We start from the raw sequence: 57,671 nt of genomic DNA on the forward strand, positions 1-57,671 counted from the left end.
GTTGCTGGGGCGGCTGCCGCAACCGGAGGGGACCTCCTCCCTGCTCATCCACGCGGCCGAGCGGGAGCCGGGCGTCTGGGTGGCGCGCGGCGCCCGGCTCCAGCCCGGCGCGGAGGTGTCCGCGCCGGTGCTCATCGGTCCTGGCGCGCTGGTGTCCAGCGGGGCGCGCGTCGGGCCGGGCGCTCTCATCGGACCGCGCTCCATCATCGAGCGCGGCGCGACCATCGTGAACGCGGTGGTGGAGGCGGAGACCGTGGTGGGCGAGGGCCTGGAGGTTCGCGGCGCCATCGCCGCCCCGGACGGGCTGGCTCCGCTGGATGGCGCCGGCCCCCTGCTCCCGCTGGGAGACCCCTTGTTGCTGGCGCAGCGGTGGTTGCTCGCCCAGAGAATGCTGCGCCTGCTGGGGCTCATCCCATGACGGAAGCCGCCTCAGGAGTGCGGCCGGCTGGAGACCTGGGGGAGCCGCTCCTCGGGCCTGGGCTCGGACGGGATGCGCAGCTCGGCGAGCCTGCGGTAGAGCGTGGCCCGGCCCAGCCCCAGCAGCTTGGCCGCCTGGGTGACGCTGCCGTTCGTCACCGTCAGGGCCTTGATGATCTCCCGGCGCTCCAGCTCGCGCAGCGGCACCACCGCGTCAGGCGGATGGGACGGGCCGGCGGAGACGGCGCTCATGGACGCGGGAGCGACGGGGATGGGCGGCAGCACCAGGACGCGCAGCTCCGGCGGCAGGTCCGCGAGCTCGATGTGCGTGCCGTCACAGGACAGGACCGCGCGCTGGACGACGTTCTGCAGCTCACGCACGTTGCCGGGCCAGCGGTGGCCCAGGAGCGCCTCGCGCACCTCGTCCGTCAACCGGAGCGCCGAGCCGCCGAACTTCTCCAGGAAGTGGTCGACGAGCAACAGGATGTCCGTGGCCCGCTCCCGCAGGGGAGGCACCTGCACCGGGTACACGGTGAGCCGGTAGTACAGGTCCTCGCGGAAGCGCCCCGCCTTCACATCCGCCATCAGGTCCCGGTGGGTGGCGGCGATGATGCGCACGTCCACGCGCACCTCCGTGGTGCTGCCCACCCGGCGCAGCACCCGCTCCTGCAGGATGCGCAGCAGGCGCACCTGGACGGCGGGGCTCATCTCCCCCACCTCGTCCAGGAACAAGGTCCCGCCCTGCGCCTGCTCGAAACAGCCGCGGTGCGTGGACAGCGCGCCCGTGAAGGCGCCGCGCTCGTGCCCGAAGAGCTCCGACTCCAGGAGTGACTCGGAGAAGGACGCGCAGTTGACGGCCACGAAGGGCCCCCGGGCCCGCAGGCCCTGCTCGTGGATGGCATGCGCCACCAGCTCCTTCCCCGTCCCCGTCTCGCCCAGGATGCACACCGGCACCTCGGACTGGAGGATGCGATCCAACTGCCGCGCCAGCGCCCGGATGGGGGCGCTGCGCCCCACGAGACCGCCAATGAAGGGCCCCTCACCGCCCTCCTTGGAGCGCCGCGGTACCAGCCCTCGCATGCGGCGGGCCTTCGCTGCGTTCTGCAGCGTCAACTCGAGCCGGGCCGCGGCCACGGACTTGTCGAGGAAGGCGAAGGCCCCCAGCCGGGTGGCCTCCACCGCGGTGTCGAGCAGCAGTTTGCGCGTGAGGACAATGACGGGGAGTGTGGCGTCGCGCGCACGCAAATGCCGGAGCACGTCCATGCCCGCCATGTCATCGAGATCCAGCTCCAGGCAGACCGCCATCCACTCCGCGCTGTCCGCCTCCAGTGCCTCACATCCCATGGAGTATTCGCGCGCCGCGTAGCCCGCGTCCTCGACCCAGGCTCTCAGGCTGCGCCTGGCGAGGTCATCCCTATCAATTATCACCACAGGGGACTTCCGGTTGAAATCCACGGCGTTCACGGTAGCGGGTCTCCTGATGCGTGGCGATGCGCGAGCGGCACATCCAACACGACTGTTTGCACACGCCATTCCTGCACGCTGAGACGCCTGTCTCTCCATTTCCGTCAACGTCTCCGTGACGCACGTCAATTCCTGACACTCTTCGGGCTTGAAATATCTCGGCATTCTCAGTCTGAGACATCCCAATCCGAGACATCTCAATCTGAGACAACGAAGCGCTTCCAAGCCCGCGCATGGCGATACCAGGCGTCCGTGAGCAGTGGTTTCCGCATTGCAAGCGGAAGCACCCCATGCTCTTGCTTACCCAATCAGCACATGCCTGCCTGGAGCCGCTGCGCTTCCTGCGCTCGGACGGGGCTCGCGTCGTGGACGCCGTGCGGGCCCGCGGCGCGCGCTTCCCCACGGCTTCGGCGCTGGCGGATCCGTCCTTGTGGGCCATGGGCCTGCTGCGGTTGAGCGCCTCGCTGCGCAGGGCCCTGGGCTCGTCGCTGGGCCTGTCCACGGTGCTGCGCCTGGGCTTCCACATCGATGTCTGGACGGATGACATCGGCCCCGGGCTCAGGCTGCCGCACCCCTTCAACATCGTCATCGGTGACGGGGTGGAGATTGGCCCCGGATGCACCATCCTCCACGGCGTCACCGTCCAGCGGGGAATGGGCACGCGCATTGGCCGGGGGACGGTGCTGGCCAACGGGACGACGGTGCTCGCCGGCTCGACGGTGGGCGACGGATGCCTGGTGGGCGCGGCCAGCGTGGTGCGCGGGAGCATCCCGGCGGCCTCCGTGGCGGTGGGAGCGCCCGCACGGGTGGTGCGGATGTCCCGGCCCGGGGAGGCGGCGCCATGAGGCTCGCCGTCGCGTTGGGGGGGACGGACTGGGGGCGCTCGGGCATCGGCACGTACGTGCGCGCCGTGGTGCCGCGCCTGGCGCGCGGTCTGGCGAAGACGGGAGGCCGTCTGGTGGCGCTCGGCACGGCCAGGGACTTCGCGGCCTATGCCAGCGAGTTGGGGGAGGCGGACCGCGCCGCCATCCTGGACGTGGTCGACCGGCCGGCGTTGGGCGCGTCGTGGTACCTCGCCCGCTCCGGTGCGCACGCGCGCGCGGCCGGCGCGGACGTGCTGCTGCTTCCCGCCGCCAACCGCCGCGTGGCGCTGCGCCCGTGCCTGCCCACCGTGGGAGTGGTGCATGACCTTGCCCAGTTCACCGTGCCGGACAAGTACGACCGGCTTCGCACCGCGTACGTGCGATGGCTGCTGCCCAAGGCGTTGAGGTCCTTCGCGGCGCTCACCGCCGTCAGTCACGCCACGCGCAGGGACATGGCGAGCTTCCTCTCGTGCGCGCCCGAGCGGATCCACGTCATCCCCAACGGCGTGGACGCGGACCGCTTCGCGCTCGGGGATGACGGCCGCTCCAGCGCGGCGCGCGAGCGCCTGGGGCTGACGGCGCCGTACCTGCTGTACCTGTCGCGGCTGGAGCACCCCGGGAAGAACCACCTGCGGCTCCTGCGGGCCTTCGCCGCGTCCTCGGCGCGGCACAGCCACGCCCTGGTGCTGGCCGGCGCGGACTGGGGCGCCGGGGCGCTCATCCGGGAGGAGGTCCAGCGCCTGGGCCTCCAGGAGCGCGTGAAGGTGCTGGGCTACGTGGAGGACGACGCCATCCCGGCGCTGGTGGCAGGGGCGCGGGCCGTCATCGCGGTGGGGCTGTGCGAGGGCTTCGGCCTGCCCGCGCTGGAGGCCATCGCCGCGGGCAAGCCTGTGCTGGCGGCCCGCGCGGGCGCACTGCCCGAGGTGGTGGGCGAGCTGGGAGTGCTGTGCGACCCGCTCGACGAGCAGGACATGGCGGCGGCGCTGACGAGGGTGGTGGGTGACGAGCCGCTGGCCGCGCGCGTGCGTCGCGAGGGCCCCGGGTACGCCCGGCAGCGCAGTTGGGACCGCGCGTGCGACGACTTGCTGGCCCTGTGCCGCTCGGTGGGAGGGGCACGATGAAGACGCCCCTGCCCCGTGCCCAGCTGCGCGACGTCCTGCGCGGGCGGGCCCCCCTGGTTGGCGCCCGCTTCAACGAGGCACTGCCACGCGGCTTCCTCTCGCCGGTGGAGGCGCGCTGGCTGCTGGGCGTGCCCTACGGAGACCTCCCCGGTGATGAGGCGCGCTACCTCGCGGTCCGCACGCCCGCGAGGGACCTGGGCGTGATGGTGCGCGCCTCGGTGGCGCGCGCCCTGGCGCCGCCAAGAGGCGCCGAGCCCAGGATGCGCCCGTGGATCGTCTCCGCGCAGGTGGACAACCTCACCATCGAGGAAGCGGTGGAGCGGATCTTCACGCCCGCGGAAGGGGGCCGGGCGAAGCTGGTGCCCTTCGTGCACCCGCATGCGCTGAACCTGGCGGCCCGAGACAAGGCGCTCTCGCGGATGCTGGAAGAGGCGGACCTCGTCCTGCCGGACGGCATCGGCATCCGGTTGGGCGCGGCGGTGCTCGGGGTGGCCATGCGCCACAACCTCAACGGCACGGACCTGCTCCCGGTGCTGTGCAGGGAAGCGAGGGCGCGCGGGTGGCCCATGGTGCTGGTGGGCTCCGCGCCCGGCGTGGCGGACGCCTGCGCGCAGAAGCTGCGGGAGGCCCATACTGGCCTCGCGCTGCCCATCGTCTCGCACGGCTTCCTTCCCGAAGCCGAGTCCCGCGCCCTGGCGGACTCCATCTCCCGGCTGGGGCGATGCCTGGTGCTGGTGGGGATGGGCAGCCCGATACAGGAGCTGTGGGCGCGCAAGTACCTCTCCGGGGCCGCGCACGCCGTCGTCCTCACGGTGGGCGGGCTGTTCGACTTCTACTCGGGCCGGATGCCGCGCGCGCCCATCGCCTGGCGCGAGATGGGCCTGGAGTGGCTCTACCGCCTCCTGCAGGAGCCCCGGCGGATGGCCCGCCGCTACCTCTTCGGCAACCTGCTCTTCATGCTCCGCATCCTCTTGCAGCGGCGGCGCTGAGCGCGGGGGCGGCCCTCCCCCGCCACCAGAGCAGGAGCGCCATGCCGGTTCCCAGCAGCGTGACCAGCGAACAACTGAGCGCGCTCTCCAGCGGGCCCCGCGCGGCGAGCGGCGCGAGGCCCCAGCCCGCGGCGAGGGCCACGAGCACCGCGGCTCCCGTTGGCGCCAGCGCCCGGAGCACGTCCTGGAAGCGCCACTGGAGCAGTGCGCCGAGCTTGCGCCACACCAGCACCGCGATGAGCGCGTTCCCGCAGACGGTGCCGCCAGCCACTGCCCAGACACCGGCGTACCCCACTCCGAGGACGGACACGGCGACGTTCAGCGCGTGGCCGAGCATCACGGGGTTGGCCACGTCCCACGGCGTCGCGCCGCCCACGGTCAGGGTCACGGACGCGGCCTCCTCGGAGGCCGCGATGATGGCGGCCACTCCCAGCAGGCCCACCGCGAGCGCGGTGACCCGCTCCTGCGCGAGTCCTCCCACCCAGGCCTCCAGCAGCGCGGTGCCGTCGAGGGCCAGCGCGATGACGCCGCTCGATACCAGCGCGCCCATCGCGGCCGTGCCCAGCCGTAGCGCATCCGCGCGGTGCTCGGGGTTGCCCAGCCGGTGGAGCAGCCATCCGCTCAGCAACTTCCCGGTGGAGAGGATCTGCTCCACGGCCCGGGATGCCACCTGGTACGCGCCCACCATGCTCAGGGAGGCAGCGGTGGTCAGGATGAAGACGTCCGCGCGCACGGCGGCGGCGACCCCGATGTTCATGGCCAGGGCCCCCGCCCCCTCCCGGAAGGCGTCGCGCACCCGGGCCCTGTCCGCGGGCCAGCCCGGCCGGAGATCCACCTTCGGGTCCACGCGCCTGGAGGCCACCACCAGGACGAAGAGCTCCGCGGCGGCCCCCGACAGTACCCCCATCGCCGGACCGAACAACGAGCGCGAGCTGCTCAGGAGCACCACGGTCAGCCCGACCTGGAGCGCGGCCGCGAGGGCTCGAGCCCAGGCGAGCGCCGTGAAGGCCCCGCGGATCAGCAGGAACGAGCGGAAGGGAGAAGAGAGCGAGCCCACCCACCCGGCGGCGAGCACCGGAAGCGCGGCGCGGGCGACGTCCGCGCGGAGCGCCTCGGTCGCGGACGGCAGATGGAGCAGGAACGCGTAGGCCCCCACGCCCAGGCAGGGACAGACGACGGTCACCACCAGGAGCGTGAGGCGGAGCATCTGCCGTGTGGCGTCGTCATCCGGCCGGGCCGCCGCGCGCTGCACGACGACGCCGAGGCCCAGGTCCGACAACCCGAGCAGGAAGCCCGTGGTGCCCAGGACGGTCCAGGCTCCGAGGCTCTCCGGGCCCAGCATGCGCACCACGAGCGCGACCGTCACCAGCCCTGCCGCGATCTGCGTGACATGCCGGGCGCACGTCGAGAGCAGATCCACCATCATCCTCAGGGGCGACCGCGCGGACGTCATCGCGCCCCCTGGTGCAGCATGCATGCCGCATCAGCGTGACTTCACGGCGCGCACGCCGGTGATGACCTCGTAGTGCGGATCATGCAGGTCCAGGTCCGCGGCCCGCAGGTCCTCCCGGGCCAGGCCATGCAGGGCCGCGACGGCGGCGCGGACGTTCCCGAAGGACTCCACCCGCACGTTGCCGGTGCCGAAGGACTCTTCGAAGAGCCGGTGGACGGACTGGGAGGTGAACCGCCAGCAGTCCGGCCAGCGCTCCATGGCGCCCCGGTCGACCTTGATGATGCCCGGCACCGTCACGAGCGCCACGCCGCCCGGTTCGAGGATGCGGTGCATCTGGCGCACGGCGGCGCGGACGTCGAAGACGTACTGCAGCACCTGGGTGAAGACGAGGCAGGTGAACGCGTCCTCCGGGATGCCGGGGGCCTGGGCGATGTCGCCCACGAAGGTGGCCTCCGGGTTTCCAGGCAGCGCGTGGAGGATGTCGGACCGGGTGACGCGGCTGGCGCCGAACCGCCGCGTGTACCGGGCGTCACCGACCTCCAGGACCCGGCCCTGGATGTCCGCCGCGTGCTTCGTGAGGAATCGCTCGATGTAGTAGCGATCGACGGGCTGGCCGCGATCATGTCCCCAGTGCTCGCTGATGGGCGTCGTGCGGCCCAGGCTGCCCCAACGCACCCATCCCCGGGAGACCCGCCGCGGCTGCTGGGACAGCCACCGGTACAGGCCCTCGGGCACCACGCCGCGGAGGAGTCTCTTCGCTTCCGTGGGATTCATTGGCGCCTCCTTCCCTTCAAGCCCGAGCCGGACGAGCGCAAGCGGAGAGCCAGTCCTTGCGCTGCCCCATCCTCGCGGTGGGGCTCAGGTGGACCTTCACGATCCTCCCCAGCAGCGCCAGGGTCCGAGGGAGCGGCTCCCGGGCCTTGTCCCGGTGCATCAGCAGACGCCGGGTGTCTCCGACCAGCTCCCGGAGGTTGACGGTCCAGTCCACGTTGACGGGGGTGATGGACTCGACGTCGAAGCCTGTCTTCTGGAGCAGCCGCCGCATCGTGGCCTCCGAGAAGAAATACAGGTGGCGGGGGACGTCGGTGACGCGACTCACCGGCATGAGCTCGCGGAACTTCGCCCCGTCCGCGTTGGGGACGAGCAGCTCCATCCGGCCGCCGGGCGCGAGCTTGCGGCACACCTCCCGCATCATCTGGGTGGGAGACGCCGCGTGTTCCAGCACGTGGGAGAGCCGGACCCGGTCGAAGTACCCGTCGGGTAGCTCGTGGAACTCCCGCACCGCGCGCAGGCCGTGGGCCCTGGCCGCCTCCACCGCTCGCGCGTCCGCGTCCAGGCCCCACGCCTCGTGTCCCTGGAGCTGCTGGTGGAAGAGCCACTCGCCGGAGCCACACCCGACATCGAGGACCTTCTCGGGCCGCTCGGCGCGCGCCTGCCCGTGCCGCGGTGGCCGGGTGTCATAGGGACGGAAGCTGTAATAGTCGTCCGTGTAGTAGTCCGTGGCGGCGATCACCCGGCGCGTGTCGGTGAAGATGCAATCGCACCCCTGGCACTGCCGCAGCTCATACGGATGGCCATCCGCGCGCTGTACGACGTTGTAACTGATACCCAGCAACTGGGAGTCGGTGCCACCACAGAGGTCACAAGGCGTCATGGGCTTGCGGGTGGCCCAGGCAAGCACCATGCCGCCCTGGAAGCCGCCGCCCGGCTCCTGCTCTTCTGTTTACGAGACGCTTTTTCATCTCAACTTGAGACAGCCGAGACACGTTCGCGGCCCGGCTTCGTGCTCGTGGCGGCGGCGCGGTTCCTGCTCTCCCGGCCCGTCATGAATCATTTCCAGGACGGCACGGAGAGTACGGCGAAGGTGCGGGTCCTCTTCGTTGCCTGGTTTCTGCGCGAGGACCGGCGGTGGCTGGGCGAGTTCCTCCCGCCCGAGCGCTTCGAGTGCTCCTACGTGGGCCTGGAGGAGCGTGTCGACTCGACCCGGAAGCGCACGCCCGGCAAGAAGTGGTGGCAGCTCTTCCGCCTGGCGCTGAAGGCCCGGCGCCAGCTGGCCCGGCATCCACCGCATCTCATCGTCACGGCGTTCCCCCAGGTGGCCTTCACCGTGGGGCTCGTGAACCTGCTGACCTTCGTGCGCACCCCGCACGTCGTCTGGTACTTCAACTGCGGCCATGAGTACCGGGGGCCGCGCAGGTGGTTGTCGCGGCTCGCGTACCGGGGCATTGACCGGTGCCTCGTCTACACGCGGCACGAGCGCTCGGTGTATGCGCGCGTCTTCGCCCTGCCGAAGTCCCGCTTCCAGTTCACGCACCTGACCGGCGCGGAGCTGAAGGCGGAGGACTTCCGTGGGGCGCGCGCGGACTTCGGGCTGGCGCCGCGCTACATCGCCGCGCTGGGCTCGTCGGGCCGCGATTACGCCACCCTCCTGCGGGCCGTGGAGGGGCTGTCCATGCAGCTCGTCATCGTCGCGCACCCCCATGCGCTCCCGCCCGGGCCCGTGCCTGCGAACGTCAAGGTCCTCACCAGCATCCCCCAGCAGGACTACCTGCGGATCATCGCGGAGGCGGAGTTGGTGGCCATCCCCGTCAACAACCGGGAGACGGCGAGCGGCCAGATGACCCTGATCCAGGCCATGGCGCTGGGAGTCCCCGTGGTGGCCACGCGGTGCATCGGGACCGAGGACTACATCCGCCACGGAGAGAATGGCTGGTTCGTCGAGATGGGGGACGTGGACGAATGGCGGCGCACCCTGCGCTCCATCCTGGACGCCCCCGAGGAGCGGCAACGGCTGTCCACCGAGGCCCTGCGCTTCGCCCGGGAGCGATTCACGGATCGGACCGGCGCCCGCGTGCTGACGGCGCTCGCCGGGGAGCTGTGCCCTCGCGGACCGCGATGAGCGACTTGGTCAACGGCCCGAGGCGCTCGCGCAGGATGGAGGCTTCGGGAAACAGGGCGGACAGCGTCCTGGCGTCGAGGAGCCGGAACTCCTCGACCTTGGACATCGCGTCATCGATGTCCGGTGAGCGCACGAGGTGCCCCAGGCCGGTGCGCACCAGCAGCGCCGCCTGCATGGGGACAGGCAGCCAGTGAAACCCTGGCGCCATGAGGTGCGGCTCGATGGGGAACCAGAAGTTCGGCGTCTGGATGAAGAGCGCGGGCGCCAACCGCCGGGCCTCACGCGCGAACTGCTTCATCCGGGCCCATGAGCCCAGGTGTTCGATCATCGAGTTGGAATGAACGATGTCGAATTGATGGTCGGCGAAGCGTGACAGGTCGCAAGCATCGGCTCCGACCCACGAGAACCCCGGTCCCAGTTCCGGGGCCGGGCCGCCCGGCAGGTTGATGAGGGTGATGGCGGCGCGATGCTCACGCAGGAACCCGGGCGGGAGGATGTTCCAGTAGACATGGGTGCCGCCGACATCGACGATGTCGACGCGGCCGCGCCGACGGTGGACCGCTTCGATCATCGCGAGCAGAGGCGCCAACCGGCGCCGCCGCAACAGGCTGCTGACGCCGTGTGAAATCCGTTGCTGGGTGGATCCGCTGGACATGCCCATGGTGGGTTGCTGCTCCTTTGGAGGTGGACGCCAGGAACAAGAACCGTGCCGCAGCGGAAGCGCAGTGCCCGGGTCCCAATTGAATCATCATTGTTCACGTATTCAATGAAACGCAGGCCTGTCTCGTTTCCAATCGCGACCATCCAGAGCGAGGACGGCCTGAGCCACATGCCTGTCGTTGGGTCTACGAGGCGGGGTCGCAATTACTCCCTCTGGTTCACGCCTCCACCGGTGCTTGCCTTCTGCATCAAAAGCAGAGGCCCTGTTGCCTGTCCGACACATTCCAGGCTCTAAAGCGCCTCATGCACAAAGCCAGACTCTCCCTTCTCCTGCTCAGCGCGTTCGCGCTGGGCAGCTTGAGTTGCAACTCAAAGCCCGCGAGTCCCGCGCCGGCCGCCAGCGCGAAGTCCCGGGCGGCCCTCACCACGGGATGGCAGGAGACAGGCTCGATGAGCCTGGCTCGCAGGTTCCCGACGGCCACGGCGCTCGACTCCGGCAAGGTGCTCGTCGTGGGCGGCTGGGACCGCGATTTCCACGCCTCGGCGGAGCTCTATGACCCGAGTACGGGCACGTGGCTCTCCACGGGCGCCATGCCCCTGGGACGCGAGGGACACACCGCCACCCTGCTCTCCTCTGGCGACGTGCTTGTCGTCGGCGGGGAGATTCAAGCCACGCCGGGCTACACCGCCTCCGCGCTGTTGTATTCGCCGCAGACGGGCCTCTGGACGCAGGCGGGCGCTGCCTCCATGGCTCGCGCCTACAGCACGGCGACGCGGCTGCTTTCCGGCAAGGTGCTCGTCGTCGGTGGCGGCGACAACACTGGCTCTTTTGCCCGGGTGGATGTGTATGACCCCGTAGGGGGCTGGTCCGTTCTGCCCTCCGCGACGAACGACGAGCGCAGGCGGCATACGGCGACGCTGCTTCCCTCTGGGAAGGTCCTCGTCGTCGGCGGGCGGGGCTGGCGCATCTTCGAGACGGTGGAGGTTTACGACCCGAGCCATCCCCAAGAGGGCTGGACCTTTGTCGCCCCCATGGCCACGCCCCGCTACGACCACACGGCGACGCTGCTGCCCTCCGGCAAGGTGCTCGTCGCGGGCGGCAGGGATGCAACAGGCCCGCTCAACACGTCCGAAGTCTATGACCCGCTGACGAACAGCTGGACCGTCGCGCAGATGGCCACGCCCCGGACGCTTCACACGGCAACGCTGATGCCCTCCGGCAAGGTGCTCGTCGCGGGCGGCGAGACGTCCTCCCCGTTGGACACGACGGAGCTCTACGACCCGGAGACGAACACCTGGTCCGCCAGCATCACCCTGCGGACTCCGCGCAGGCTCCACGCGGCGGTCCTGCTGAGCGCCACCTCCAAGGTCCTCGTGCTGGGGGGTGAGCATGTGGTCGCGGGCCAGACCGCGCGGCTCAACACCGCGGAGCTGCTCGGCACCTGCGAGACGGTCACCTGCAACAGCGCGCCGAGCCAGTGTCACTCTTCGGCGGGCGTCTGCTCCAACGGCGGCACCTGTACCTACCCGCTTCAACCGGCGGGATTCAGCTGTAACGACGGCAATGCCTGCACGGGGAATGATGTCTGTAGCAGCACCGGCACCTGCTCCGGCACCGCCGTCGCCTGCGAGGCGCCTCCCGGTCAGTGCTACCAGAGCGCGGGCTCCTGCTCCGACGGTTCCTGCTCCTATGCCTACAAGGCGGCCGGGGCCCAGTGCGATGACGGGGATGCGTGCACGCTGGGCGAGACGTGCAACGGGGCCGGAGGCTGCGCGGGCACGCCGGTGAGCTGCACCACTCCTCCCGGACAGTGCTACCAGGCGGCGGGCACCTGCAACGGTGGGGCATGCACCTATGCGCCGAAGGCCGCGGGTGCCTCCTGCGATGATGGCAACGCGGGCACCATCAACGACGTGTGCAACGGAGCGGGGGCATGCGCGGGAGTCCCGGCATGCACGACGCCGCCGAGCGCGTGCCATGACGCCCCAGGCACGTACGCCAATGGGGCCTGCACCTACCCGGTGAAGGCGGCTGGGACGGCATGCGGCGCCGGACAGGTCTGCAACCCGGCGGGCCAGTGTCTGAACGGGTGCTGGATTGGAGGGGCGTACTACGCGGCGGGAGCCACCCATCCGACCGTGGCATGCCAGGAGTGCAACCCGGGCGTCACGACGAGCGGTTGGAGCAACAAGGCCGTGGGCAGCACGTGCGCTGCCCCCACGAATGGAAATTGGGGGAGCTGCAATGGATTCAGTGACACGTGCGATGAGACGGGGAGCCAGTCGCGCACGGTGACGGCGTATGCCTGCACCAGCAGTGGGACGTGCGGCTCCTCCACCAGCACGGAGTCTCAGGCGTGCACACGCAGCACGGGCGGCACGGCTTGCGGCACGAGCTATGGGGGTTGGGGAAACTGCGGAGGCTTTGATGACTTCTGCGACACGACGGGGACGCAGTCGAGGACGGTGACGGCGTCGACGTGTGGCACCGGGACATGCAACGCGTCGAGCACCAGCACGGAGACGCAGGCATGTACGCGAGCGGCGCCCAACACGAGCTGCGCGGCGCCCAGCTACGGGGCGTGGGGCGCGTGCAGCTTCAGCGATGCCTGCGCGCAGACGGGGACGCAGTCGCGGACGGTAACGACCTCCAGCTACAGCTGCGCGACCGGGCAGTGCGTGGCGTCCACGAGCACCGAGACCCAGTCCTGCACGCGCAACACGGACGGCAACACCTGCGGCACCCCCAGCTACGGAGGCTGGGGCACTTGCAGTGGCTACAGCGGCACCTGCGACGAGACGGGGACGCAGTCACGTTCGGTGACCTCGTATAGCTGCTCCAGCGGGACGTGCCGTTCCTCCACCGGCACGGAGTCGCAGACGTGTACCCGTAACAGGGACGGAGTGTCTTGCGGTACGAGCACCGGGACATGGGGAAGCTGCGGAGGCTTCAGCGACTTCTGCGACGCGTCGGGGTCCCAGTCGAGGACCGTGACGGATTACGAGTGCGGCGGTGGTTCGTGCGACGTCGCGAGCAGCGACACGCAGACGCAGACGTGTACGCGGACGCCTCCCGGTCCTCGGCCCTGCCCCCCGAGCTATGGGGGTTGGAGTTCCTGTAGCGGGTTCAGCGATGCATGTGACGCGACAGGCACGCAGTCTCGCCAGGTGACGCAATACACCTACGACTGCGCGACAGGACAGTGCACGCCCATCTCCAACAGCGCGGAGACGCAGACGTGTACGCGGACGCCTCCCGGTCCTCAAACGTGCCAGCCGCCAAGCTACGGCGCGTGGGGCGCGTGCACCCGCGCCACCCCCTGCGGGCAGGGGTTCCAGGAAAGGACGGTGACGACCTACAGCTACAGCTGCGCAAGCGGGACGTGCGGGGTTGCGACCACGACCACGGAGACGCAGGACTGCTCGCTCCCCTCGTATCCTGGCTGGACGCTGTGCGGCACCACGTGCACGGTTCTCGATTACGACTCCGACAACTGTGGCTCCTGTGGAAATGCGTGCACTGGCCCCAAGTACAATATCTGTATGGAGGGGCGCTGCTGCTACTCGTCGACCAATTGCTTGTAGAGCCTCGCCCTGAATCATGACTTGAGGACAGGCGCAACTCTTGTCGCGGTCACTCGCCTTGCTTCCCCAATCCGTGGAAGCAGGGCGTTTTTTTGTCCGGCAGCGTCCGAGGAGGAGCGCGGCTGCGCCTACCGGCCGCCCTGAATGGCGAAAGTCTCGCCAGGGCGCGGGAGCGTCAAAATGCGTTGGCACTGTTGCCCGCTGGACACTTTTCAGGCTCTAAGACGCGCCCCATGCACAAAGCCAGACTCTCCCTTTTCCTGCTCAGCGCGCTCGCGCTGGGTAGTTTGAGTTGCAACTCAAAACCAGCGAGTCCCGCGCCAGCCGCTACCGCGAAGTCTCGGGCGACCCTCACCACGGGATGGCAGGAGACAGGCTCGATGAGCTTGTCCCGCAGGTTCCCGACGGCCACCGTGCTCGACTCCGGCAAGGTGCTCGTCGTGGGCGGCTGGGCCAACGAATTCCAAGCCTCCGCGGAGCTCTATGACCCGAGCCCGGGCACATGGCTCGCCACGGGTGGCATGCCCTTCGGGCGCGAGGGGCATACCGCGACCCTGCTGTCCTCAGGTGAGGTGCTCGTCGTCGGAGGCGAGATTCAAGCGGGTTCGGGTTACACCGCCTCCGCGCTGCTGTATTCGCCGCAGTCAGGCCTCTGGACGCAGGCGGGCGCTACCTCCATGGCCCGCGCCTACAGCACGGCGACGCGGCTGCCCTCCGGCAAGGTGCTCGTCGTCGGTGGCGGCGATAACAGTGGCTCTTTTGCCCGGGTGGATGTGTATGACCCGGCGGGAGGCTGGTCTCCCCTGCCCTCCGCGTTGAATGATGAGCGCAGGCGCCATACCGCGACGCTGCTGCCCTCCGGGAAGCTCCTCGTCGTCGGCGGCCGGGGCTGGCGCATCTTCGAGACGGCGGAGGTGTATGACCCGAGCCATCCCCAAGCGGGCTGGACTCCGGTCGCCCCCATGGCCACGCCTCGCTATGACCACACGGCGACGCTGCTGCCCTCCGGCAAGGTGCTCATCGCAGGCGGCAGGAATGCAACGGGCCCTCTCAACACGTCCGAAGTCTACGACCCGGCCACGAACAACTGGACCGTCGCGCAGATGGCCACGCCTCGGACGCTCCACACCGCGACGCTGATGCCTTCCGGCAAGGTGCTCGTCGCGGGCGGCGAGACGGCCTCCCCTCTGGATACGACAGAACTCTACGACCCGGAGACGAACTCCTGGTCCGCCAGCGTCCCACTGCGGGCTCCCCGCCGGCTCCATGCGGCGGTCCTGCTGAGCGCCACCTCCAAGGTCCTCGTCCTGGGCGGGGAGAGCGTCGTCGCGGGCCAGACCGTGAAGCTCAACACCGCGGAGCTGCTCGGCACCTGTGAGACCGTCACCTGCAACACCGCGCCGAGCCAGTGTCACTCTTCGGCGGGCGTCTGCTTCAACGGTGGAACCTGTACCTACCCGCTGCTACCGGCGGGCGTCAGCTGTAACGACGGCAACGCCTGCACGGGCAATGATGTCTGTAGCAGCACGGGCACCTGCTCTGGCACCGCCATCGCCTGCGAGGCTCCTCCCGGTCAGTGCTACCAGAGCGCGGGTTCCTGCTCCGACGGTTCCTGCTCCTATGCCTACAAGGCGGCCGGGGCCCAGTGCGATGACGGAGACGCGTGCACGCTGGGTGAGACCTGCAACGGGGCTGGAGGATGCGCGGGCACGCCGGTGAGTTGCACCACCCCGCCTGGCCAGTGCTACCAGTCGGCGGGCACCTGCAACGGCGGCACGTGCAGCTACGCGCCCAAGGCTGCGGGAACCCCCTGCAACGACGGTAACGCAGGGACCATCAACGACGTGTGCAACAGCGCGGGGACGTGCGCCGGGACGGCCTGCACCACCCCGCCCAACACCCAGTGCTACAACCCGACGGGGACGGAGTCCAACGGCACCTGCGTCTACACGCCCAAAGCGGCCGGGACTGCTTGCAACGACGGCGACGCGACCACCCGTGGCGACGTCTGCAACAGTGCAGGGACGTGCGCCGGGGCGGTGTGCAACACGCCGCCCGACACCCAGTGCTACAACCCGATCGGCACGGACTCCAACGGCACCTGCGTCTACACGCCCAAAGCCAACGGCACTGCCTGCAACGACGGCAATGCCTGCACCCAGAGCGACACTTGCCAGAGTGGAACCTGCTCCGGCTCCAGTCCGGTCGTCTGCACCGCCTCGGACCAGTGCCACACCGCCGGCACCTGCAATCCGAGCAATGGCACCTGCTCCAACCCCTTGAAGCCCTCCGGCAGCACCTGCAACGACGGCAACGCCAGCACCGTCGGCGACGTGTGCAGCAGCACCGGGACGTGCGCTGGGACGGCTTGCAACACTCCGCCCAACTCGCAGTGCTACAACCCGACGGGCACCGACTCCAACGGCACCTGCGTCTACTCTCCCAAGGCCGCTGGCACCGCCTGCAACGACGGCAACTCCACTACGCGGGGCGACGTCTGTAACAGCAGCGGGACGTGCGCAGGGACGGTGTGCAGCACCCCGCCCGACACCCAGTGCTACAACCCGATCGGCACGGACTCCAACGGCACCTGCGTCTACACGCCCAAGTCCAATGGCACTGCCTGCAACGACGGCAACGCCTGCACCCAGAGCGACACCTGCCAGAGCGGCGCCTGCACCGGCTCCAGCCCGGTCGTCTGCACCGCCTCGGACCAGTGCCACACCGCCGGCACCTGCAATCCGAGCAATGGCAGCTGCTCCAACCCGCTCAAGCCCGCCGGGAGCGCCTGCAGCGACGGCAACGCATGCACGACGGGAGATGTGTGCAACAGCGCCGGCACGTGCGGCGGCACAGCCATGAGCTGCTCCACCGCGAGCACGACCTACTGCAGCGGGAACACCGTCCGCAGGTCCACTGGCACCGGAACCTGCAGCGGCGGCTCCTGCAACTCCACCGACACCGTCGTCCAAACTTGTCAGACCGGCACCAGTGGCGCCTACTGCAGTGGCAACGGCGCCTACCAGACCGTCTACGGTGGATGCAGCAATGGCGCCTGCACCTCCAGCGAGCAGCTCATCCAGACGTGCTCCCCGTCGGACAGCTACTCCTGCAGCGGCAACACCGTCCGGCGGACCACCAGCGGCTTCTGCAGCGGCGGTGGCTGCTCTGGCAGCACCACCACCACCGTCACGACCTGCTCCCCCACGGACAGCTACTCCTGCAGCGGCAACACCGTCCGGAAGACCACCAGCGGCCTGTGCAGCGGCAGCGGCTGCTCCGGCTCCAGCACCGTCAACGTCACGACCTGCACCCCCACGGACAGCTACTCCTGCAACGGCAACACCGTGCAGAAGACCACCAGCGGTCTGTGCAGCGGCAGCGGCTGCTCTGGCTCCAGCACCGTCAACGTCACGACGTGCTCGCCCGTGGACAGCTACTCCTGCAGCGGCAACACCGTCCGGAGGACCACCAGCGGCCTGTGCAGCGGCAGCGGCTGCTCTGGCTCCAGCACCGTCAACGTCACGACGTGCTCGCCCGTGGACACCTACTCCTGCAACGGCAACACCGTGCAGAAGACCACCAGCGGCCTGTGCAGCGGCAGTGGCTGCTCCGGCTCCATCACCACCAACGTCCAGACCTGTGGCAGCGGACAGATGTGCAGCAACGGAGCGTGCGTCCAGGTCGCCTGCACCTCGGGGCTCACCATGTGCGACGGGGTTTGCACGGACCTGCAAACGGACTTCCACAACTGCGGCGGCTGCGGGAACGATTGCGCCGGCACTGGCTATCACTGGTGCGAATGGGGTAGCTGCGCGGGCATCTTGTAGAGGGAGTCCCACCGACCCGTCTTGATGCCAAGGCCCTCGCTGAACCCCTGCCGCTGAGCCGTATGGCAGGCGACCTCCTGGCGGACATGCATCGCCAGGAGGTCCATGCGACTGCCAGGGCCGCTCCCCCTTTCAGGGGACTGAGCCCCGGCAGACGGCGACTCAGCCCTTGCCGCCGTCCTTGAGGTTCAGCAACTGGACGGCTGCGTCGAGGGCGTCGCGGTCCTTGAGGTACTCCGCCTCCTGCTGGAGCTGCTTGTACTGGCTCGTGGTGACCTTGGGCAGGTCCCCATCGATGCGCTTCTGGTAGATGGGCTCCGTGGGGCGATCCTTGTGGAAGAAGGTCTGGTCCACGGACTCGGCGCGTTGGGTGCCGGGACGGACGTTGAAGCGCGTGTCCACGAGGATGTTCGGGTTGCCGGAGATGGCCTTGTCCGCGGGAATCATGGCCGTGTTGGCGCCGTGGGAGGCCGAGGCCAGGTTCTGCGGCGTTTGCGTCTGCTTGCCGCCCTCGCCATGGCCCATGCCGTGGAGGATTTCGTAGGGGGTGTCCCCGTCCGCGGTGCCGATCTTCTTCTGGTACTTCGTGGAGCTGGGCTCGCCCCCCGTCATGCCCCTGAAGACATTCGTGTGCTCGCCCTTGTCGCGGTCCGGCACCGAGGTGAGGACCTGCTGGGGCCCGAGCCCGCGGCGCTCGACGGGCCCTTCGAAGAAGAGGCCCTTCTTGTCCTTCGCCTGACTGCCGACGTGGGCCAGCAGGTTGAGCCCGTCCTCCGGCGTGTCCTGGGTGGTGCGCAGGGACGACATGTCGCCGGTGCGGGCGGAGTGGGTGTCCTGCAGGCCCACCGCGTTCTGCTGCTGGTACAGCTCGGCGGCCGAGGGGGGCTTCTCGCCCGTGGCCGCGGCCCGCCTCGGCCGCTTCGACGCGCCCGCGTCGAACGTATCCGCATCATCCCGGGGGCGCTTCGTCGAGGAGGAAGCAGAGGCCTGTGTCTGGGGCGGAAGCGACGGGCTGCGCGTCGGCGTCACGCCGCCCCCGGAGCCACTGGGACTGGGACTCCGGCTGGGGCTGGGGCTGGAGAAAGAAGGCGATCGCAGTCTGGGCATGAGGGACTCCATCAACAGGCGGGGAAGCGTTATGCGGACTGTGGCTGTCGTTGCCAACGCGATGCAAGCCTATCGCGGCCCAAGCGTCTTCAAATGACAAACATCCCTTCGCAATGGTTTCCATGCGCCACGGACCTACAGCAGGTGGCAGAGCCACACGCTGGGAATGGCGGCATGGAAGCCGGTCTTCTCGAAGGCGCGCCGCACCGCCGCGTGGCTCGCATCGCTACCGGACGGAGAGCTGGCCCTGTTCGAGGATCTCCACCAGCGCGTCGAACACCTCGGGTCCACGCTTGTGGAGCGCCAACAAGTCGACGGGGACCCGCCACTTGTCCAACTCGTTGATGAGCCAGCGAAATGCCTTCGCGTCCATGACGGCCACATTCCCTGTTCAAGCGGTGAAAACAAGCCTGCTCGCATCCCTGGGACGAACCGTAGAGTGACTGCATGACCTCTCCCTGCTCGTCCTTCCCGTGGTCCCCTGCCCTGCGTACCACCGCCGCGCTGGGCTTCCTGTCCCTGGCGGCTGGCTGTGGCCCCGAAGCCGAAAGCGCTCCGCCCGCCGTGGAGCAGGCCGCTCAGCCTCTCCTGGGGGCCACGCCCGCCGCCGCCGGTGAGTTCCCCTGGATGGTGTCCCTCCAGGACCTGGCCGGGAACCACCTGTGTGGCGGCACCATCATCAACACCCACTGGGTCCTCACTTCACGCCAGTGCGTGCTGGGGACCGGCACCGTGACGCCCCCGCATCCCAGCACCCTTCGTGTCGCGGCGGGCAGCAACAGTCTGGCATCGATGAGCAGCGTGGGTCAGGTGAGCACGCTGCTGGATATCATTCCGCTCATTGGCTCGTGGGATGTGACGCAGGGCAAGGACGCGGCGCTCCTGCGGTTGATGACCCCGCTGACGCTCGATGGCACCACGGTGGCGGCCCTGCCGGTGGCGACGGCGGCGGATGTCTCCGCGGGCTACACCGCCCCGGGGGTCATCGCCACGCTCGCGGGCTGGGGGCAGACGACCCCGGGCAGCGCAATCCCAGACGCTTTGCAGAAGATGAGCGTGCCGCTGATGTCCAACGCGGATGCCTCCCTGGCGCTGGGGCAAACCCTCACCTCCGACCAACTGGGGGCGGATGGTTCGGCGCAGGGTAACGCCTTCTGTACGGGGGACGTGGGGGGCCCGCTGGTGGTGGACGGCCCCTCCGGGAAGGAGCTGGTGGGTGTCGCCAGCTACAACTTGGGCTGCTCGGCGCCGAACATCTTCGAGCGGGCGGATTACCTCAAGGGGTTCATCGACTACATGACCCCGCGGCTGAACACCGCGCCGAGGGCGACGCTGCAACACGTGAACGCCCCTCAGGGCGGCTGGAAGCACTACTCCCTGACCCTGCCATCGGGCATCCCCGCGTTCACCGTGACGCTCGCGAAGGGCACCGGCAATGGCACGCTCTACGTGCGCTACAACGCAGCGCCCACGCTGACGAGTTACACCTGCCGCTCCGGCGCCACGGACAGCAACCTGGAATACTGCTCCCTCTTCTACCCAAGCCAGGGGACCTGGTACATCTCCGTGTATGGCGAGACGGCCGTCACCGAGGCCTCCATGCTCGGGCGCACGTTCTATTGATGGCGGCCGCCTGCTCCGGGTGCCGTGAGGACAGGGTAGGCTTGGGCGCTCATGAGCACGAGCGGAACGGCGGCGCCCGGATACTGGCTGGAGGTCGACCTCGCGCTGGCTGGCGATGAGGTCAGCGCCACGGCGCGGGGCAGCGGCGGACAGCAGCCCGCGCCGCACAGGTTGGGGCTCGCGCACTCGCGCGACGCCCTCCGCCGCTTCGGTGAGTGGGTGCGGGACGCGGCCGTGCGCGGGGTGCCCCTGGAGTCTCCCGAGCAGGCGCGGGCGCTGCACTCCGCCCTCTTCCGCGAGGGGCTCCAGGAGGTGCTGCTCGAGCTGCGCGGCGTGTCGCGCAACACCGGGAGCCAGAAGCCGCTGCTGCTGCGGCTGCTGCCTCGGGACCGCGAGCTCCAGGCGCTTCCCTGGGAGGCGCTCTGTGGACCGTCCGGGCCGCTCGACTTCCTCGGCATCTCGCCGGAGATGTGCATCGTGCGCGGGGTGCAGTCCACGAAGCCCTGGCTGCCTCGCGAGGTCACCGGGGCCGTGCGGCTGCTCGTCGTCTCTCCGCTGGATGAAGAGGCACCGGCCCGCCTGCGCGCCATGCTCCAGCCGGCCATCGACGCTGGAGCGCTGGAGTGGATGGAGCCGCTCGTGGGGCCGCGCTCGCGGCGCGACTACGTCATCGACCGGCTCCGCTCGGAGCCCGCGCCGCACATCCTGCACTTCATCGGTCATGGCGGCGTGGACTCGCGAGGCGCCCCGGTCCTGCAACTCATGGATGCGGACGGCGCGTCCGCGGGGCTCTCCGTGGAGCTGCTGGCGAAGGAGCTGGCGGGAGCCTTCCGGGGTGACTTGCGATTGGTGGTGCTCGAAGCCTGTCAGGGCGCTCAACCGGGGGCGCTGACGAGCGCGGCGGAGCTGCTCGCGCAGGGGGGCGCGGACGCGGTGGTGGCGCACCTGTGGCCGGTGAAGACAGACGTGGCGCGCGCGTGCTCGCGGGCCTTCTACCGCGCGTTGGTGGGAGACACGCGGCACCGGGGCGACGTGGCCCGCTGCCTCCATGACGCGCGCAGCACGGTGCTGACGGAGTTCGGAGAGAGCGCCGAGGCCTTCTCGCCGGTCCTGTACCTGCGGGGCAGCGACACCACCCTCTTCTCCTTCCGGCCCGCCCGGACAAACACCGCGCCCCGAGCCCCCGTGCGGACCGAACCGGTGCGCGGCGAGGACCCGTCCGTGCGCGGGCTCCTGGACCTGGTCTCCCGTCCCTTCTCGTTGGTGCTGGGCGACCATGGGGGCACCACGGACGAGGACCTGCGGGAGCTCTTGCATGGCCGGATGCGGGGCACGCCCTGGGCCGTACCGGAGGCCCTGCCGATGAGCGCGCTGGCGCAGCGGTTCACGCTGCGCTTCGGACCCAAGACGCTGGACTCGCACTTCCAGGAGGTGTTCCGGGACGCGGCGCCCACGCTGCCGCTGGTGGAGGCGCTCGCGCGGCGGCTGAGGCCCGGCGTGCACATCACGCTCTTGCGCATGCCCGTGCTGGAGCAGGCGCTCGCGCTGCACCGGCCGGAGCTGCCGCTGTATGTCATCCAGCCGTCGTCGCCCGACGAGGGCTCCGCGCTGATCCGACGGCGCCTGCCGGGACAGGACTGGGAACCGCTCGACGCGCTGCCCCTGGACTTCGACCCATCGCGCGATGTGGCCTTGGTGCGGTTGTACCGGGGTTATCTGCCCGACCGCGTCTTCGAAACACCCCTGCTCACGGAGGACGACTACCTGCACGGCGTGCGGGACCTGGAGTCCGTCCTGCCTCCGGACCTGGCGGACGCCATCCTGGGGACGCTGGACAGCCGGCCCGCGCTGCTCGTCGGACTGTCCTTGCTGGCGTGGCACCACCGCATGCTGCTGTCGCGGCTGTTCGGACGACGGCCACTGCCGCGCAAGAGCCTGGTGCTGCTGGAGCCCGGCGTGCATGAGGCGGAGTCGTGGAAGTCTGGCCGGGGGCTGCCCGCGGGCGCGGGCATCCAGGTGGTGCAGGCGGAAGCGGACGCTGTGGCCGAGACGCTGGGAGGTTCGCGATGAGCGGCCCGGTGAATCCCTTCCTCGGGCCGCAGCCCTACCGCGCGGCGGACCGCGAGCGCTTCTTCGGCCGCGAGACGGCGACCCAGCGGCTGGTGAACCGCATCCTCGCGCACCCGTGCCTCACGCTCTTTGGTCCTTCGGGCGCGGGGAAGTCGTCGGTGATGCAGGCCGGTGTGATTCCGCTGCTGGAGGAGGCGCACGAGTTCCGCACGGTCCGCATCGACGGGTGGCTCGCGGGCGAGGCTCCGCTGGCGCGGCTCGTGCGCACGATGCACACGGAGCTGGAGCTGGGGCCTCCGCCGGAGCCAGCGGGGACGGTGGAGGCGCTGGACGAGGCGCTGGAGCTTGCTTCACAGCGCTCGGACCGGCCGGTGCTGATCTACCTGGATCAGTTGGAGCAGCTCTTCCTGCCCGGGCGCGACGTGGAGGCGACGGGCGCGCTGCTGAAGGGACTGGACGCGCTGGCGCGCAAGCCGGTGCGCGGACTGCAGCTCGTGCTCGCGATGCGCGAGGACTACCTGGGGCGCTTCCGCGACCGCGTGCGGGGCCGGCGCGAGCTGCTGGAGCAGGGATTCCGGCTGGGGCCGCTCACCGTGGGCGAGATGGTGAAGGTGTCGTGCCGGCTGGCCACCGAGAAGGGCCTGCCTTCGCAGCCGTGGTCCGAGCAGGAAGTGCGCACGCTCATGCGGCAGGTGCGCATGGCGGGCCAGGGCGAACAGGACGATGACGCCGAGGTGCAGGCCGCGTTCGCGCAGATCGTCTGCCGGGCCCTGTGGGACGAGCGGGCACGGGGCCAGGCCGTGGAGCCTGTCGCCGCGGAGCCGATGGTGCACCGCTACCTGGAGGCGACGCTGGACGCGCTCGGCTCCGACAAGAAGCGGGCGGCGCGCCGGTTGCTGGAGCAACACCTCATCGCGAGCGACGGCAGCCGGACCCTGCTGACGGAACAGGAGGCCCGCGCCGAGCTGCCACCCGAGCACGCGGACGAGGTGCTGACGCACCTGGAAGCGGCGGCGGTGCTGCACGCGGAGCAGCACCAGGGCAGCCGATACTTCGAACTGGGACACGACTGGCTCGCGCGCAAGGTCTTCGAGCTCAAGCAGCAGCGCATCGAGCGTGAGTCCGCGCAACGACAGCGCCGGCGTGAAGCGGCAGAGCGGCGCAGGCTCATCATCGTGGCATCGGTGGCGGTAGGCGTGGCGGTGATGATGGCCCTGCTGCTCATCTGGGCCTGGGCGGAGCGCACCCAGGCGGAGCAGGCGAAGAAGGTTGCGGAGAGCGCGAAGCAGGAAGCCGACCGGCAGGCGCGAGACGCGCGGGGCCTGGCGTTGATGACGGGGGCCCGCGACCTGCAAGGCCGCGGCTACACCGCGATGGCCACGAAGCTGCTGCTCGAAGTGCCCGAACCCGAGCAGGCGCGGTGGTGGACCCAGCTGGCGCATGACTTCCTGAAGGAGCCCCTCCCGGAGGTGACCTTCCAGGGAACGAGTCCACTGCACCTCGCGGCCTTCAGCCCGGACGGCCAGCGGGTGGCGGCGGCCTCGCGGGAGGGAACCGCGTGGGTCTGGCGCGTGGACGGCAGAGGCACCCCCGTGGTGTTGACGGGCCATGTGGGCCGGGTCCGCTCCATGGAGTTCAGCCCGGATGGGCAATGGATCGTCACTGCCTCCCAGGACGCCACCGTGCGGGTGTGGCGCGCGGATGGGACGGGCACGCCCGTGGTGCTCCAGGGGTACGAGGACACCGTCCACTCCGCGAGCTTCAGTCCGGATGGCCAGTGGCTGGTGACGGCTTCGGCGGACATGAGCGTGCAGGTGCGGCGGGCGGACGGAACCGGCAAGCCCGTGCTGCTGGCCGGGCACGAGGCCTCGGTCCTGTCCGCGCGCTTCAGCCCTGAAGGACGGCGCGTGGTGACGGCGTCGTACGACGAGACGGCGCGGGTATCGCGGGTGGATGGGAAGGGCTCGCCCGTGGTGCTCAAGGGGCACACCCAGCCCGTCTCCTCCGCTGAGTTCAGCCCGAATGGTCTGTGGGTGGTGACGGCGTCCGAGGACAAGACGGCGCGGGTGTGGCGGGCGGATGGGAAGGGCTCGCCCGTGGTGCTCAAGGGACATGAAGAGGGTGTGTACTCCGCCAGGTTCAGCCCGGATGGCCTGTGGGTGGTGACGGCTTCGGCGGACAAGACGGCGCGGGTGTGGAAGGCGGATGGGACGGGCAGCCCGCTCGTGCTCGGAGGACATGAGGCCCCTGTTTTCTCCGCCGGATTCAGCCCGGATGGCCGGTGGGTGGTGACCGCGTCCTCTGACGGGACCGCGAGGGTGTGGAAGGCAGATGGGATGGTCCCGCCCCGGGTGCTCAAGGGGCACCAGGGCTGGGTCGATGACGCGCGATTCAGTCCGGACGGGCAACGGATCCTCACCGTGTCCCGGGATGGAACCCTCAGGGTCTGGAAAGCGGGCGAGCCGGATCTTCCCGTGGTGTTCCAGCGGCCAGAAGAGGGGGTCTGGTCCGCGCGGTTCAGTCCGGATGGGCAGCGGGTCGTCACGGCGGGCACCGACGGAGCGGCACGCATCTGGCCCGCTGACGGGACGGGAGTTCCCGTGCTGCTCGATGGGGGCGCGAGCTCCGTTTCATCGGCCGCGTTCAGCCCGGATGGACGCCAGGTGGTGATGGCCACCAAGGACGGAAGTGCGCGGGTGTGGCGGGCGGATGGGAAGGGCTCGCCCGTGGTGCTCAAGGGGGATCCGGTCACGCCCATTGGATCAGCGGAGTTCAGTCCGGATGGCCAGTCGGTATTGATCACGCGCTGGTTCGGCGGCGCGCCCCAGGTGTGGAGGGCGGACGGGAGCGGGCCACCGAGGATGCTGGGGGACGATGAAGCGCACTTCGCCCGGTTCAGCCGCGACGGCCGGTGGGTGGTGATGGCGTCGGGCCGAACCGCCAGGGTCTGGAGGGCGGATGGGACGGGCACGCCCGTGGTGCTCCTGGGGCATGAGGATGACCTCTCCTCCGCCGAGTTCAGCCCCGACGGCCAGTGGGTGGTGACGGCGTCCCAGGACAAGACCGCGCGGGTGTGGAAGGCGGACGGGACGGGCACCCCCGTCGTGCTCAAGGGGCATGGGGGTGCCGTCTACTCCGCGAGCTTCAGTCCCGACGGCCAGTGGGTGGTGACGGCGTCCCAGGACAAGACCGCGCGGGTGTGGAAGGCGGACGGGACGGGCACCCCCGTCGTGCTCAAGGGACACCTGGACCGCGTCACCTCCGCCGGCTTCAGCCCGGATGGCCGCCGGGTGGTGACGGCGTCCGAGGACAGAACGGCGCGGGTGTGGAGGGCGGACGGAACGGGCACCCCCCTGGTGCTCCAGAGCTGTGAGTCGGAGGTCGCCTCCGCCGAGTTCAGTCCGTCCGGGCAGCAGGTCCTGACGGTGTGCACCGATGCCCAGGCACAGCTCTGGCCCCTGGATGTTTCGGAGCTCCAGCGGCGGCTCCGCGCCATCAACAAGGACTGCCTTCCTCCGGACGTCCGGCGCAGCTACCTGGATGAAAGCGAGGAACAGGCGGCCCGCGGCTATGCGGAGTGCGAGCGGGTCCAGGGACGGGATCCGCTCGTGACGCCGCCACCGACGTTAAGGCTGCTGCCCTGAAAGCCTCGCGGCGGGATCTCCGAGCAACACATAGCCGCGCAAGTCATTGCGCTGCATCCACTGATAACCCTGTCGCTTCGGGTCGACCGGATCCGGAACGCCATACACCTGCGCGTCCTGCCGCGCCCGGTAGCCCGCCAGCAGCGCGTCGTTGACGCTCCGGTACGCGCTCATCAGCGCATCCAGGGCGACGCCCGCGCGGCTGCCATTGGACAGGATTTGCAGCGCGGAGAGGACGCGCGAGGCTCGGCTGCGCGTCATGTCCTCCGAGTCCAGGAACCCGAGCGTCCACGCCAGGTCGCTGTGTCCGATGATGCCCAGCGGGCCGCGTGGATTCGCCAGCAAGGCTTGAGGCAGCGCCGCCACGAAGGGACGCTCCCCTTCCCTGGGCAGGCTGTGCAGCACGGAGGCGGGACGGCCCGCGAACCCGCCTGCCGCGGCGATCTGCGCGAGCCATGCATGGAACGCGCTGTCCGGCGGCGTCGCCGCGCCGAAGCACGCCACGCTGAACCACATGCCTCCGGGCAGGAACGGCGTGTCCCGCAGCAGTGCTCCCGTGAGCGGGGGACCTCCGCCCAGCGTCAGCGCGCCTTGCAGCGCCCGCTGCTCCTCGGCGGAAGCCCAGCCCTTCGAGGGCCGCCCCAGCCCATGCGCCACCGTGAGCATCACCGCCGAGCGCGCACCCGCCGCGGCCTCCAGGAGCCCATCCGCGTCCGCATAGTCATAGGGAACCTCCTGGACCTTCAACGCGGGCCGCTTCTGCTTCCACCGCGTCTCCATCACCTGCCGGCAGGGCTCCACCAGCAGTTGGTGTCCCGAGGCCGTCGCCGTCGTCCCATCCCGCGCCGTGTACAGGAGCATGTCGGGGGCCTCTGGAGGCGCGCCCCGCTTCTCCGCCGCGATCACCTTCTCGGCGTAGGCCGTGTAGCCCGCGAGGTCCGGCACACCCTCGGGAAGTCCCACGTGAAGCCGTCCCACGAACGCGCCATGCGCGAGCACGTGCTGCAACTCGATGGACACGTCGGGCAGGTCCCCGAGCAGCAGCAGGTACCTGGGACGGTCCTCCTCGGGGACGTCCTCGGCCCGGTGCACCGACTCCCTCCAGCGCACCGCCGCGCTCGCGTCCATGCCCGGAGGCACGCGGTAGCGCATCACGGGGGCGCCCTGCTCCTCTTCGCGGTGCTGGATGAGCGGCTCGATGGCGCGAAGCATGGCGTCGCCCGTCGTGCCTTCCGGCGCGATGACACCCCAGCGCTGCGCGGGCAGGTCATTCGGGTTCGCGTCGGGGCGCTCCAGCGTCATGCCCTCGGCACGGCGAGCGAGCGGCGCGGGCCTGGGAGCATCCCGGGTGGCGTCCGCGGGAAGCCCTTCCTCCAGCACCGGCCGGCGGTCGTCGGCGCGCGCGAGCAGGAGCTGCAGCGATTCATCCTTCACGGGCTCGGGCATCCTTCGGCTCCCAGTGGACGTTCGTCCTATTGATTCCAGAATCCGGAGACCGGTCCAGGAACTGGAAAACGGCTCCGTCCGCGCACGCTCCCTCTCTTCCAATCCCTTGCAATGATTGGAATGAGCGGATGACACCCCGCGTGGCACAACCGCTGCACTGTTGTTGTGCATGCACGGTAAAATCCTCCTCCTCGATTCGAAGCCCCCGGTTCGTGGGGCAACGGCGCGTCACCTGACGGCCGCGGGCTTCACCGTCCTCACCGCTCGCACGGATGCCCAGGCGCGAGGCCTGCTGGACACGAACCTGTTCGACGCGGTCCTCATCGACCATCCCTTCGGCCGGCCCGGCATGGAGGAAGGTCTGCGGTTCGCTCGCGACCTGCGCCTGCAGGACTCGCACCTCCCCATCCTGCTGATGACGGCGCTGCCCCTGGACGAGGTCCGGCACTCGGCGTGGGCCAGCGGCATCACCAAGCTGCTGCCCAAGCCGCAGCTGATGCCGGTGCTCATCCTCCACCTGTCCGCGCTCATCCCCGCGGCGGCCAACGAGGACCAGCCCCAGCCCCTCTCCATGCGCTGAAAAGCCGGGCTGCCGTCCTTGTCTGGTTCAGTCCGGATTCCGGAAAATGGATCCGCAACCTGGACAAATGCGCGCGGCGGACGCGTTTCCGCCGGGCCAAGTGGTTGTAAAGACTTCACTGATTTATTCCCGGGGACCCTGGCCCCTCCCTTGCTCATGCTTCCCTGTGTGCCCCGGAACCTGCTGATCGTCGATGATGAAACGGTCCTGTGCTGGGTCCTGGGCCGTTTCTTCTCCCGCGCCGGGTACGAGGTCGACTCGGCCACGGACCTGGACGAGGCCCTGGAGCGCGTGAAGCGCGGCCGGTACGACCTGGTCATCAGCGACCTGCGCCTGAGCGGAACGCAGTCCGAGGAAGGGCTCATCATCGCGGAGCGGCTGCGTGAGTCCTCCCCCGCCACGCGCATGGTGCTGCTGACGGCGTTCGCGACACCGGATTTGGGAACGCGCGCGCAGGCGCTGGGCGTGGACCTGGTGCTGAGCAAGCCCCAGCCGCTGCCGGACCTGGCGGAGCACGTGTCGCAATTGCTGGAAGCTCCGCGCTAAGAAAGCGCGCTCGCCAGCGCAGAACTCCTGCATGGATCCACTCCGCGTCCAGGTGCCTTCGCGGCGACGCCGCGGTGCGAGCCCATCGCATCCGCTCGCGCCGTCCGGATTGACGCACTGGGACTCGCGTGGGAGCGGATCCGGATTCTGGAAAATGGATCCGCAACCTGGACAACGCGCTCCGTGTGGGCGCGTCCCTTATTCCAACTGCGCGAAAGAATTCATTGGAGCCCCTTCCAAGGGGGCTGGCCCTGGCCTTGCTTTTCCGCTGCCTCGTGCCCACGCCCCCGCGCAGCGCCCATGACGCGACACCGCTCACTAGCTCGGTGCTCCCCCGGCACCTGAACCTGCCCGCGCAAGCGCCTGGACACACGGCGGGAGCGGGTTCCCCCACACCCCCGCTCCCCTCCCGCCGACCCTCTCCGCCACGACACGGACGGACCTCCATGGACCCGACTCCCAACGACCTCCCCCTCGCTTCCGGCCGGGTCACCGTCCCCCTCGCGCGTGCCTGGATGGCGTCGTGCCTGGTGCTCCTGGCACTGCTTCCCCAGATTGCCTCCGCCGCTCCGGCGCTGCGCTACCAGGTGGATCAACGGGGCGACTTCGTCCTGTTCGGCAACACGCTGTCCCAGGAGTGCCGCTCCGGCACCCCGGCGCCGTTGACCGGGACGGTGGGGGCCTGCGGCACCAACATCACCGACCAGGCGTCCGACGTGCACTGGACCACCGACGGCCTCACGGCGTTCGCGGACACGTCGGTGGCGCCCGCGGACTCGAGGAGTCAGGCGGTGCTGACGCTGCCCGCGGGCGCGGTCGTGACGTACGCGCGGCTGTACTGGGGTGCGGTGCGCTCGGTGGCGAGCCGCACGGGCACCACGCAGCCGGGCACATCCGTGACGCTGTCGCGGGTGGGCACGGGGGCCTTCTCCACGGCCATCACCGCGGACTCCAGCAAGAGCTACACGAACGGCAGCAACTACTCCTACCAGTCCACGGCGGACGTGACGGCGCTGGTGCAGCAGCGCGGCACGGGCACGTACCTGCTCGCCGGCGCGGACGCGCTGGACTTCCGCAACGTCAACGACACCTTCCCCTACTCCGGCTGGTCGATCGTCGTCTTCTACCGGCTGGCCAGCGAGCCCCTGCGCAACCTCACGCTCTTCGACGGGCTGGATTCGGTGAGCAGCGGCGCGAGCGCGACGGCCACCCTGTCCGGCTTCCTGGTGCCGGCCTCCGGCTACACGGCGAAGCTGGGCGTCATCGCCTACGAGGGTGAGAACTCATTCACGGGCGACTCGCTGACCTTCAACGGCGTGGCGCTGTCCGACGCGCAGAACCCGGTGAACAACTTCTTCAACGGCACGCGCAGCCGGCTGGGCGTGGCGCAGAGCAATGAAGGCGACCTGCCGCGCTTCGCCGGCACGCCCGGCACCACCGAGGGCCTGGACATGGACGTCGTGGACATCACCGCGCGCGTCTCCGCGGGCCAGACGTCCGCCACGGTGTCCGCCACCTCCACGTCGGATCAGTACCTGCTGGGCGCGTTCATCACGTCCATCTCCACGCAGAAGCCGGACTTCATCCAGACGGTGAAGAGCGTGGCGCCGGTGTCCCCGCGTCCGGACGGCAGCCTGCGCGGCGGCGACGTGCTGGAGTACACGGTGCAGACGACGAACACGGGGGATGACTCCGGCATCCTCACGGTGCTCACGGACAACCTGCCCTCGAACGTCACCTACGTCCCGGGCTCGCTGCGGGTGACGACCGGCGCCAACACGGGCGCGAAGACGGACGCGACGGGTGACGACCAGGGCGACTACGACGCGGCGAACCGCCGGCTCACGGTGCGCCTGGGCACGGGCGCCAACGCCACGCAGGGCGGCGTCATCAACATCAACGAGAGCACGACCATCGTGTTCCGGGTCACCATCAACGTGGGGGCCTCGGGGAGCATCGACAACCAGGCCATCGTGCGCAGCACCGGGCAGCAGGGTGCGCCGGAGACGACGTTCCCGTCCTCGCCGCCGGTGGGGACCGGGCCCACGTCGACGCCGGTGGGTGCGCCGGCCGCGCCCGCGGTGACGACGCCCACCGTGGGCTCCACGCTGGCGACGGGCACGCCCACCTTCAGCGGTACGGCGGAGGCAGGCAGCACCGTGACCGTTCGCGAGGGCACGACGGTGCTGTGCACGACGACGGTGAACGCGTCCGGCAACTGGAGCTGCACCTCCTCCGTGCAGCTCCCGGATGGCGCGCACACGGTGACCGCGCAGGCGGCGGATACCAGCGGCAACCTCAGCCCCACGACGTCCGTGGGGTTCAACGTGGACACGACGGCGCCGGTGGCCCCGGTCATCTCCACGCCCACCCAGAATGCGCAGCTCAACACGGCGACGCCGACGTTCACCGGCACTGCGGAGGCAGGCAGCACCGTCACGGTGCGCGAGGGCACCACCCTCCTCTGCACCACGACGGCCAACGCCGTGACGGGGACCTGGAGCTGCGCGTCCAGCGTGACGCTGGGGTCCGGCCCGCACACCGTGACGGCGACGGCGCGGGACGCGGTGGGCAACACCGGTCCCGCGTCCGCCGGTCGCACGTTCGTGGTGGACGTGACGGCTCCGGCGGCGCCGGTCATCGTCTCGCCCGCGAATGGCGCGCCGGTGGGCACCACGACGCCCACGTTCAGCGGCTTCGCGGAGGCCGGGAGCACCGTGTCCGTGGTGGTGGGTGGCGTCACGGTCTGCACCGCGACGGCCAATGCCTCCGGCGCCTGGTCGTGCGTGTCGACGACGACGCTGCCCCAGGGTGCCCAGACGGCGACCGTCACCGCCACCGACGCGGCGGGGAACACGGGCCCGGCGAGCACGACCACCTTCACCGTGGACACGGTGGCTCCGGCCGCTCCGGTCGTCACCGCGCCCACGGCGAATCAGACCGTGGCGACCCGGACACCCGTCCTCTCCGGCACCGCCGAGGCGAACAGCACCGTCACCGTGCGCGAGGGCACCACCATCCTCTGCACCACGACGGCCAACGCGTCCGGCGCGTGGTCCTGCACCTCGTCGACGCTCGCGGACGGCTCGCACACCATCACCGCCACCGCGCGGGATGCGGCGGGCAACACCGGCCCGGCGAGCACCGCCGTTCCCTTCACCGTGGATGCCACGCCCCCGGCGGCGCCGATCGTCACGGCCCCGACCTCCGGGCAGACGCTGACCACGCAGACGCCGGTCCTCTCCGGCACCGCCGAGGCGAACAGCACCGTCACGGTTCGTGAGGGCACCACCGTCCTTTGCACCGCGACGGCCAATGCGTCTGGCGCCTGGTCCTGCACGTCCTCCACGCTCTCGGAAGGCCCGCACACCGTCACCGCCACCGCGCGCGATGCCGCTGGCAACACGGGCCCGGCGAGCACCGCCGTTCCGTTCACCGTGGACACGGTCGCTCCCGCGGCTCCGGTCATCGCGTCGCCCACGGCCAACCAGTCGGTGGGCACGCAGACGCCGGTCCTCTCCGGTACGGCGGAGGCCAACAGCACCGTGACCGTGCGCGAGGGCACCACGATCCTCTGCACCGCGACGGCCAATGCCTCCGGCGCCTGGTCGTGCACTTCCTCCACGCTCGCGCAGGGGGCTCACACCATCACCGCCACGGCGCGCGATGCGGCGGGCAACACCGGTCCGGCCAGCACGGCCGTGCCGTTCACCGTGGACACGGTGGCTCCGGTTGCTCCGGTTGTCACGGCGCCCACGTCGGGTCAGACCGTGACGACGCAGACGCCGGTCCTCAGTGGCACGGCGGAAGCGAACAGCACCGTGACCGTGCGCGAAGGCACCACCGTGCTCTGCACCACCACGGCCAACGCCTCCGGCGCGTGGTCGTGCACGTCCTCCGCGCTCTCCGAAGGGCCGCACAGCATCACCGCCACCGCGCGCGATGCCGCTGGCAACACGGGCCCGGCCAGCACGGCCGTCTCCTTCTCCGTGGACTCCATCGCTCCGGTGGCTCCGGTCATCGCTTCGCCCACGCCCGGCCAGGTCGTGGCGACCCAGACGCCGGTCCTCTCGGGTACGGCGGAAGCCAACAGCACCGTGACCGTGCGTGAGGGCACGACCATCCTCTGTACTGCCACGGCCAATGCATCCGGCGCGTGGTCGTGCACCTCGTCGACGCTCGCGCAAGGCTCGCACACGATCTCCGCCACGGCGCGGGATGCGGCGGGCAACACGGGCCCGGCGAGCACCGCCGTTCCCTTCACGGTCGACTCCATCGCTCCCGTCGCGCCGGCCATCACGGCGCCTACGGCCAACCAGACGGTGGCCACGCAGACGCCGGTCCTCTCCGGTACGTCGGAGGCCAACAGCACCGTCACGGTTCGTGAGGGCACGACGGTCCTCTGCACCGCGACGACCAACGCCTCCGGCGCCTGGTCCTGCACGTCCTCCACGCTCACGGACGGCACGCACAGCATCAGCGCCACGGCTCGGGACGCGGCGGGCAACACCAGCCCTGCCAGCACTGCCGTTCCCTTCAGCGTGGACACCACCGCCCCGGCGACTCCAGTCGTCACGGCGCCCACGTCCGGACAGCAGGTCGCCACGTCGACGCCCGCCATCACGGGCACGGCCGAGGCCAACAGCACCGTGACCGTGCGCGAAGGCACCACCGTGCTGTGCACCACGACGGCCGACTCCAATGGCAACTGGTCCTGCACGTCCTCCACGCTCACGGACGGCCCGCACACCGTGTCCGTCACGGCCCGCGACGCGGTGGGCAACACCAGCCCCGCTCGCACCGTGTCCTTCACGGTCGACACCACCGTGCCCGACGCGCCGGTCATCGCCACGCCCGCGAATGGCGCGGTGCTGCCCGCGGCCCCCGCCACGTACAGCGGCACGGCCGAGCCCGGCAGCCGCGTCACGGTGACGGTGGATGGCACTTCGCTGGGCACCGTCACCGCCAACAGCTCCGGTGAATGGAGCGTCTCGCCCGGCCCCGCGCTCGCGGATGGCGGCCACACCGTCACGGCCGTCGCCCAGGACGGCGCGGGCAACACCAGCCCCGTCGCCACCTCCACCTTCACCGTGGACACCGCCGCGCCGGACGCGCCGGTCTTCACCGCGCCGGCCCCGAACGCGACCGTCACCACCGCGCGGCCCGTCATCACCGGCACCGCCGACCTCGGCTCGCAGGTGACGCTCGTCATCGGCGGTATCTCCTACGGTCCGGTGACCGTGGATGGCACGGGCCACTGGAGCTTCACGCCCGCCACCGACCTGCCCCAGGGTCCTGTCACCGTCACCGCCACAGCGACGGACACCGCGGGCAATGTCAGCGACGCGGCCCAGTTGACGTTCAACGTCGACTCGGAGCCGCCCGACACCGTCATCACCTCGCAGCCCCCGGTCGCGAGCAACAGCACGTCCGCCACGTTCACCTTCCAGGGCACGGACGCGGACGTCGCCAGCTTCGTCTGCACCCTGGATGCGACCAGCGTGGCGTGCGCCTCGCCGTACACGGCGACCGGCCTGGACGAGGGCTCGCACACGTTCACCGTCGCCGCCGTCGACTCGGCCGGCAACGTGGACCCCACGCCCGCCAGCTACACCTGGACCGTGGACCTCACGCCTCCCGACGCGCCCATCGTCCTCCAGCCCACGAGCGGCGAGGTGCTCACCTCCGCCTCGCCCGTCATCACCGGCACCGCCGAGCCGGGCAGCACCGTGTACCTGGTGCTCGACAATGGCGCGCCGCTGGGTCCGGTCCTCGTCAACAGCCAGGGTCAGTGGAGCTACCCCGTGCAGGCCACGCTCGCGGACGGCGCGCACACGCTGAGCGCCACCGCCACGGACGCTGCGGGCAACACCAGCCAGCCCGTGTCGCTCACCTTCATCATCGACACCGACGCGCCGGACACCACCATCGAGTCGGGCCCCGCCCAGCCCTCGAACAGCGCCAGCGCCACGTTCGAGTTCAGCTCCACCGGCGGCGGCATCAGCTACGAGTGCAGCGTGGACTCCCTGGAGTTCAACGCCTGCGACAACCCCTTCACCCTCGACAACCTCTCCGAGGGTGAGCACACCCTCGCGGTGCGCGCGGTGGACGCGGCGGGCAACGCCGACCCGACGCCTGCCGAGTACACGTGGACGGTGGACCTGAGCCTCCCCGAGGCTCCGGCCATCACCTCGCCCGCGAACGGCGCGCTCTTCAACACCGGCGCGGTGTCCTACGCCGGCACCGCGGAGGCGGGCGCCACCGTGCGCGTGACGGTGGATGGCGTCTTCGTGGGCACGACCGTGGCCTCCGACACCGGCGCTTGGACCTTCACCACGGGCCCGGTGCTGGACACCGGCGCGCACACCGTCAGCGTCATCGCGGTGGACGCGGCCGGCAACGTCAGTCCGTCCGCGAGCGCCACCTTCACCGTGGACCTCGTGGCGCCGGACACGTCCCTCACCGCGTCCGTCCCGGCTGTCACGTCGAGCCGCGACGCCTCCTTCGAGTTCGCCTCGGACGACGCCACCGCGACCTTCGAGTGCCGCTTCGACACGGGGGCCTTCGTCCCGTGCACCAGCCCCCAGACGCGGACGGACCTCGCGGACGGCACGTACACCGTGCAGGTGCGCGCGGTGGACGCGGCCGGCAACGTGGACCCCACGCCCGCCACCTTCACATGGACCGTGGACACCACCGCGCCGGACACCTTCATCCGCTCGGGCCCGGTCGCGGACAACGCGCCGAACCCGGCCACGTTCGACCTGGACTCCAACGAGACGGGCGTCACCTACGCGTGCAGCCTGGATGACGGTCCGTTCACGTCCTGCGCGGACCCCGCCGTCTTCACCGTGACGTCCGGCCCCCACACCCTCGCCGTGCGCGCCACGGACGCGGCGGGCAACGTGGATGAATCGCCCGCCACGTGGTCCTGGACCGCGACCGATGACACCGACAACGACGGCCTCACCGACGCGGAGGAGGCCCAGTACGGCACCGACCCGCGCAACGCCGACACCGACGGTGACGGGCTCTCCGACGGCGTGGAGGTCCACTCCGGCCGTACCGACCCGCTGGACGACGACTCCGACGACGACGGCGTGCTCGACGGCAACGAAGACGCCAACCACGACGGCATCACCCAGGACACGGAGACCGACCCGACCCTCGCCGACTCCGACTCCGACGGCCTCACCGACGGCGTGGAGCTGGGCCTCACCGCGCCCCAGGGCACCGGCACCGACCCGGCCCTCTTCGTCGCGGACGCGGACCCCACCACCACCACCGACCCGCTCAAGGTCGACACCGACAACGGCGGCGTCTGGGATGGCTTCGAGGACAAGAACCACAACGGCAAGGTGGACCCGGGTGAGACGAATCCGCTCGACGCCGCCGACGACGTGGACGCGGATGGCGACGGCGTGGACAACGCCACCGAGTTGGAGCTGGGCCTCGACCCCTTCAACCCGGACAGCGACGGCGACGGCCTGCCGGACGGCATCGATGGGCTGGTCGACACCGATGGCGACGGGAAGATCGACGCGCTCGACACCGACAGCGACAACGACGGCCTGACGGATGGCGAGGAGGACGTGAACCACGACGGCATCACCCAGGACACGGAGACCGACCGGCGCAAGGCCGACACGGACGGCGATGGCCTGATGGATGGCATCGAGGTGCGCGGGCAGAACCCCACGAATCCGCTGGCCCGCGACACGGATGGCGACGGGCTGTCGGACGGCGAGGAGGACACCAACGCCAACGGCATCCGCGACGCCACCGAGTCCGACCCCAACAACGCGGACACCGACGGCGGCGGCATCCCCGACGGCGTCGAGGTGAAGGGCGGCACCAACCCGCTCGACCCCGACGATGACTTCCAGGTGCTGGGCCGCGGCTGCTCGACGGGCGGCGCCGGGGGCCTGCTCCCGCTGGCGCTGGGGCTGCTGTCCGTGCCGTTCCTCGGCCGTCGCCGCCGGTTCGGTGCGGGCCGGGGGCTGGCGGTGACGGTGGCGGCGGGCCTGTCGCTGGGCGTCGCGTCGCGTGCGCAGGCCCAGGCGTCGGTGTCGCAGGCCATCGACGTGCAGCAGTACAAGCCGGGGCCGGGCGCGTACGACGTGCTCGGGCTCAACAGCGCCCGCGTCGCACCTCACCTGACGTGGAACGTGGGCGCGTCCCTCAACTACGCGCACCAGCCGCTCAACTTCTACGACCCGCGCGAGGACACGTTCGTCTACCGCATCGTGGAGCGGCAGGTGTCGTTGGACCTGATGGGCGCGGTGTCCCTCTTCGACCGGTTGGAGGTGGGCCTGGTGCTGCCGCTGACGGTCACCGGGTCGCAGCCCGCGGGCCCGGTGTCGGAGCAGTTCGCGGACGGCGTGGGCACGGCGGGCCTGGGTGACCTGCGCGTGGTGCCCAAGCTGGCGCTCTGGAACAAGGGCGCGCTGAACCTGGCGGTGGTCGCGCCCTTCACCCTGCCCACCGGCGGTGGGGACCACTTCCTGGGCGCGGAGGGGCTCACCTTCCAGCCGCGCGTGGCCGGTGAGTGGACCACGCCGTCGCTGCGGCTGCTCGCCAACGTGGGCGTGAACCTGCGCAAGGCGCAGGACCTGCGCAACCTGCGCGTGGGCAACGAGCTCGCGTTCGGCGTGGGCGCGGAGGTGCCCATCACCCAGGCGCTGTCCGCACAGGCCACGCTCGCGGGCGCGGTGGGCCTGTCGGAGTCCGACAAGGAGGAGTTCCCCCTGGAGCTGCTGGGCGCGGTGAAGTACCGCTTCGCCCAGGGCTTCGCCGCGCACGTGGGCGCTGGGCCGGGCCTCACGCGCGGCTACGGCACGCCCGCCTTCCGCGTGCTCGCGGGGCTGGCCTACACGCCGGGCGGCACCCCGGCCCCGGTGGCCGCCGCGCGGGCCCCCACCTGCGCGCTGGGCCCCGAGGACTTCGACGGCTTCCAGGACGACGACGGCTGCCTGGATCCGGATGACGACAACGATGGCATCCCCGACGTGAATGACACCTGCCCCACCGAGCCGGAGACGGTGAACGGCTACCGCGACGACGACGGCTGCCCGGACACGGTGCCCGAAGCGAAGCCGGAGTCGCGGCCGGGCTCGGAAGGCACTCCGCCCGCGGCCGTGCTCGCCCTGCCGCCCGCTCCCGCGGACACGGACGGCGACGGCATCCCGGACGCGGAGGACCGCTGCCCCACGGCCGCCGAGGACAAGGACGGCTTCGAGGACGAGGACGGCTGCCCGGATCCGGACAACGACAAGGACGGCATCCCGGACACGGAGGACCAGTGCCCGCTGGAGGCGGAGGTCATCAACGGGGTGAAGGACGAGGACGGGTGCCCGGACAAGGGCGCGTCGAAGGTGCGCCTGGAGGGCTCGCGCATCGTCATCCTGGACAAGGTGTATTTCGCCACCGGCAAGGACGTCATCCTGGACAGGTCGTTCCCGCTGCTGGCGCAGGTGGTCTCCATCCTGCGCACCCACCCGGAGCTGGAGTTGGTGCGCGTGGAGGGCCACACGGACAGCCAGGGCGACGATGCGAAGAACCTGGACCTGTCGCAGCGGCGCGCGAACATGGTGGTCGTCTGGCTGAAGAAGGCGGGCATCGCGGCGAACCGCCTGGAGCCGGTGGGCTATGGTGAGACGAAGCCGGTGGACACCAACGACACGGCGAAGGGCCGGGAGAACAACCGTCGCGTGGAGTTCAACGTCCTGAAGACCGCCGGACAGGCGGAAGGAGTGTCGCCGTGAGGAAGACGGGCGCCCCCCTGATGCTGTCGCTGCTGCTGTCGGCCTCGCCTGTCGCGGGGCTCGCGGCGGAGGCGGACAGCGCCTGCGGCGGGCTGACGTTCGACAACGGGCGGCTCACCACGGGCCAGCCCCTGGAGGCGAAGGGGCCCCGGACGGAGGCCTGCCTGCGCGAGGTGGCGGAGGCCGTGAAGGCGCGCCCCGCCATCCGGAGCCTCACCGTGGCCGCGAAGCTGCCGGACGCGGAGCGGCTGGACGGCCAGGGGCTGGCGGTGGCGAAGGCCGCGGCGGAGGTGCTGGTGAACGCGGGCATCCCCCGCACGCGCGTGTCCTTCGTGGCGCCGCCCGCCGACGCCAACACCCCGGGCCGGCTGCAGCTCGCGTACGTGGAGCGCCCCATGCAGGTCGCGGTGGCCCGGCTGCGCACGGTCAGCGGACAGGTGACGGCGAGCACCGGCGAGGGCCCGCCCACGTCGCGCCTTCCGGGGGATTCGCTGTACGCGGGTGAGCTCGTGGCGACGGACGACGCTGGCCGGGCAGAGCTGGCGCTGGCGGATGGCAGCGTCCTGTTCCTGTCGCCCCGGAGCGCCGTGCGCCTGGGCACGCTGGAGCTCACCGCCGAGCGCCAGCGCAAGGTGCTGTTGGATCTGGTGAAGGGCACGGTGGAGACGCAGGCGGCGCCGGGTGGCGCGGGCTCCACCTTCGAGGTGCGCACGCGCGGCGCGGTGGCGGGCGTGCGCGGCACGCGCTTCCGCGTGTCCCAGCAGGAGGACGGCACCAGCCGCCTGGAGACCCTGGAGGGCAAGGTGGCCCTGGTCGCGGAGGCAGGCTCCGTGGACGTGGACGCGGGCTTCGGTTCGCGGGCCCGGGCGGGCCAGGCCCCGGAGGCGCCCCGCGCGCTCCTGGCGGCGCCAGCGCTGGAGCGGCCCCGGGGTGGCACGTACCCGAAGGCGCCCTCGCTCGTCTGGAAGGCCGTGCCGGGCGCGAAGGTGTACCGCGTGGAGATGGGGACGACGGCGGATTTCGCGGGCGAGGTGAAGGTCCAGGAGTCGGCCAACCCCACGGTGGACGCGGCGGCGCCGGGCGCGGGCAAGTGGTTCTGGCGGGTGCTGGCGGTGGATGCCGACGGCTTCGTAGGCTACCCGTCGAAGATCTTCAGCTTCGACATCGCCGGGTGAGATGACGCTGCCTGCTCGCGGTCCCAGGTCCACGTGGCTGTCCTCCCCCGCCCTGCCGCGCTGGCTGGGCGTGAGCGTGGGCCTGCTGCTCGCGGTGGGCACAGCGGTGACGGGCGGCGCGCCGGGCCCGGGCGAGCGGGCCCTGTACGACTTCGCGGTGAGCCGGCTCCTGCCGCCGCTGCCGCCCAGGGCGGACCTGGTGCTGGTGGAGGTGGATGACCGCGCGCTCGCGGCGCTGGGCGAGCGCTGGCCGCTGTCGCGCGCCACCTGGGCGAAGGCCTTCCAGGCGCTGGCGGCCTACCGGCCCAACGCGGTGGTGGTGGACATCCTCTTCGACGCGCCGGAGTCCCGCGACGCGCTGGAGCTGGGCGAGGACGTGCTGGAGCGCCTGCGCACGACGGGGCTCGCGGACACGCCCGCGGGCGCCACGCTGGCCCGCGACCTGGAGGCGCGGCTGCACGCGCAGGACGGGGACGCGCGGCTCACGGAGGCCTTCTCCGGGGTGGGCACCGTCATCCTGGGCAGCATGGCGCTGGAGGAGGACACCGGCGGTGTGCCCGTGAAGGGGGATCCGCTGACGCCGGTGCCCCTGGACGCGGACCGGCTGCGCTTAAGCGCGAAGGGCCTGTCCACGAACCTGGCCCCGCTGCGGCTGGCGGCCTGGGGCAGCGGGACGCTGAACGTGCTGCCGGACGAGGACGGCGTCATCCGGCGCTATCCCTACGCCGTTCGGGTGGGCGGCAGGGCGTGGCCCTCGCTCGCGCTGGCGACGGCGCTGCGCCTGTGGCCGGAGCGCTCGGAGGCGCTGTTGCGCGTGGCGGCCACCGACGACGGCGCGCCCCTGATGCGGCTGCCCGCGCCGGACTGGCTGCCGCGCTTGAGCCTGGCGGACGTGCTGGCCGCGGGGCCGTCCTCGGTGGGGCTGGACCTGGCGCTCCGTGAGAAGACGGTGTTCGTGGGCGTCACCGCCACGGGGCTGCACGGCCAGAGCACCCTGCCTGGCCAGCTCGCGGTGCCGGGCGTGGAGATCCACGCCTTCGCGATGGACAACCTGCGCACCGGCCGGGTGCTGCGGGCCACCCGCCCGGCGGAGCTGCTGGGGCTGGTGGAGACGGCGCTGGTGCTGGGCCTGCTCCTGTGGCGCAGGGGCCGCGCGAGGAGCCTGGGCGCGGTGGTGGCCCAGGCCGCGCTCCTCGTCGTCGTGCACACGGTGTTCGTGGGCTGGCTCCTGGCGGACCCGGGCTGGGTCGTGCCGCTCCTGCCCGCCGTCGTGGGCGTGGCGCTGGTGACGCTGGCGGAGGCCGTGGCGCGCACCGAGGACCTCCAGCGGCAGAGCGGCGCCCTCAAGCGGCTGTTCGGCCGGTTCCCCCGGGAGGCGGCCCCTCCGCCTTCCGAGGCGCGCGACGCCGGAGTGGCCCCGGGCGCGGCGGACCCGGGGGCGTCCCGTTCGCTGACGGGTGAGCACCGGTCCTGACGCGGGCGTTGGCGCTCGTGGAAATCCACGAGGCCGCCTCGCACCGTCGGCCCATGGACGAGCGGCCCTGACCTGGACAAAGGGCCAGGGTACGCAACGGCGAGGCGCATGGCAGCATGAGTGGAACGACATGCCGCGCTACGCCCTCATCGCCGAACCGGATCGCCACCGTGCCGCGGGCCTGCTCGCGCTCGCGCAACAAGAAGGATTGGAAGGCGTGGTGGCGCGAGATGGCGCGGAGGCCCAGGAGCTGATGCGCCTGCGCGGCTCGCCCACGCTGCTGGTGACGGACCTGGCGCTGCCCCGGCTGGACGGTTTCGCGCTGCTGGCGTGGCTGCGGGGCCGCTCGGATGCGCGGCACACGGCGGTGATGGTGGTGACGTCGTTCGACGAGCTGCGCGTGCGCGCATGGCAGCTCAAGGACGCGCTGGGCATCCACTCGCTGCTCAGCCGGCGCGCGGGACCGGAGGCGATGCGCGATGGCGTGCGGCGCGCGCTCGCGGGCCAGCTCGCGGGCCATGGCCAGCTGGAGCTCAACGCGGACGAGGAGAAGCGGCGGCTCGCGCGCATCGACGAGCTGAAGCTGGTGGACGCGGACCTCCCCGACAAGGAACTCCAGGACCTGGTGGCGGAGGTGGCGCAGGCCTTCGGCGTGCCCGTCGCGCTGCTGACGCTGGTGCTGGGAGACAAGCAGTGGTTCAAGGCGCACGTGGGGCTGCCCGCGGCGCTCGCGAAGGACCGAGGCACGCCGCGCGACTGGGCCTTCTGCCACCACGTGGTGCAGGGCCGCGAGGCCCTGGTGGTGCCGGACGCCACGCGCCACCCGGTGTTCCGCGACAACCCGCTGGTGCGCGACGGCATCGTCGGCAGCTACGCGGGCGCCCCGCTCATCACCTCCACGGGGGAAGTGCTGGGCTCGCTGTGCGTCATCGACACGCGCCCGCTGATGTTGGGCCCGGAGGACCTGGCGGCGCTCCGGGAGCTGGCGGGCCGCGTGGCGGAGAACCTGGAGCACACCGCGGCGCAGGGACGGGCCCGCCCCGCCCTGCCGCGTCCCCAGGGGGCGGCGGAGCCGGTGCTCACCGAGGCGGCGGCGCTGGCGCTGGTGCGCGAGGCGGTGAGCGCCCTGGAGGTGCCCGTGCTGGTGGTGGCGCCGGGCCGCAAGCCCTTCGCCGCCAACGCGGCCCTGGCGGAGCTCCTGGGACTGCCAGAGGAGCGGCTGTCGGGCATGGCCTTCGATTCGCTGTGCCAGCACATCGCCAGCCTGACGGCGGACCCCGGCGGCACGCTGCGGCAGTTGGACCTGGCGGCGGAGAGCTCACGCGGGCTGCACCTGACGCTGTCGCTGGAGCGGCCCCGGCCGCGCGTGGTGCGCTGGGTGGCGCGGCCCTTCTTGGTGCCCGGGGGCATCGCGCAGCTCCTGTCGTTGGTGGACCTGGGCATCGGGGCGGACCTGAAGGGCACACGCGAGCGGCTGTTGCGCCACGACGCGCTCACGGGGCTGGACACCCGGCGCGAGGGCGAGGAGCGGCTGGCCAAGGAGATTGGCCGCTGCCGCCGGGAGGGCCTGCCCCTCAGCGTGCTCCTGGTGGACCTGGTGGAGCTGGGCACCGTCAACCGCACGCGCGGCTACGACGCGGGGGACTCGGCGCTGCGGGAGCTGGCCCGGACCGCGGAGGGCCTCTGTCCTCCGCCGGGCTTCGTGGTGCGCTGGACGGGGGACACCCTCCTGGTCGCGCTGCCTGGAGCGGATGCCGTGGGCGCGGAGGCCGCGCGCCAGCAGCTCCATGACGTCCCCGGCCAGCCCGCGCGCGTGTCCATCGCGGTGACGGTCCTGGGTGAGGAGGATCCGCACGGCACCCTGAACCGGGCGCACGCCGCGCTGGTCCGGGCGAAGTCGGAGCGCAAGGCGACGCCTGCGCGCGATTGAAGCCGCCCCCACGGGCGCGGCCGACGGAAAACCTGTCCGACTGTCGGACAGGTTTGTAGGCGGCGGTTCCCACGCCCGGCGGCAAGCCAATCTGATGGGTGGGATGGCCTCCGACTGGCGGACCGGAGGGCCCGAGCGTCCGAGCGGTGCGTCAATGGCGTGAAAACCCCAAAGGCCCTGGCTATCGAAGGGCTTTTCCGCCCCCCGTGGCGTGAGGGTCCCCCTGATGATCCCCTTCTCCGTCCTCGACCTGTCCCCCGTCATCTCCGGGGGCGACGCCGGCCTGGCCCTCCGCAACAGCCTGGACCTGGCGCGCCACGCGGAAAGCCTGGGCTACAAGCGCTTCTGGCTGGCCGAACACCACAACATGACGGGCATCGCCAGCGCGGCCACGTCGGTGGTCATCGGGTACGTGGCGGGGGGCACGAAGACGATTCGCGTGGGCGCGGGCGGCGTCATGCTGCCCAACCACGCGCCGCTCATCATCGCGGAGCAGTTCGGCACGCTGGAGACGCTCTACCCCGGCCGCATCGACCTGGGCCTGGGCCGCGCGCCGGGGACGGATCAGCGCACCTCCGCCGCCCTGCGCCGGGGACTGGGCGGCGCGGACAGCTTCCCGCAGGACGTGGTGGAGCTGCAGAACTACTTCAAGGAGGCCACGCCCACGCAGGCCGTGCGCGCGGTGCCGGGCGCGGGCCTGCACGTGCCGCTGTGGCTGTTGGGCTCCAGCACCTTCAGCGCGCAGCTTGCCGCGGCCCTGGGGCTGCCGTTCGCGTTCGCGTCGCACTTCGCGCCCGCGCAGATGATGAGCGCGCTGCACCTGTACCGCACGCAGTTCCGCCCGTCGGACGTGCTCCAGAAGCCGTACGCGATGATTGGCGCGAACGTCTTCGCCGCGGACACGGACAAGGAGGGGCAGCGCCTCTTCACGTCGCTGCTCCAGGCCTTCCTCAACCTGCGCCGCGGCCGGCCGGGCCCGCTCCTGCCGCCGGTGGACAGCCTGGACGGTCAGCTCAACGAGATGGAGCTGGCGGAGATCGAACACATGCTGGCGTGCACCGTGGTGGGCTCGCCGAACAGCGTGCGCGAAGGCCTCCAGTCCCTCATCGAGCAGACCGGGGCCGACGAGCTGATGGTGACCGCGCAGATCTACGACCACGCGGCGCGGCTGCGCTCCTTCGAGATCGTCTCTCAGGTGCGCGAGCAGCTCACGGCCGCTGACACGCGGCCCGCACCGTCCCCGCAAGCCGCGCGATGAGCTGGGCGTCGTGGCTGCCGAAGACTCGGCGCGAGCCGCCCGGCAGCCCCAGCACCAGGTAGTGGGTGTCCTCCACCACGAGCAGCGCGGCCATGGACGCGAAGAGGCCCAGGGCGGTGACGACGAGCCCCGCCTCGAACGCGCCCTTCAGGGCCGACACGCTGACGGACAGCCAGGACAACAGCGGCAGCCCCAGCGCAGCGGCCAGCCCCACCGCGAGCAGGTAGGGCCACACCTTCGGGGTGCGGCGCGCGGTCTCCACCTGTTGCACGTCGCGCAGCGCCCAGCTCTGGCCGCCCACGACGAGCCGCTCGGCGGTGACGTGGACCTGGCCGGCCTGGAAAAGGGAGGTCTCCCCCGTGTCGGACACCGGCTCCGGTGCGGTCACCGGGCGGCGCTCCACTTCACGCAGGGGGACAACGGGGCGCAGCGCGGTGACGACGGCCATCGGTTCACCCATGGGTGGTCTCCAACAGAGGAAAGTGCGAGCGCAGGAGGGCGCGAAGCTCATCGAGAGGGCGGCCCAGCGCGAAACATGCCCGGGCCCCCTGACACAGGGCTCGGGACACCAGGCGCTCGTCCGCGAAGGGCAGCAGGATGACGACGGGCGCGGTGGCGGCGCAGTGACGCGCATGCGTCAGCACCGGGAGGATGGCCTCCCCGCGCTCCACGTGCGCCAGCACCAGGTCCGGCCGGGCCGCGTCCCCCGCGTCCAGGAACAGGGCGATGCCCAGGTCGCCCAGCACGTCCGCCAGCAGCGAGGCCAGGGACTCATCCGCACCGAGCAGCAAGGCCCGGGTTGTGCGCAGGGACACCACGGCCCCACGTCACAGCAAGCTACATGCCGGAACCACCGTCCCCCGGGGCTCCCGAGTGATCACCCCTGGACCGTGGCAATCCGCCAGCCCCCCGTGGCGCATTGCCACGCCCCCTGGCGCGGCGCGCCTACCGCTCCCGCTCGCGACGATGGATGGTGGACACATCGATGCCCAAGAGCTCCGCGGCGCGGGTCTTGTTCCCGCCGCAGTGCTGGACCATCCAGTGGATGTACTCCCCCTCCAGCTTGCGCAGGGTCCACACGCCCTCCCGCGCCTGGGCGAAGGGCGTGGCCTCCTCCGCCGAGGGCATGGGGGCATGCGGCCTCAGGTCCTCCAGCGTCACCGTCTCCCGGGGGACGAGCACCACCAGCCGCTCCACTAGGTTCTCCAGCTCGCGCACGTTGCCCGGCCAGGGCATGGCGCCCAGCGCCTCCACCACCTCCGGTGACAGCGACGTCACGCGGGAGCGCGGGTTGCGCGCGCGGGAGCGGGCGGTGAAGTGCTCCACCAACTTCGGGATGTCCTCGCGGCGCTCCTTCAGCGAAGGCACGCGCAGCGTCACGACGTTGAGCCGGTAGAAGAGGTCCGCGCGGAAGCGCCCCTCCCGCACGCGCGCCTCCAGGTCCTGGTGCGTGGCGGCGATGACGCGCACATCCACGGTGCGGCTGGCATCCGAGCCCACCGCGCGCACCTCGCCGTCTTCCAGGATGCGCAAGAGCCGCGCCTGGAGCTCCGTGGGCATGTCGCCAATCTCGTCCAGGAACAGCGTGCCTCCGTGCGCCTCCACGAACAGGCCGCGCCGCACGGACGTGGCCCCGGTGAAGGCGCCCTTCACGTGGCCGAACAGCTCGCTCTCCAAGAGCGGGCCCGGCAGCGCGGTGCAATTGACGGCGACGAAGGGGTGGGACGCGCGAGGGCCCTCGACGTGGAGCGCGCGGGCCACCAGCTCCTTGCCGCTGCCGCTCTCGCCCCGGAGCAGCACCGGGGCCGCCGCGTGCGCCACCCGGTCGATGAGCTCGTACATCCCTCGCATGGGCGCGCTCCTGCCCACCAGCGCGCCCAGGCCGGCTCGCTCCTGCGACGCCTGCTTCAGCGCCCGGTGCTCCGCGCGCAGCCGGCGGTCCTCCAGCGCGCGGCCCAGGTACAGCCGCACCTCGTCCAGGCGGAAGGGCTTGGTGAAGTAGTGGTACGCGCCCCGGCGCATCGCCTCCACCGCGCTCTCCACGCCGCCGAAGGCCGTCATCAACAGCACGGGCAGCTCCGGATCCACCGCGCGGGCGGCGTCCAGCACGTCCAGGCCGTCCACCTTCTCCATGCGCAGATCCGTCAGCACCGCGTCGTACACGCGCGAGCGGATGAGCGTCAGCGCCTCCTGCCCGCCCGTGGCCAGGTCCACCGTCCAGCCCGCGTCGGCCAGCGGCTCCTGGAGCATGCGCCCCATCTCCACGTGGTCGTCCACCACGAGGATGCGCGCGTCAGACGGCAAGTCGCTCGGCATTTCGTTCCTCTGGGACAGCGCGGGCCACCGGCCACAGCACGGTGACGCGGGTGCCCTGCCCCGGCGTGCTCTCCAGCTCCACCCGTCCGCCGTGGTTGCGCACGACGTGGGCCACCATCGTCAACCCCAGCCCCGTGCCCTGCCCGCGCTTCTTCGTCGTGAAGAACGGATCGAACACCTGGTTGAGGCGCTCCTTGGGAATCCCGCACCCGTCGTCACGCACGGTGAGCGCGACCAGGCCCCACGTGCCCTCCTCCGGGCCCGCCAGCGCGGAGGCGGAGACCTCCACCTTCCCGCCCTCGCTGCATGCGTCGCACGCGTTGAGCGCCAGGTTGATGAGCACCTGCTGGAGCTGATCCGCGTCCGCCGCCAGTGACGGCACGGACTCCGGCACGTCCACGCTCAAGCTCACCCGCCGCCGCTCCGCCTCCACCTGCAACAGCTCGTGCACGCTCCGGACGATCGGCCCCAGCGCCACCGGCCGCACCATCGCCGGTTGCAGGCGGGAGAAGTCCAGCAACTGGCGCAGCGTGCGGCTCACGCGGTCGATCTGCTCGACGATGACGCCCAGCCCCGGCCCTTGCGGATGCGAGGGCCCCAGCTTGCTCTGCACGTACTCCGCCCGGCCGCGCACCACGCCCAGCGGCGTGCCGATTTCATGCGCGATGCCCGCCGCCAGCACGCCCACCGTGGCCAGCTTCTCCGCGCGGAGCAACTGCGTCTCCAGCGCGCGCACGTCGCTCAGGTCCTCCACCACCAGGAGCGCTCGCGTCTCCTCCTTCGGGTCCTCCGCGGTCAGCGGCACCGCGTGCAGGTTGTACGTGCCTTCCTCTCCGAAGAGCGCCAGCGGTTCGCCCAGCAGGCTCAGCGGCCGGTCCTCCTGCCGCGCGGACGCCACCAGCGCGGACAGCCGCTCCACCACCGGCGCCGCCGCACCAGGGAACGCGGAGGCCAGCGGCGCGCCCGTCACGTTGCCGGGCACGCGCGAGCGCAGGGCCTGGTTGACGGCGCTGATCCGCCCGTCCTCCGTCAGCGCGAGCACGCCCGTGGGCAGGTGGTCCAATATCTTCCGCGTCCGGTCATGGAGCGCGGCGAGCTGGGCCGCGTGCCGGCGGCTCTCCGTCAGCGCCACCGCTCTGCGCCGCGCCAGCACCACGTACACCGCGAAGGCCACCAGGAAGAACGCCACCAGCGCGCCCGCGCCCAACAGCCGCACCACCAGCGACTGCTCGTGCGAACGCAGCGCCGCGGTGGACACCAGCGTCGCCACCGCCCAGTGGCTGCCGCCGCGCATGCGGATGGGCGTGTAGACGGCCACCACCTCCGCGCGCCCCAGCCCCAGCCGCTCCGCCTCCTGTTCGGACAGGGGCAGCATGCCGCGCGCACCGGCCTTCAGCCGCGACACGAGGAACGCGAAGCCCGGCACGCCCGAGTCCTTCTGGCTCGCGCGGCCGAACCACTCCGCCAGGGCCGGGTCGCTGGCGGGCGTGGGCTGGCCATGCGTGCCCACGAGCAGCATCCGCGCCTCCAGGTCCGACGTGACGATGCGCAGCGGCGCGAAGAACGACTCCGTGTCCACCAGCACCGCCACCGCGCCCTCGGGCTTGCCGTCCGTCGCGGGCAGCGCCGTGGCCAGGATGCGCAGCCAGCCACCGTTGGCCGCGTCCAGGATGGGTGACGTGGTGAGGTCGCCCGGAGGACGCAAGAGCGCGCGGCGCGCCGTGCCGGCCATCTCCGCCACCAGCCCCTCGCGCGTCACCTGCGGGTCCGGCTTGCGGTCCAACAACAGGAGCCGCTCCGCGCCGTCGCCGTCATACGCCGCGATGGCCTTGTACTGGCCCACCGCCTCCAGCAGCGCGCGCAGCTCCCGCCGGTGCTCCGCCAGGCTCCCCGGTTGGGACATCAGCTCGCCGGCGAAGCGCAGGTTCTTGCCCACCTCCTCCAGCGAGTCCGTGACGCCGCCCACCGCCTCGTCCAGTTGCTTCTGCCGGTCCCCCGCGAACTGCTCCACCAGGGTCGTCCGGCTGCGCTTCACGAGCGTCCAGACCCCCACCCCCACGCTCGCCAGCGCGGCGCACAAGAGGAGGATGGGCAGGAGGGTGGACCGCATGAGGGGCCCCCAACCTAACCCGTTGGGTGGGCCCAAGTCCTTGTTTCCAAAAGCTTTTATCCCACCTGCTCTCGGGTACTTGCCCGTTGACGGCCCGCGTCGCGGAGTGCTACCTACCGGTCGGTAGGTGAAGTGACCTACCGGTCGGTAGGTGGTTCCAGCCCGGCGACAGCAGGCAGGCCGGCAAGGGAAGGCACGCATGACACCCACGGGGCGCAAACCGGACGAGGGCGAGCGGTACCGGACCATCCTGGAGACGGCGGCGCGGCTCATCTGCGAGCGCGGCTACGAGGGCACGTCGATGCAGGAGATCGCCGCCGCGTGCCGGATGACCAAGGCGGGGCTCTACCACCACATCCAGAACAAGGAGCAGTTGCTCTTCGCCATCATGAACTACGGCATGGACGTGTTCGAGGAGCAGGTCCTCGCGCCCGTGCAGGACGTGGCGGATCCGGTGGAGCGGCTGCGCCAGTGCATGCGGCAGAACATCCACCTGGTGACGAGCGGCCGCAGCAAGGAGGTCATCATCATCCTCCACGAGCACGCCACGCTCACCGGTGAAGCGCGCGAGTACATCGACCGGCGCAAGAAGCGGTACGTGAAGTTCCTGGAGGACTCGTTCGCGGAGGCCAACCGCCTGGGCCGCCTGCGCGGCGTGGTGGACCCCACCGTCGCGGCCTTCTCGTTCCTGGGGATGATCCTCTGGGTCTACAAGTGGTTCAAGCCGGACGGGCGCCTCACCGAGGAGCAGATCGCCGACGGCATGGTGGAGCTGCTCTTTCCCTCCGCCGCTCCGGCCGTGAGCGCTCCGGCCCCGTCGTCTGAAGACGCGCCCGCGCTGCGCATGGTGCCGCGCGCTGGTTCTGGAGGAGAGCCCCAGTGAACCGCGCCCGTTGGAGTTCCCTGTCGGAGGCGGTGGCCTCCATCCCGGACGGCGCGTCGCTCGCGGCCGGCGGGTTCATGCTGGGCCGCGCGCCCATGGCGCTGGTGCTGGAGCTGGTGGCGCAGGAGAAGCGCGGCCTCCAGCTCATCTCCCTGCCCAACCCGCTGCCGGCGGAGTTCCTGGTGGCGGGCGGGTGCTTGAAGCGCGTGGAGCTGCCCTTCGGCGCGCTCGTGCTGGAGAACCGAGTGCGCCCCCTGCCCTGCCTCAAGCGGGCCATCGAGGCGGGCGACATCGAGTGGCGCGAGCACGACGGCTACCGCGTGGTGCAGCGGCTGCGCGCGGCGTCCATGGGGCTGCCCTTCATCCCCGCGCCGGACGCGGACGTGTCGGAGCTGGCGGAGGTGGACGCGCCGCGTACGGTGGAGGATCCGTTCACGGGCCGCCGCGTGCCGGTGGAGCCCGCGTACTACCCGGACGTCGCGCTCATCCACGCGCGGGCCGCGGACGACAAGGGCAACCTGCTCATCGAAGACCCCACCACAGACCTGCTCGTCGCGGGCGCGGCGAAGCGGATCATCGCCACGGTGGAGGAGCGCGTGCCGAAGCTGTCGCGCGTCACCATCCCTGCGTTCCAGGTGGAGCGCGTGGTGCTCGCCCCCGGCGGCGCGCTGCCCACGGGCTGCCTGGGTCAGTACCCGCATGACGACGCGATGCTCGCGGCCTACCTGGCCGCGGCGGATGCGGGCGACGCGAAGGGCTTCCTCATGTCGCTGCGCGCGACGCGGAGCGCGGCATGACGACGACGACGGTGGACGCGACGCCCGCGGAGACGGTGGTGTCGCTGCTGGCGCGGGAAATCGAGGACGGATCGGTGGTGGCCACGGGTGTGGCGTCGCCGCTGGTCATCCTGGCCATCGCGGTGGCCCGGGCCACGCATGCGCCGGGGCTGACGTATCTGGCGTGCGTCGGTTCGTTGGATCCGGCGCTGCCGGAGCTGTTCCCCTCGTCCGAGGACCTGCGCTACCTGGACGGCCGCTCCGCGGAGGTGAGCATCGCGGACCTGTTCGACCACGCGCGGCGCGGCCGGGTGGACACGGTCTTCTTTGGCGCGGCGGAGGTGGACCCGGCGGGCCGCACCAACATGACGGCGTCCGGCAGCCTGGACAAGCCGCGCACCAAGTTCCCCGGCGTGGCGGGCGCGGCGACCTTGCGCCAGTGGGTGAAGAACCCGGTGCTGCTGGTGCCCCGGCAGTCGCGCCGCAACCTGGTCCCCCAGGTCCAGGTCGCCACGACACGCGACCCCAGCCGTCCGGTGCGGCTCATCTCCGACCTGGGCACGTATGAGCTGGGCGGGCCTCGTGGGGCGCGGCTCCTGGCGCGTCATCCGTGGGCCACGGTGGACGGCATCGCCGAGCGGACCGGCTTCGAGTTCGCGGTGCCGGACGCCCTGCCCGTCACCTCCCTTCCGGACGCGCGCACGGTGTCGGCCATCCGCGCGTTGGACCCACGCAACCTGCGCGACGCGCTCGTCGGCGGCTGAAACACATCTCCCCAACCTTCAAGAAGCAGCACGGAAAAGAGGCACCGCATGGAAGCCGTCGTTCTTCGCCAGTTCGGGAGTGCAGAAAACCTGCGTCTGGAGACCGTGCCGGTTCCCCGGCCGGGCAAGGGCGAGGTGCTGCTGAAGGTCCACGCGTGCGGCGTCTGCTACCACGACGTCATCAACCGCCGCGGCAACCTGCCCCGCACGCACGTGCCCGCCATCCTGGGGCACGAGGCCGCGGGCGAGGTGGTGGAGGTGGGCCCGGACACGGTGGGCTGGAAGGTGGGCGACCGCGCCGCGACGCTGCAGCGCATGTCCTGCGGCGAGTGCTCGCTGTGCCTCTCCGGCCGCAACAGCCTGTGCAAGACGGACAACCGCTTCTTCGGCGAGGAGCTCCAGGGCGGCTACGCGCAGTTCATGGTGGCCCCGGTGCGAGGCCTGGGCCGCGTGCCGTCCGACCTGCCCTGGGCGGTGGCCGCGACGGTGTGCTGCACGCTGGGCACCGCCGTGCACACGCTGCGCACGCGAGCGAAGGTGAAGGCCGGTGAGACGGTGCTGATCACCGGCGCCAGCGGCGGCGTGGGCCTGGCGGCCGTGCAGTTGGCCAAGGTGGACGGGGCGCGCGTCATCGCCATCACGTCCGGCGAGGCGAAGGTCGCTGCCCTCAAGGAGGCTGGCGCGGACGAGGTCATCGTCTCGCGGGGCCTGGACTTCGGGTCGGAGGCGCGCAAGCGCACGCAGGGCCAGGGTGTGGACGTGGCGGTGGAGATCGTCGGCAGCGCCACGTTCGATCAGACGCTCAAGGCCATGGCGCCCGGTGGACGCGTGGTGGTGGTGGGCAACCTGGAGTCGGGGGTGGTGAACCTCAACCCGGGCCTGGTCATCGTGAAGGAGCTGGAGATTCTTGGCGCGTACGCGACGACGCGCGAGGAGCTGGACGAGTCGCTGCGGCTGACGGCCAAGGGCCTCATCCGCCCCTTCGTGTCGGAAGAGGTGGCGCTGGCGGACGCGGGCCGCGCGCACTTCCGCCTGGAGAACCGGGAAGTGGCGGGCCGGCTGGTGCTGGTGCCCCCGGCGGCTTGAGGCCGTCTGGATTCGTGACCTTTTGACTTTGAGGAGCTCCCCATGAAGAAGCGGGTTGGAATCGAAGCGCTGGCGGTGGCTGTCCCCCGGCGGTACGTGGACATCGAGGACCTGGCGCGGGCGCGCGGCGTGGACCCGGCGAAGTTCACCGCGGGCCTGGGCGCGAAGGAGATGGCGGTCAACGATCCGGGCGAGGACTCCGTGTCGCTGGCGGCCACGGCGGCCGCGCGCCTCATCCAGCAGCAGGGCGTGGACACGTCCAAGCTGGGCATGCTGGTGGTGGGCACGGAGACGGGCGTGGATCACTCCAAGCCCATCGCGTCGCACGTGCACGGTTTGCTGAAGCTGCCGCGCTCCATGCGCACGTTCGACTCGCAGCACGCGTGCTACGGCGGCACGGCGGGCCTGATGGCGGCGGTGGAGTGGATTGCCTCCGGCGCGGGGGCGGGCCGCTCCGCGCTGGTGGTGTGCACGGACATCGCGCGCTACGGCCTCAAGACGGCGGGCGAGCCCACGCAGGGCGGCGGCGCGGTGGCGCTGCTGGTGTCGGAGACGCCGGACCTGCTGGCGGTGGACGTGGGGCTCAACGGCGTGAGCACCGCGGACGTCTACGACTTCTGGCGGCCGGTGGGCCGGCGCGAGGCGCTGGTGGACGGGCACTACTCCATCACCTGCTACCTGGACGCCATGGCGGGCGCGTACCGGGGCTGGCGCGAGCGCGCCATGGAGCAGGGGCTGGTGCGCTGGGATTCGAAGCTGCCCAGCGAGCAGTTGGCGCGCATCCTCTACCACGTGCCCTTCTGCAAGATGGCGCGCAAGGCGCACGCGCAGGTGCGGCTGTGCGACCTGGAGGATTCGAGCAGCGGGCCGGCCACGCCCGAGGCGCGCGACGAGGCGGCGAAGTCGCAGGCCAGCTACGACGCGCAGGTGGCGAAGTCGCTGGGGCTGAACGCGCGCGTGGGCAACGTCTACACGGCGTCGCTGTACCTGGCGCTCGCGGGCCAGTTGCACGCGGAGGGCGCGGCGCTGGCGGGTCAGCGGATCGGCCTGCTGTCCTACGGCAGCGGTTCCTGCGCGGAGTTCTACTCCGGCGTCGTGGGTGAGAAGGCCGCGGAGCGCATGGCCCGCGCGGACCTGGACACGGTGCTGGCGAAGCGCGAGCGCGTGTCGGTGGAGGAGTACGAGCGACTGATGAACCTGCCCTACGACGCGCCGGAGGCGATTGCCCCGGAGCCGGGCACGTTCCGGCTGGCGGAGATCCACGAGTTCCGCCGCAAGTACGCGGGGGCGTAGGGCTCCACGGCTTCCCTGAAAGTCCCACGGGCGATGCGCGCTTTGCGGCGTGCATCGCCCGTTCGCGTTCGCAGGATCAGAGCGAATCGAACTCGTCCGAGAACAGCAATCGCTGTCCCAGGATCGCCAGCTCCAGGAAGGCCACGAACTCATCGTCCTTCCCCTTGAGCGTCCGGACCCCGATGGCGGGACTGATCCGGATCAAGCCCTTGTAGTTCTCGGACGAGGCCGTCGCGACCGAGAGGTAGGCATTGATCCTGAACAGCCCAAGGAACCGCTCCTCACTAGTCCCAATCAGCAGATCCGGTCCGGCGCTCAGTCGCCAGTTGCCTCGGGCTTCATCGACCCCGCCGATAAAGGCCGCGAGCTGGACTCCGTTTGAATGAGCGGGTCCCTTGAAGACCGCTTCATTGCACACCTTGCTCGGCACCGTCGTGGAGGGGGCATCGTCGTCCAGGGGGACATCGCCCTCGGGCCGGCACCAGCTCACCTTCTCCTTCGATGCCGTCCACTCCGAGCGGTAGTTGACGAGCCCTTCCAGCGTCAAGGAGACCGGCCCGCGAGCAAGAATGCTCGAGAAGGCGGCGCCAGCCTTCCCGATGACTGGCGTCTTGGACTGCTCGAGCAGGACACCCGACCCCTGCGAGCTGGCGTCCCGGTATTTGAACGAGGCCCTCCCGACCTTCAGGCCCAGCCGGGCGTTCCAGGGCGGAAAACGTCGGACGAAGAGACTCTCGGCATCCAGGTACATGCGACTGCCGGCCGCACACAGGTTCTCCGTAGGAAAACCCACCGGATCCTCAAGGGGCCAGTCGGGCAGAGGGCATCCCTCACGGCCATAATCGGCGCACCGCGCATCGCATGCCTTCGCGGCCTCCAGCTTCTTCTCGATGCGCACCCCCAGTTCCGGCTCCAGGTCCGCAGCCCGAGCCACCTCCTGCTGCCCCCCACAGAACGCCTCGGGTGGCACGCTGAAGAGCGCCTGGCCTGCCCGGTCCTTGAGGTACGTCTTCCTGCTTTCGCAGAACGTCTTCACATCCGCCGTGCTGGACACCCCGCACATCTGCTTGCATTGGGCATAGGCGCTGTCCTTGGCACGCGTAATCGGATGTTCGTCGCCAGGGCCAACGAACTCGTCAGCATCGCTGATGCCACTTAGCGCCGCCGTCACACCCAGGGTCCACGGCAGGGAATCGCCGGATTCGCCAGAGCCAGCGCCCCAGAAGGTGGCAATCCCATTCGTGGTGCTGACTTCATAGGTTCCCGTCACGGACATATCGACTTGTTTAGTGGCCGCCCAGATGGTGCCCGCCCCCACCTTGAACGTGCTTTCACCGCTGGAAGAAGCCTTGAGTGACACAGGCAGCAGGTAGGCGGTTTTCCGCTTTGGACTGACATCCTCGGCTGCCGCCATGACTAACGGCATGAGCCAGACGAGCACCCCCATCCCGGTCGCCATCAGGCTCCGGGGTACGCAGCACACGGAGCGCATCATCGGGCCACCCCGAAGAGGAAGTTGATCCCATGGAATCCTGACTTCGCGGTGTCCGAAGAATACTCGGCGAACGGCTGTTCCTCTCCGTCACGGTACGCCTTGATCGTGAAGGCCCCATCCCCACCCTGGAGCTGGACCCAGTACACATAGAGTCCCGGGTCAAGAATGACGGGATCGCTTCGCAAGGCGGGCCGCACCTTCACGCTTTTGTAGAGTGCAGGTGCTTTTCGCAGGACCGGGGCGCGATAGATATTTCCGTGGCCATTCAGGGACGGCTTGTCTGCCTTCATTCCGAACGTAATGACGGGTATCTCTCCTCCTATGTCTGGCGTTTAATAGAACGCGACACCTCCAATTCCTTGCCTCCCGGAAAAGGTCCATGGCCCACGCCTCCGGGGTCTTGTGTCCAAGGGGAGCAGGCCCTGTGCCCGCGCCTTGCCCTTGAACCGTGGAGGGCCGCATGCAGACCTATGGCGCGCTGGTGGCGCACCAGGCGCTGCACGCGCGCGACCCGGAGATGCACGAGGCCATGGCGCGCATCGCCGAAGACGAAACCCGGCACGCGGGCCTGTCCTGGGACATCGACGCGTGGGCCACGCCCGGTCTGTCCCCCAAAGCGCGGGCCGCCCTCCACGACGCCCGGCGGCAGGCCATCGCGGTGCTGCGCGCGGAGGTGGCCGCGCCGCTCGACTCGGAGCTCACCGCCGACGCCGGCCTGCCCTCTGCCGAAGTCGCGGCGGCGCTGCTCGACTCACTGGAGCAGTCACTCTGGGCCTGAGTCACAATCCCAGGAAGGCGAGCACCGCTGACAGGTCCTCATCCGACAGGGCCTCACGGCTGTAGAGGGGCATGGTGCCGCCGACGCCGAAGAAGCTGCCATGACGCAGCTTCTCGATGAGCACCAGCCGCGGAGGAATGCCGGGGAAGACCTCTGCGTAGGTGTCCGTCACCTCCGGCAATACCGACGCGAACGTCGTCAGCCTTCCCTCCCCTGTGTGCGTGGCCCCATGGCACGTCTGGCAGGCGGCTCGGTACACGGTGCCGCCCCGTCCGGCGTCACCGGCCGGCACGTCCTGGATATCCTTCACCACCGTGAAGGGCAGCGCGGGTGCGTCCCTGTCCGGGCTGATCCGCACCAGGTATTCGTACAGGGCCCTCGCCTTGGGGTCCTCCCGCGTGAGGGGGGACACGCCGCGCATGAAGCTCAGGTAGCAGAAGTTCACCGCGCCCAGCAGGTCCGTCTCGTAGCCGCCCCACCACGTCTCGCGGAACGCCACGTTCTCCAGGGGGTAGCCCGCGAGCATCCGGTCCGGATCCGGCGTGGCGCTCGTGGCGTGGCAGGTCGCGCAGGAGAAGCTGTTGAACTGACTGTCCGACAGCCTCGCATCCTGGAAGAGCGTCTCACCGAACTCCGCCGCGGGCGTCGCGCCGCCACAGCCCGCCAGCAGCGCGCCCAGCACCCAGAGCCACCTCATGGCCGGCTCCGCAGCAGCGCCACCGAGTCCGGGAAGAGCCCCACCTGGACCGTCTTCACCACCCGCCGCTCCTCCAGCGACACGACGTGGAGCGTGCCCGGCCCCACGTGGTCCCCTTCGCAGACCGCGAGCGCGTGGCGCTCGTCCGGCGTCAGCATCACCTGGTGCACGTTGAGGCAACCGCTGGGCGCCAGCGGAATCTCTCCGGGCACCGCCTCCGGATGGGCCGCGTCGATGATGGCGATGGAGTCCACCGACTGGTACGGCATGTAGAGCGTGCGCCCATCCGACGTGAAGACCCCGAACATCGGCGCGCCCGGCAGCCACACCGTGCGCTGGGGATCCATCGTGAGCGTCACCGGATCCAGGTACTGCACCGCGCGGCTCGCGAGCGAGCTGATCCACACCGCCCCCGTCGTGGGCGACACCGTGAGCGCATAGGGCTGGTGAAGGGGCCGCACGGCCGTGCCGGTGTTCTCCGCCACCTTCACGCGGCGCACCGGGTGGTCCGCCTGCTCCAGGTCGACGATGGCCACCTCGTCCGACCAGCAGGCGACGTAGGCACGCTTGCCGTCCAGCGACAGCCGCACGGCGTGAGGCGCGGGACACACGGGCACCATCGCCGTGCGCGTCATCGTCCGCGCGTCGAGGATGGCCATCCGCGCGTCCATCTCCGACTCCTTGCCTCCCCGCCGCGCCACCTCCGCGATCTTCAGCAGGTCGAAGTGCGTCTGGAAGAGCGTCCGCCCGTCCTCGCTGAGGATGACATCGCCCGGGTTCGGATCCACGCGCGCGGAGCCCACGACGGCGTGCGTGGCCGCGTCCAGCTTGAGGCAGTAGCCATCCGCCGTTCCCGAACCATGCGTCCCGTGTGGTCCTGAGCCGGAGCCGGGCACGTAGTTGGAGATGCCCACGTAATAGAAGTCGTTCTCCGGCGAGACGGCCGTGTGGTGCGGCCCCTCCAGTTCCACCGGGTTGAGCCCCACCGGGACGCGCGCCAGCTCACCCCAGGTGGGAGACTCCATCCCGTCCAGGTCCAGCAGACTGAGGGTGTCCTCCAGGTTGTTGGTGATGATCAGCCGTCCGGCGGGCCCCACGGGCGGCGGCGGCGCGGACACCGGCCACGGCGCTTCCACGCCGTACTCCAGCTCCGGCACCTGGAGCGATTCCAGGTCCGTCTCCCCACAGGCCCCGAGCACCCCCACCGGCAGGGCGAGCAGCAACGCCCTGACGGCGTGGCCCATGCGACGCCTGGAAGCCGTCATGATCGGCGTCTCCGGGGTCCGCGTCCCCACGCCGCCGCGAGCACCAGGAGCGCGCCCGGCACCAGCCCCGGCGCCGTCGCGCAGCCATCCGAAGCCGCCGGCGTCACGGGCTGCTCGGAAGGCCCCGCGTCCGGCGTGGGCCCCACGCCCCCGTCCGGACCCGCGCCGTAGAGCTGCGCCAGTTGGGGCCACAGGGCGGGACACCGCTGCTGCACGGGCGTCGAGGCGGGACACAGGTGCGCGCCCTGCACGTCGCCCAGCTTGAACATCGGGTCCCAGGTCGTGCCGTCGTCCACGCTTTTCGCCAGCG

At 70.9% G+C, this 57,671-nt stretch carries 40 protein-coding genes (2 of these 40 only partly in view); 23 read left to right on the forward strand and 17 right to left on the reverse strand.

The annotated features are described in order from the left end of the window. On the forward strand, positions 1–418 hold the final stretch of the coding sequence (locus tag JYJ93_RS40835; RefSeq protein WP_206795217.1) for a hypothetical protein. 515 nt of this gene lie to the left of the window's left edge; the window shows 418 of its 933 coding nt (coding positions 516–933); its start codon lies off the left edge, out of view; its stop codon occupies positions 416–418. An 11-nt stretch (positions 419–429) separates the two neighbouring features. On the opposite strand, the gene JYJ93_RS24685 is transcribed toward JYJ93_RS40835, so the two are convergent. Further along, positions 430–1,881 carry a sigma-54 dependent transcriptional regulator gene (locus JYJ93_RS24685; RefSeq protein ID WP_206795219.1) on the reverse strand — a complete coding sequence of 484 codons (1,452 nt, stop codon included), beginning with the start codon at positions 1,879–1,881 and terminating at the stop codon, positions 430–432. 290 nt (positions 1,882–2,171) lie between these two features. Here JYJ93_RS24685 and JYJ93_RS24690 point away from each other — a divergent pair, with 290 nt between their 5' ends. Genes JYJ93_RS24690 through JYJ93_RS24700 form a run of 3 tightly spaced genes read left to right on the forward strand, consistent with a single transcriptional unit; the run spans position 2,172 to position 4,854 of the window. Beyond that, a complete protein-coding gene (locus tag JYJ93_RS24690; protein ID WP_206795221.1) occupies positions 2,172–2,726 on the forward strand; it encodes a hypothetical protein in 555 nt (184 codons plus the stop codon). After that, a complete protein-coding gene (locus JYJ93_RS24695; protein WP_206795223.1) occupies positions 2,723–3,865 on the forward strand; it encodes a glycosyltransferase family 1 protein in 1,143 nt (380 codons plus the stop codon). The genes JYJ93_RS24690 and JYJ93_RS24695 overlap by 4 nt, the downstream gene beginning before the upstream one ends. Further along, entirely contained in the window at positions 3,862–4,854 is a 993-nt protein-coding gene (locus tag JYJ93_RS24700) for a WecB/TagA/CpsF family glycosyltransferase (protein ID WP_206795226.1), read from the forward strand. The genes JYJ93_RS24695 and JYJ93_RS24700 overlap by 4 nt, the downstream gene beginning before the upstream one ends. Here JYJ93_RS24700 and JYJ93_RS24705 read toward each other — a convergent pair. The 3 genes from JYJ93_RS24705 to JYJ93_RS24715 are packed head-to-tail and all read right to left on the reverse strand — an operon-like array spanning position 4,820 to position 7,991. Then, positions 4,820–6,307 (reverse strand): oligosaccharide flippase family protein, encoded by a 1,488-nt coding sequence (locus JYJ93_RS24705; RefSeq protein ID WP_206795228.1) that lies wholly within the window; start codon positions 6,305–6,307, stop codon positions 4,820–4,822. The two genes, JYJ93_RS24700 and JYJ93_RS24705, sit on opposite strands and share 35 nt — an antisense overlap. A gap of 30 nt (positions 6,308–6,337) precedes the next feature. Then, the gene (locus JYJ93_RS24710; RefSeq protein WP_206795229.1) at positions 6,338–7,081 is read right to left on the reverse strand and encodes a methyltransferase domain-containing protein; all 744 of its coding nucleotides are present in this window, start codon (positions 7,079–7,081) and stop codon (positions 6,338–6,340) included. A 16-nt stretch (positions 7,082–7,097) separates the two neighbouring features. Continuing rightward, complete coding sequence (locus JYJ93_RS24715; protein WP_206795232.1) at positions 7,098–7,991, reverse strand: class I SAM-dependent methyltransferase; 894 nt, start codon at positions 7,989–7,991, stop codon at positions 7,098–7,100. A gap of 141 nt (positions 7,992–8,132) precedes the next feature. Between JYJ93_RS24715 and JYJ93_RS24720 the strand changes: the two genes are divergently transcribed. Next, positions 8,133–9,206, forward strand: coding sequence for a glycosyltransferase family 4 protein (locus JYJ93_RS24720; RefSeq protein WP_206795234.1), 1,074 nt, complete (start codon positions 8,133–8,135; stop codon positions 9,204–9,206). Here the strand turns inward: JYJ93_RS24720 and JYJ93_RS24725 are convergent. Continuing rightward, on the reverse strand, positions 9,136–9,867 hold the full coding sequence (locus tag JYJ93_RS24725) for a class I SAM-dependent methyltransferase (RefSeq protein WP_206795237.1): 732 nt from the start codon (positions 9,865–9,867) through the stop codon (positions 9,136–9,138). The genes JYJ93_RS24720 and JYJ93_RS24725 overlap by 71 nt on opposite strands. Before the next feature lie 449 nt (positions 9,868–10,316). Between JYJ93_RS24725 and JYJ93_RS24730 the strand changes: the two genes are divergently transcribed. Both JYJ93_RS24730 and JYJ93_RS24735 read left to right on the forward strand, forming a co-directional pair. Further along, the gene (locus tag JYJ93_RS24730) at positions 10,317–13,451 is read left to right on the forward strand and encodes a kelch repeat-containing protein (protein ID WP_206795239.1); all 3,135 of its coding nucleotides are present in this window, start codon (positions 10,317–10,319) and stop codon (positions 13,449–13,451) included. A 380-nt stretch (positions 13,452–13,831) separates the two neighbouring features. After that, on the forward strand, positions 13,832–17,281 hold the full coding sequence (locus JYJ93_RS24735; RefSeq protein WP_206795240.1) for a kelch repeat-containing protein: 3,450 nt from the start codon (positions 13,832–13,834) through the stop codon (positions 17,279–17,281). 162 nt (positions 17,282–17,443) lie between these two features. Here JYJ93_RS24735 and JYJ93_RS24740 read toward each other — a convergent pair whose 3' ends face one another. Together JYJ93_RS24740 and JYJ93_RS24745 are read right to left on the reverse strand one after the other, a co-directional pair. Beyond that, the gene (locus JYJ93_RS24740; RefSeq protein WP_206795242.1) at positions 17,444–18,388 is read right to left on the reverse strand and encodes a hypothetical protein; all 945 of its coding nucleotides are present in this window, start codon (positions 18,386–18,388) and stop codon (positions 17,444–17,446) included. A gap of 226 nt (positions 18,389–18,614) precedes the next feature. Then, positions 18,615–18,761: a hypothetical protein gene (locus tag JYJ93_RS24745; RefSeq protein ID WP_206795244.1), complete on the reverse strand. Its 147-nt coding sequence runs from the start codon at positions 18,759–18,761 to the stop codon at positions 18,615–18,617. A 74-nt stretch (positions 18,762–18,835) separates the two neighbouring features. Here JYJ93_RS24745 and JYJ93_RS24750 point away from each other — a divergent pair, with 74 nt between their 5' ends. From JYJ93_RS24750 to JYJ93_RS24760, 3 genes are read left to right on the forward strand one after another with little or no spacing between them, the layout of a single operon-like run. Further along, positions 18,836–20,011: a trypsin-like serine protease gene (locus tag JYJ93_RS24750; protein WP_206795246.1), complete on the forward strand. Its 1,176-nt coding sequence runs from the start codon at positions 18,836–18,838 to the stop codon at positions 20,009–20,011. 51 nt (positions 20,012–20,062) lie between these two features. Then, positions 20,063–22,081, forward strand: coding sequence for a CHAT domain-containing protein (locus JYJ93_RS24755; protein WP_206795249.1), 2,019 nt, complete (start codon positions 20,063–20,065; stop codon positions 22,079–22,081). Then, positions 22,078–25,725 carry a hypothetical protein gene (locus JYJ93_RS24760; RefSeq protein ID WP_206795251.1) on the forward strand — a complete coding sequence of 1,216 codons (3,648 nt, stop codon included), beginning with the start codon at positions 22,078–22,080 and terminating at the stop codon, positions 25,723–25,725. Before JYJ93_RS24755 ends, JYJ93_RS24760 begins: the two co-directional genes overlap by 4 nt. Here JYJ93_RS24760 and JYJ93_RS24765 read toward each other — a convergent pair. Then, entirely contained in the window at positions 25,708–27,171 is a 1,464-nt protein-coding gene (locus JYJ93_RS24765; protein WP_206795253.1) for a hypothetical protein, read from the reverse strand. The two genes, JYJ93_RS24760 and JYJ93_RS24765, sit on opposite strands and share 18 nt — an antisense overlap. 169 nt (positions 27,172–27,340) lie before the next feature. Between JYJ93_RS24765 and JYJ93_RS24770 the strand changes: the two genes are divergently transcribed. The 7 genes from JYJ93_RS24770 to JYJ93_RS24800 all read left to right on the forward strand — a co-directional run bounded on the left by JYJ93_RS24770 (position 27,341) and on the right by JYJ93_RS24800 (position 43,898). Continuing rightward, positions 27,341–27,751 carry a response regulator gene (locus JYJ93_RS24770; protein ID WP_206795255.1) on the forward strand — a complete coding sequence of 137 codons (411 nt, stop codon included), beginning with the start codon at positions 27,341–27,343 and terminating at the stop codon, positions 27,749–27,751. 168 nt (positions 27,752–27,919) lie between these two features. Further along, entirely contained in the window at positions 27,920–28,297 is a 378-nt protein-coding gene (locus JYJ93_RS24775) for a response regulator (RefSeq protein ID WP_269012400.1), read from the forward strand. Between the two features lie 446 nt (positions 28,298–28,743). Beyond that, positions 28,744–38,061, forward strand: a complete 9,318-nt coding sequence (locus tag JYJ93_RS24780; RefSeq protein WP_206795259.1) for an Ig-like domain-containing protein — start codon at positions 28,744–28,746, stop codon at positions 38,059–38,061. Further along, positions 38,058–39,236, forward strand: coding sequence for a FecR family protein (locus JYJ93_RS24785; protein ID WP_206795261.1), 1,179 nt, complete (start codon positions 38,058–38,060; stop codon positions 39,234–39,236). The genes JYJ93_RS24780 and JYJ93_RS24785 overlap by 4 nt, the downstream gene beginning before the upstream one ends. Before the next feature lies 1 nt (position 39,237). Next, positions 39,238–40,710 (forward strand): CHASE2 domain-containing protein, encoded by a 1,473-nt coding sequence (locus JYJ93_RS24790; RefSeq protein ID WP_206795262.1) that lies wholly within the window; start codon positions 39,238–39,240, stop codon positions 40,708–40,710. 130 nt (positions 40,711–40,840) lie between these two features. Continuing rightward, positions 40,841–42,640 (forward strand): diguanylate cyclase, encoded by a 1,800-nt coding sequence (locus JYJ93_RS24795; protein WP_206795271.1) that lies wholly within the window; start codon positions 40,841–40,843, stop codon positions 42,638–42,640. A gap of 226 nt (positions 42,641–42,866) precedes the next feature. Beyond that, positions 42,867–43,898, forward strand: a complete 1,032-nt coding sequence (locus tag JYJ93_RS24800) for an LLM class flavin-dependent oxidoreductase (protein ID WP_206795274.1) — start codon at positions 42,867–42,869, stop codon at positions 43,896–43,898. On the opposite strand, the gene JYJ93_RS24805 is transcribed toward JYJ93_RS24800, so the two are convergent. From JYJ93_RS24805 to JYJ93_RS24820, 4 genes are all read right to left on the reverse strand, one after another. Further along, a complete protein-coding gene (locus JYJ93_RS24805) occupies positions 43,849–44,358 on the reverse strand; it encodes a DUF6232 family protein (protein ID WP_206795276.1) in 510 nt (169 codons plus the stop codon). The genes JYJ93_RS24800 and JYJ93_RS24805 overlap by 50 nt on opposite strands. After that, the gene (locus JYJ93_RS24810; protein ID WP_269012399.1) at positions 44,351–44,713 is read right to left on the reverse strand and encodes a DNA-binding response regulator; all 363 of its coding nucleotides are present in this window, start codon (positions 44,711–44,713) and stop codon (positions 44,351–44,353) included. The genes JYJ93_RS24805 and JYJ93_RS24810 overlap by 8 nt, the downstream gene beginning before the upstream one ends. Positions 44,714–44,843: 130 nt before the next feature. After that, the gene (locus tag JYJ93_RS24815; protein WP_206800455.1) at positions 44,844–46,202 is read right to left on the reverse strand and encodes a sigma-54 dependent transcriptional regulator; all 1,359 of its coding nucleotides are present in this window, start codon (positions 46,200–46,202) and stop codon (positions 44,844–44,846) included. Then, a complete protein-coding gene (locus JYJ93_RS24820) occupies positions 46,192–48,324 on the reverse strand; it encodes an ATP-binding protein (RefSeq protein WP_206795280.1) in 2,133 nt (710 codons plus the stop codon). Before JYJ93_RS24820 ends, JYJ93_RS24815 begins: the two co-directional genes overlap by 11 nt. Before the next feature lie 199 nt (positions 48,325–48,523). Between JYJ93_RS24820 and JYJ93_RS24825 the strand changes: the two genes are divergently transcribed. The 5 genes from JYJ93_RS24825 to JYJ93_RS24845 are packed head-to-tail and all read left to right on the forward strand — an operon-like array spanning position 48,524 to position 53,126. Beyond that, on the forward strand, positions 48,524–49,207 hold the full coding sequence (locus JYJ93_RS24825) for a TetR/AcrR family transcriptional regulator (RefSeq protein WP_206795282.1): 684 nt from the start codon (positions 48,524–48,526) through the stop codon (positions 49,205–49,207). After that, positions 49,204–50,004 carry a CoA-transferase gene (locus JYJ93_RS24830; RefSeq protein ID WP_014396419.1) on the forward strand — a complete coding sequence of 267 codons (801 nt, stop codon included), beginning with the start codon at positions 49,204–49,206 and terminating at the stop codon, positions 50,002–50,004. The genes JYJ93_RS24825 and JYJ93_RS24830 overlap by 4 nt, the downstream gene beginning before the upstream one ends. Then, on the forward strand, positions 50,001–50,747 hold the full coding sequence (locus JYJ93_RS24835; protein WP_121715891.1) for a CoA-transferase: 747 nt from the start codon (positions 50,001–50,003) through the stop codon (positions 50,745–50,747). Before JYJ93_RS24830 ends, JYJ93_RS24835 begins: the two co-directional genes overlap by 4 nt. 48 nt (positions 50,748–50,795) lie before the next feature. Next, positions 50,796–51,833, forward strand: a complete 1,038-nt coding sequence (locus JYJ93_RS24840; protein WP_206795284.1) for a zinc-binding dehydrogenase — start codon at positions 50,796–50,798, stop codon at positions 51,831–51,833. A gap of 42 nt (positions 51,834–51,875) precedes the next feature. Further along, a complete protein-coding gene (locus JYJ93_RS24845) occupies positions 51,876–53,126 on the forward strand; it encodes a hydroxymethylglutaryl-CoA synthase family protein (RefSeq protein WP_206795286.1) in 1,251 nt (416 codons plus the stop codon). Positions 53,127–53,202: 76 nt separating this feature from the next. Here JYJ93_RS24845 and JYJ93_RS24850 read toward each other — a convergent pair whose 3' ends face one another. Continuing rightward, the gene (locus JYJ93_RS24850) at positions 53,203–54,585 is read right to left on the reverse strand and encodes a hypothetical protein (RefSeq protein ID WP_206795288.1); all 1,383 of its coding nucleotides are present in this window, start codon (positions 54,583–54,585) and stop codon (positions 53,203–53,205) included. A 32-nt stretch (positions 54,586–54,617) separates the two neighbouring features. Next, positions 54,618–54,911 carry a hypothetical protein gene (locus JYJ93_RS24855; RefSeq protein WP_206795290.1) on the reverse strand — a complete coding sequence of 98 codons (294 nt, stop codon included), beginning with the start codon at positions 54,909–54,911 and terminating at the stop codon, positions 54,618–54,620. 170 nt (positions 54,912–55,081) lie between these two features. Here JYJ93_RS24855 and JYJ93_RS24860 point away from each other — a divergent pair, with 170 nt between their 5' ends. Beyond that, positions 55,082–55,399 carry a hypothetical protein gene (locus JYJ93_RS24860; RefSeq protein WP_206795292.1) on the forward strand — a complete coding sequence of 106 codons (318 nt, stop codon included), beginning with the start codon at positions 55,082–55,084 and terminating at the stop codon, positions 55,397–55,399. Between the two features lies 1 nt (position 55,400). Here JYJ93_RS24860 and JYJ93_RS24865 read toward each other — a convergent pair whose 3' ends face one another. The 3 genes in view from JYJ93_RS24865 to JYJ93_RS24875 are tightly spaced (each overlapping or abutting the next) and all read right to left on the reverse strand, a layout consistent with a single transcriptional unit that may run on beyond the window. Next, positions 55,401–56,096, reverse strand: a complete 696-nt coding sequence (locus JYJ93_RS24865) for a cytochrome c (RefSeq protein WP_206795293.1) — start codon at positions 56,094–56,096, stop codon at positions 55,401–55,403. Continuing rightward, the gene (locus JYJ93_RS24870; protein WP_242543923.1) at positions 56,093–57,361 is read right to left on the reverse strand and encodes a hypothetical protein; all 1,269 of its coding nucleotides are present in this window, start codon (positions 57,359–57,361) and stop codon (positions 56,093–56,095) included. Before JYJ93_RS24870 ends, JYJ93_RS24865 begins: the two co-directional genes overlap by 4 nt. Continuing rightward, positions 57,358–57,671: the final stretch of a hypothetical protein gene (locus tag JYJ93_RS24875; protein ID WP_206795295.1), read on the reverse strand. The gene runs 967 nt beyond the window's last position; the window shows 314 of its 1,281 coding nt (coding positions 968–1,281); the start codon falls outside the window, past its right edge; its stop codon occupies positions 57,358–57,360. Before JYJ93_RS24875 ends, JYJ93_RS24870 begins: the two co-directional genes overlap by 4 nt.

Origin of the sequence: Corallococcus sp. NCSPR001 (assembly GCF_017309135.1) — a bacterium.
Classification (GTDB): Bacteria; Myxococcota; Myxococcia; order Myxococcales; family Myxococcaceae; genus Corallococcus.

Coding starts and splice junctions, on each gene's coding strand:
- JYJ93_RS24865 (WP_206795293.1), bottom strand. CDS start 56,096: ATGAGGTGGCTCTGGGTGCTGGGCGCGCTGCTGGCGGGCTGTGGCGGC.
- JYJ93_RS24825 (WP_206795282.1), top strand. CDS start 48,524: ATGACACCCACGGGGCGCAAACCGGACGAGGGCGAGCGGTACCGGACC.
- JYJ93_RS24735 (WP_206795240.1), top strand. CDS start 13,832: ATGAGCTTGTCCCGCAGGTTCCCGACGGCCACCGTGCTCGACTCCGGC.
- JYJ93_RS24820 (WP_206795280.1), bottom strand. CDS start 48,324: ATGCGGTCCACCCTCCTGCCCATCCTCCTCTTGTGCGCCGCGCTGGCG.
- JYJ93_RS24725 (WP_206795237.1), bottom strand. CDS start 9,867: ATGGGCATGTCCAGCGGATCCACCCAGCAACGGATTTCACACGGCGTC.
- JYJ93_RS24695 (WP_206795223.1), top strand. CDS start 2,723: ATGAGGCTCGCCGTCGCGTTGGGGGGGACGGACTGGGGGCGCTCGGGC.
- JYJ93_RS24730 (WP_206795239.1), top strand. CDS start 10,317: ATGAGCCTGGCTCGCAGGTTCCCGACGGCCACGGCGCTCGACTCCGGC.
- JYJ93_RS24790 (WP_206795262.1), top strand. CDS start 39,238: ATGACGCTGCCTGCTCGCGGTCCCAGGTCCACGTGGCTGTCCTCCCCC.
- JYJ93_RS24870 (WP_242543923.1), bottom strand. CDS start 57,361: ATGACGGCTTCCAGGCGTCGCATGGGCCACGCCGTCAGGGCGTTGCTG.
- JYJ93_RS24765 (WP_206795253.1), bottom strand. CDS start 27,171: ATGCCCGAGCCCGTGAAGGATGAATCGCTGCAGCTCCTGCTCGCGCGC.
- JYJ93_RS24740 (WP_206795242.1), bottom strand. CDS start 18,388: ATGCCCAGACTGCGATCGCCTTCTTTCTCCAGCCCCAGCCCCAGCCGG.
- JYJ93_RS24780 (WP_206795259.1), top strand. CDS start 28,744: ATGGACCCGACTCCCAACGACCTCCCCCTCGCTTCCGGCCGGGTCACC.
- JYJ93_RS24720 (WP_206795234.1), top strand. CDS start 8,133: ATGAATCATTTCCAGGACGGCACGGAGAGTACGGCGAAGGTGCGGGTC.
- JYJ93_RS24845 (WP_206795286.1), top strand. CDS start 51,876: ATGAAGAAGCGGGTTGGAATCGAAGCGCTGGCGGTGGCTGTCCCCCGG.
- JYJ93_RS24770 (WP_206795255.1), top strand. CDS start 27,341: ATGCACGGTAAAATCCTCCTCCTCGATTCGAAGCCCCCGGTTCGTGGG.
- JYJ93_RS24840 (WP_206795284.1), top strand. CDS start 50,796: ATGGAAGCCGTCGTTCTTCGCCAGTTCGGGAGTGCAGAAAACCTGCGT.
- JYJ93_RS24795 (WP_206795271.1), top strand. CDS start 40,841: ATGCCGCGCTACGCCCTCATCGCCGAACCGGATCGCCACCGTGCCGCG.
- JYJ93_RS24710 (WP_206795229.1), bottom strand. CDS start 7,081: ATGAATCCCACGGAAGCGAAGAGACTCCTCCGCGGCGTGGTGCCCGAG.
- JYJ93_RS24835 (WP_121715891.1), top strand. CDS start 50,001: ATGACGACGACGACGGTGGACGCGACGCCCGCGGAGACGGTGGTGTCG.
- JYJ93_RS24855 (WP_206795290.1), bottom strand. CDS start 54,911: ATGAAGGCAGACAAGCCGTCCCTGAATGGCCACGGAAATATCTATCGC.
- JYJ93_RS24760 (WP_206795251.1), top strand. CDS start 22,078: ATGAGCGGCCCGGTGAATCCCTTCCTCGGGCCGCAGCCCTACCGCGCG.
- JYJ93_RS24745 (WP_206795244.1), bottom strand. CDS start 18,761: ATGGACGCGAAGGCATTTCGCTGGCTCATCAACGAGTTGGACAAGTGG.
- JYJ93_RS24800 (WP_206795274.1), top strand. CDS start 42,867: ATGATCCCCTTCTCCGTCCTCGACCTGTCCCCCGTCATCTCCGGGGGC.
- JYJ93_RS24860 (WP_206795292.1), top strand. CDS start 55,082: ATGCAGACCTATGGCGCGCTGGTGGCGCACCAGGCGCTGCACGCGCGC.
- JYJ93_RS24690 (WP_206795221.1), top strand. CDS start 2,172: ATGCTCTTGCTTACCCAATCAGCACATGCCTGCCTGGAGCCGCTGCGC.
- JYJ93_RS24750 (WP_206795246.1), top strand. CDS start 18,836: ATGACCTCTCCCTGCTCGTCCTTCCCGTGGTCCCCTGCCCTGCGTACC.
- JYJ93_RS24705 (WP_206795228.1), bottom strand. CDS start 6,307: ATGACGTCCGCGCGGTCGCCCCTGAGGATGATGGTGGATCTGCTCTCG.
- JYJ93_RS24850 (WP_206795288.1), bottom strand. CDS start 54,585: ATGGCGACCGGGATGGGGGTGCTCGTCTGGCTCATGCCGTTAGTCATG.
- JYJ93_RS24715 (WP_206795232.1), bottom strand. CDS start 7,991: ATGGTGCTTGCCTGGGCCACCCGCAAGCCCATGACGCCTTGTGACCTC.
- JYJ93_RS24805 (WP_206795276.1), bottom strand. CDS start 44,358: ATGGGTGAACCGATGGCCGTCGTCACCGCGCTGCGCCCCGTTGTCCCC.
- JYJ93_RS24755 (WP_206795249.1), top strand. CDS start 20,063: ATGAGCACGAGCGGAACGGCGGCGCCCGGATACTGGCTGGAGGTCGAC.
- JYJ93_RS24700 (WP_206795226.1), top strand. CDS start 3,862: ATGAAGACGCCCCTGCCCCGTGCCCAGCTGCGCGACGTCCTGCGCGGG.